The organism is Pseudomonas sp. SG-MS2, assembly GCF_009933855.1.
Taxonomy (GTDB): Bacteria; Pseudomonadota; Gammaproteobacteria; order Pseudomonadales; family Pseudomonadaceae; genus Aquipseudomonas; species Aquipseudomonas putida_E.
On record NZ_MOMO01000233.1, the window covers coordinates 1 to 57,460 of the forward strand.

Consider the following 57,460-nt stretch of genomic DNA (forward strand, 5'->3'; position numbering starts at 1 on the left):
CCCCCCCGCCAATGGCCTAGACTGCATGTATCGCCGTATTCGCTTGTTTGACCAAGGCCCATGCATGTCCGATCCCCGTTACCAGATCGACGTCAGCGTCGTGACCCGCTATCTGAAAGACCAATCCGACCCCGAAAGCGATCGCTTTGCATTCGCGTACACCATAACAGTGCAGAACAATGGCTCGATCAAAGCCAAGCTGATGTCTCGACACTGGCTGATCACCAACGGTGATGGTGAAGTGGAGGAGGTACGCGGCGCAGGTGTGATCGGCCAACAACCGACCATCGAGCCGGGCCAGAGCCACACGTACAGCAGCGGTGCAGTGATCAGCACCCGCGTGGGCACCATGCAGGGCAGCTACCAGATGTTCGCCGAGGACGGCAAACGCTTCGAGGCCGACATTGCCCCCTTCCGCCTGGCGGTGCCGGGGGCCCTGCACTGATGGCTACCTACGCCGTCGGTGACCTGCAAGGCTGCCTGCAACCCCTCAAGTGCCTGCTGGAGCGCGTCAAGTTCGACCCGGCTGTCGATCGCCTGTGGCTGGTCGGTGACCTGGTCAACCGCGGGCCTGAATCGCTGCAGACACTGCGCTACCTCTACTCGATCCGCCACTCGCTGACCTGCGTGCTGGGCAACCATGACCTGCACCTGCTGGCTGCATGGCAAAATGTCGAACGCCTGAAGAAAAGCGATACCCTGCGCGAAATCATCGAGGCGCCAGATGCCGATCAACTGCTCGACTGGCTGCGCCAACAGAAGCTGCTCCACTATGACGAGCCGCGCGGCATTGCCTTGGTGCACGCTGGCATCCCCCCCCAGTGGACACTGGGCAAAGCCCTGGAGCTGGCTGGCGAAGTCGAGGAGGTGCTGCGCGATGACGAGCGCCTGAAGCTGTACCTCGATGGCATGTACGGCAACGAGCCAAACAAGTGGAGCAAGAACCTCAGCGGCGTCGAGCGCCTTCGGGTGATCACAAACTACCTGACCCGCATGCGCTTCTGCACTGGCACAGGCAAGCTCGACCTCAAGAGCAAGGAAGGGCTGGGCACGGCACCGAAAGGTTACAAGCCCTGGTTCGCGCACAAGGACCGCCGCTCGCGGCATGTGAAGATCATCTTTGGCCACTGGGCCGCACTCGAAGGGCGCGTCGAGGAGCCCGGCATCATCGCCCTCGATACGGGCTGTGTATGGGGTGGCACCATGACCCTCTACAATGTCGACAGCGGTGAATACCTGCGCTGCGACTGCGCCGACGACGGCACCCTGCGCCCGCCGGCACAACCGACTAAACTTAACGATCAGCCCTGAAGGAAAGCCTTACCCATGAGCGAATTCAAACGCATCCCTCCCGAGCAGGCCCTGGCCTTGCGCGCGCAAGGTGCGGTCGTCGTCGACATTCGCGACCCGCAGGCCTATGCCGCCGGCCACATCGCCGGCGCCCGGCACCTGGACAATCATTCGGTTGCCGACTTCATCCGCAATGCCGACCTGGATGCCCCGACCCTGGTGGTCTGCTACCACGGCAACTCCAGCCAGAGCGCGGCCGCGTACCTGGTCGGCCAAGGTTTTTCCGACGTTTACAGCGTCGATGGCGGCTTCGAGCTGTGGCGCACCACCTACCCGGACGAGACCGCGCAAGGCACCCCTGAATAATTTTTTAATTCCACTCCAGCCCGCGCCCCACGCGGGCTCGCGCCTCACCTGACGAACGGTCGCCGACAACTTCTGCGCCGCTTGCCCTTGACCTTGCGGATAACCAACTATTCTTAAGCGCAGGCCATCCAAAAAAGGGGAGAGCCGGTACACCGGCGTGCGGGTCATCGGTAGCGTTACAGGGTGTTCTGGGGGGTATACAGCAATCGGCAAGCCCGGTTGCATGCCAGCATCAGCTGACTGATCCGGCGTCGTCTCCACGTATCGAGCGAGGTGACGTCATGAGTATTTTTAGCCACTTCCAACAACGTTTCGAGTCTACGCGCCAGGAAGAACTCTCGCTGCAGGAGTACCTCGAGCTGTGCAAAGAGGATCGCAGTGCCTACGCATCGGCGGCTGAACGGCTGTTGCTGGCCATCGGCGAGCCGGAACTGATCGACACCTCAAGCAACTCCAGACTGTCGCGCATTTTCTCCAACAAGGTGATCCGCCGGTATCCGGCCTTTGCCGACTTCCATGGCATGGAAGAGTGCATCGACCAGATCGTTTCCTACTTCCGCCACGCCGCCCAAGGCCTTGAAGAGAAGAAACAGATCCTCTATCTGCTGGGCCCGGTGGGTGGCGGCAAATCGTCGCTGGCCGAAAAGCTCAAGCAGCTGATGGAAAAGGTCCCTTTCTACGCGATCAAGGACTCGCCGGTTTTCGAGTCGCCGCTGGGCCTGTTCAACGCCACTGAAGATGGCGCCATCCTCGAAGAAGAGTACGGCATCTCGCGGCGCTACCTGAACACCATCATGTCGCCATGGGCCACCAAGCGTCTGCAGGAGTTCGGTGGCGACATCAGCAAGTTCAGGGTGGTCAAGCTGTACCCCTCGATCCTCAACCAGATCGCTATCGCCAAGACCGAGCCAGGCGACGAAAACAACCAGGACATCTCGGCCCTGGTCGGCAAGGTGGACATCCGCAAGCTCGAGGAATTCCCGCAGAACGATGCCGACGCCTACAGTTACTCGGGTGCGCTTTGCCGGGCCAACCAGGGCCTGATGGAATTCGTCGAGATGTTCAAGGCGCCCATCAAAGTGCTGCACCCGCTGCTGACCGCCACCCAGGAAGGCAACTACAACAGTACCGAAGGCCTGGGCGCGATCCCTTATTCCGGGATCCTGCTGGCCCACTCCAACGAATCGGAGTGGCACACCTTCCGCAACAACAAAAACAACGAGGCGTTCATCGACCGGATCTACATCGTCAAGGTGCCGTACTGCCTGCGCGTCAGCGACGAGATCAAGATCTACGACAAACTGCTGGTCAACAGTTCGCTGGCCAAGGCCCATTGCGCACCCGATACGCTCAAGATGCTCGCCCAGTTCACGGTGCTCTCACGCCTGAAGGAGCCGGAAAACTCCAACATCTACTCCAAGATGCGTGTCTACGATGGCGAAAACCTCAAGGATACCGACCCGAAAGCCAAATCGATCCAGGAGTACCGCGATTCTGCGGGTGTCGATGAAGGGATGAACGGCCTGTCCACGCGTTTCGCCTTCAAGATTCTCTCCAAGGTGTTCAACTTCGACCCGCACGAAGTGGCGGCCAACCCCGTGCACCTGCTCTATGTGCTGGAACAGCAGATCGAACAGGAGCAATTCCCGGCGGAAGTGCGTGAACGCTACCTGCGCTACCTGAAGGAATACCTGGCGCCACGCTACATCGAGTTCATCGGCAAGGAAATCCAGACCGCCTACCTCGAGTCCTACAGCGAATACGGTCAGAACATCTTCGACCGCTACGTGCTGTACGCCGACTTCTGGATCCAGGATCAGGAATACCGCGACCCGGAAACTGGCGAGATCCTCAACCGCATTGCCCTGAACGAAGAGCTGGAAAAGATCGAAAAACCAGCTGGCATCAGCAATCCGAAGGATTTCCGCAACGAGATCGTCAACTTCGTACTGCGTGCCCGTGCCAACAACAACGGCAAGAACCCAAGCTGGCTCAGCTACGAGAAGCTGCGGGTGGTGATCGAGAAGAAAATGTTCTCCAACACCGAAGACTTGCTGCCAGTCATCAGCTTCAACGCCAAGGCCAGCAAAGAAGATCAACAGAAACACAACGACTTCGTCACGCGGATGGTGGAGCGTGGCTACACCGATAAACAGGTGCGCCTGCTGTCGGAATGGTACCTGCGGGTCAGGAAATCGCAATAAAGCGGCAAGCTGCTCCTGCAGCAAGCTCCAAGCCGCCAGCAGCAAGCTGCAAGTTGTGCGCGCTCGGTTCAAACCCGACGCCACAGCCTGCAGCAGCGCTGGCTGCTCTTTCTTGAAGCTTGTGGCTTGAAGCTTGTGGCTTGCAGTTGCAGCTGCATCCAGTCACCGGAGGGACCATGAGCTACGTTATCGACCGACGCCTGAACGGCAAGAACAAGAGCACGGTCAACCGCCAGCGTTTCTTGCGGCGCTACCGTGAACACATCAAGAAAGCCGTCGAAGAGGCCGTAAGCCGTCGCTCCATCATGGACATGGAGCACGGCGAGCAGATCAGCATCCCGGGACGTGATATCGACGAACCGGTGCTGCACCATGGCCGCGGCGGCAAGCAGACCATCGTGCATCCGGGCAACAAGGAATTCACTGCTGGCGAACATATCGCCCGGCCGCAGGGCGGTGGCGGCGGTGGTGGCCGCGGCAAGGCAGGCAACTCCGGCGAGGGCATGGACGACTTCGTCTTCCAGATCACCCAGGAAGAGTTCCTCGAGTTCATGTTCGAAGATCTCGAGCTGCCCAACCTGGTCAAACGCCACCTGACCGGTGCCGACACCTTCAAGACCGTGCGCGCCGGTATCGCCAACGAAGGCAACCCGTCGCGCATCAATATCGTGCGCACCCTGCGCTCGGCCCATGCCCGGCGTATCGCCTTGACCGGCAGCAGCCGCGCACTGCTGCGCGAGGCGCAGAAGGAACTGGCCCGGTTGAAAGTCGAGGAGCCCGACAACTTCACCGACATCCAGGAGGTCGAGCAAGAGATCGAGCGGCTCAAGGCCCGTATCAACCGCCTGCCGTTCCTGGATACCTTCGACCTCAAGTACAACCTGCTGGTCAAGCAGCCCAACCCCAGTTCCAAGGCCGTGATGTTCTGCCTGATGGACGTGTCCGGCTCGATGACCCAGGCCACCAAGGACATCGCCAAGCGGTTCTTCATCCTGTTGTACCTGTTCCTCAAGCGCAACTATGACCGCATCGAGGTGGTGTTCATCCGCCACCACACCAGTGCCCGCGAAGTGGACGAAGAAGAGTTCTTCTATTCCCGCGAGACCGGCGGCACCATCGTTTCCAGTGCACTCAAGATGATGCAGGAGATCATGGCCGAACGTTACCCGGCCAGTGACTGGAACATTTATGCCGCCCAGGCTTCCGACGGCGACAACTGGAACGACGACTCGCCCATCTGCCGTGAGATCCTTTCCAAACAGATCATGCCGCACGTGCAGTACTACACTTACGTGGAGATCACCCCCCGCGAGCATCAGGCGCTGTGGTACGAATACGAGCGTATCGGCGAAGCTTTCCCCGACACGTTCGCCCAGCAGCAGTTGGTTTCGGCCGGTGACATTTACCCGGTCTTCCGTGAACTCTTCCAGCGCAGGTTAGCCACATGAGCGCCAGAGAACAGAGACGCCAACCCATTTCCACCGGGTCCGAGTGGACGTTCGAGCTGATCCAGACCTACGATCGGGAGATCAGCCGTTTGGCCGAACGTTATGCCCTGGACACCTACCCCAATCAGATCGAAGTGATCACAGCCGAGCAGATGATGGACGCGTATGCCTCCGTCGGCATGCCGCTGGGCTATCACCACTGGTCCTACGGTAAACAGTTCCTCAGCACCGAGAAGTCCTATAGCCGCGGCCAGATGGGCCTGGCCTACGAGATCGTGATCAACTCCGACCCCTGCATCGCCTACCTGATGGAAGAAAACACCATGTGCATGCAGGCACTGGTGATTGCCCACGCCTGCTATGGCCACAACAGTTTCTTCAAAGGCAATTACCTGTTCCGCACATGGACCGATGCCAGTTCGATCATCGACTACCTGGTGTTCGCCAAGCAGTACATCGCCCAGTGCGAAGAGCGCCACGGCATCGATGCTGTCGAAGACCTGATCGACTCCTGCCACGCCTTGATGAACTACGGCGTGGACCGCTACAAACGCCCCTACCCGATCTCCGCCGAGGAGGAGCGGCGCCGCCAGAAGGAGCGCGAGGAGCACCTGCAACGCCAGATCAACGACCTGTGGCGCACCATTCCCAAAGGCGCAGAGAAAGGCGGCGACCGCGATGATGCGCGCTTCCCCGCCGAACCGCAGGAAAACATCCTTTACTTCATCGAAAAACACGCCCCGCTACTCGAGCCTTGGCAGCGCGAAGTGGTGCGTATCGTGCGTAAGATCGCGCAGTACTTCTACCCCCAACGCCAGACGCAGGTCATGAACGAAGGCTGGGCGACCTTCTGGCACTACACCCTGATGAACGACCTGTACGACGAAGGCCTGGTAACCGACGGCTTCATCATGGAATTTCTTCAGTCGCACACCAGTGTGGTGTTCCAGCCCGGCTTCGACAGCCCTTATTACAGCGGCATCAACCCTTATGCCCTGGGTTTCGCCATGTACACCGACATCCGCCGCATGTGCGAAAACCCTACCGAGGAAGATCGCCGCTGGTTCCCGGACATTGCCGGCAGTGATTGGCTGTCGACCATCAAATTCGCCATGAGCAGCTTCAAGGATGAGAGCTTCATCCTGCAGTACCTGTCTCCCAAAGTGATCCGCGACCTCAAGCTGTTCAGCATCCTGGATGACGACCAGCGCGACGACCTGCTGGTGCCTGCGATCCATGACGAAGCTGGCTACCGGGCGATACGCGAGCAACTCGCGGCCCAGTACAACCTGGGCAACCGCGAACCCAACGTACAGATCTGGAGTATCGACCGCCGCGGCGACCGCTCCCTGACCTTGCGCCACCAGCAACACAACCGCAAACCGCTGGGTGACTCCACCGAGGAGGTGCTCAAGCACCTGCACCGCCTTTGGGGCTTCGACATCCACCTGGAAACCGTGCAAGGCGATCAAGTGGTCAAGACCCACCACATGCCACCGCGTGGCGAGCATGGCGAAGCCGGCGACTACGGCCGCATGGACCTGGCCGTCATCCATCACCTCTAGCCTGCACACCACCATTGCTGCCGACAGGGTATCCTGTGGGCAGTAATGGAGGCTGCACATGCAAATCTACAAAGTCGGCGGCGCCGTGCGCGACCGCCTGCTCGGGCGCCCGGTCAGTGACATCGATTGGCTGGTGGTGGGTGCCAGCGTCGAAGAAATGCACGCCAAGGGCTTTCGCCCGGTTGGCGCTGACTTCCCGGTTTTCCTGCACCCCAAGACGGGCGAGGAATATGCCCTGGCGCGTACCGAGCGCAAGAGCGGACGCGGCTATGGCGGTTTTACCTTCCACGCCAGCCCCGAGGTGACCCTCGAAGAAGACCTGATCCGTCGCGACCTCACCATCAATGCCATGGCCGAGGATGATCAGGGGAACGTTCTGGACCCCTTTCACGGTCGGGCCGATCTTGAGCAACGCCTTCTGCGCCATGTGTCCCCGGCATTCGCCGAAGACCCCTTGCGCGTACTGCGTGTTGCCCGCTTTGCCGCACGCTATGCGCCGTTGGGGTTCAGGGTCGCCGATGAAACACTGGAGCTGATGAAGCAGATCGCGAATTCTGGCGAACTGCAGGCGCTGACGGCTGAACGCAGCTGGAAAGAGATCGAGCGAGCGCTGATGGAAGACGAGCCACAGGTGTTCATCAACGTGCTGAGCGACTGTGCAGCACTTAAACAACTGATGCCTGAGCTTGAGGGAGATGCGGCTGCGCTGGCGGCACTGACGCAAGCAGCCAAACATCATCAGCCCCTGCACATTCGCTGGGCCTGCCTGCTGCATAGCCTGGAGCCAGCTTCGATCAAAGCGCTCAACCAGCGCTTCAAGGCGCCGCGTGAATGCCAGGAACTGGCCATGCTGGTGGGTGAATGCGCCAGCAACGGCCACAGGGCCTTGCAGCTGGAGCCAGAAGACATGCTGGCATTGCTTCAGAAGTTCGACGTGTATCGGCGACCACAACGCTTCGAGGATTTCATTTCCGTGTGCCAAATGGTTGCCCAAGGAAGCGCACAGGCTTATCCACAGGCGGATTACCTGCGCGCAGCGGCAGCGGCCGCCAGGGCGGTAGAGGCGAAGCCCCTGGTGGAAGCAGGGCTGACCGGGCAGGCATTGGGGGAGGCGCTGAAGCATCAGCGCCTGGAGGCACTGAAGGCCTACAAGGCCAATGCCGAAAACTGATCGCCCGACTGCTCGTACCTACCCGCAAAGGGGCCAGTACGAGCAGCGATCACCCCGGCTCAGACGCTGGTAAGCTGCAAACCGCGCCATTCATACGCGACCGGCGCCAGCACCTGGTCGATATTGGCCTCCTGCCACAACCGGGCCATGCTCTTACCCTCTCCCGGGTGCACCAGCTCAGGCGCCAGCAGCGCCAACGGCCATAGCACGAACGCGTTCTTCAGAATCTCGGCCCTGGGCAACACCAGCCCATCGAACGTGCCATGCAGATCGTCATACATCAGCACATCGATATCCAGCGGCAGGCCCTTGCGGTCGGGCGCGTAGCGGCCATTGTCAGCCTCGATGAACTTGAGCCGGCGGTCCAGCTCCATCAACCCAAGGTCGGTCTTGCCCGTCACCACGAAGTTGATGAATGGGCCGCTCTTGATCCCCACAGCCTGGCTTTCGAACGCCGGAGAACAACGCATGTCACAGAGGATCGCCGCCAATGCATCGAGCCCTGCGCACAGGTGCGCATGGCGATCGATGTTGCTGCCCAGGCCCAGGTAAACCGTGCTCAGAGACATCCGCGCTCGATCTCCACGCCAACACCGCCTCGGGCCGCAGGGACCGCACCCGGCTTGGTCAGCTTGAGCCGCACCCAAGGGATGTGGAACTCTTCCATCAGGGCCGCGACCAGCCGTTCGGCGAACGTCTCCACCAGTTCGAAACGCGCCTGCTCGGCAAAGGCCTGGATACGCGCCGAAACACTGGCATAGTCCAACGCCAGGTTCAGATCATCGCCAGCCGCTGCCGGGCGATTGTCCCAGGCGAAACTCAGGTCCAGGCGCAGGCACTGGCGAATATCCCGTTCCCAGTCATAGGCACCGATGACGGTATCGACTTCCAGGCCTTCGATGAACACTCTGTCCAAGCACTTCTCTCCACAGCACGACAAGGGCGACTGGCGCCGTTAGAATCAGGGCGTCCTCGCCCGGAATAGTTAGCATGTTTTGGTTACTGGCGCTGCTCGCCTACCTGCTCGGCTCGCTGTCCTTCGCCATCGTCCTCAGCCGCCTTTCGGGCAGCCCGGACCCGCGCTCCTGCGGTTCGGGCAATGCCGGCGCCACCAACATGCTACGCCTGGCGGGCCGCAAAATGGCGATCCTGACCCTGCTTGGCGACCTGTGCAAGGGCTTGCTGCCCGTAATGCTGGCACGCCTGGCCGGGCTCGACCTGCAAGAGCAGGCCTGGGTAGGCGTCTGCGCGGTGCTCGGCCACCTGTTCCCAGTGTACTTCCGCTTCCAGGGCGGCAAGGGTGTAGCCACGGCGGCCGGCATGCTCATGGGCCTGTACTTCCCCGCCGCGCTACTGGCCATCGGCGCCTGGCTGCTGACGTTCTACCTCACCCGCACCAGCTCGCTGGCCGCGCTGATCGCTACACCGCTGACCCTGCCACTGCTGGCCTGGCGCGAGCCAGCGGCCCTGCTGCCGATCAGCGTGCTGACCGTGATGATCGTCTGGCGCCACCGCAATAACCTGCGCGACCTGTTCGCCGGGCGCGAACGCCACTTCTGACGCACACGCAAGCGGCTTACAACGGTGGCAACTGCTCCATCGGCCAGCGCGCCTGCACGCTGATCGCCAGGTCCTGCTGCTGCCCGGCCAACAGCCGCTGGCAACCGGCATAGGCGATCATCGCGCCGTTGTCGGTACAGAATTGGGGACGCGCGTAGTACACGTTGCCTTTGATACTGCCGAGCATGTCCTCGAGGGAGGCACGCAATGCCTTGTTGGCGCTCACGCCACCGGCAATCACCAGACGCTTGAGGCCGGTCTGCTTCAGTGCGCGCTTGCACTTGATGGTCAGAGTCTCCACCACAGCCTGCTGGAACGCCAGGGACACGTCGCAACGGGTTTGCTCGTTGTCGTCACCAGCATCGCGGCACTGCTGCCAAGTGTTCAGGGCAAAGGTCTTCAGGCCACTGAAGCTGAACGCCAGGCCCGGACGGTCGGTCATCGGCCGCGGGAACACAAAACGCCCCGGTACGCCCCGTTCTGCCAGGCGAGCGATTTCCGGGCCACCCGGGTAATTGAGGCCGATCAGCTTGGCAGTCTTGTCGAACGCTTCGCCAGCAGCGTCATCCAGGCTCTCGCCCAGCAACTCGTACTGGCCGATGCCATCGACCCGAACCAGCTGGGTATGCCCCCCAGACACCAACAAAGCGACGAACGGAAACTGCGGAGGATTTTCCTCAAGCATGGGCGCCAACAGATGGCCTTCCATATGGTGCACGCCGATCGCCGGAATATCCCATGCGAAAGCCAGAGCCTGGGCGCAGGACGCACCCACCAGCAGCGCTCCGACCAGGCCAGGGCCTGCGGTGTAGGCAATGGCGTCGATCTCGGTGGCCACGCAGCCCGCCTCGTCCAGCACCTGGCGGATCAGGGGCAGCATGCGCTTGACGTGGTCCCGTGAGGCAAGCTCGGGTACCACCCCGCCAAACACGCGGTGCAGGTCGATCTGGCTGAACAGCGCGTCGGCCAACAAACCGCGTTCGCTGTCGTATAATGCGACGCCGGTTTCGTCGCAGGATGTTTCCAATCCCAGTACTAGCATGGGCTCGTCCCTTGTGGGGGCTGATTTCGAAGCCGCGCATGATAGTCCCCGTGCCGGGTGCCGACCAGCGGTTTTCGATCAGAGGCTTTGCATTCCGGCTTGCTAAGGGTTAACATCCGCAACCCTTGAAAACCGACGTTCTCCAGCACACCTTTGTTTTGCCAGGAGCACGTCTACCCCGGTAATGAATTAAGGTAGCCCTGGATGCCAGCCGTCAAAGTTAAAGAGAACGAACCCTTCGACGTAGCTCTGCGTCGTTTCAAGCGCTCCTGCGAAAAAGCCGGTGTACTGGCTGAAGTTCGTAGCCGCGAGTTTTACGAGAAGCCGACCGCCGAGCGTAAGCGTAAAGCAGCTGCTGCTGTTAAGCGTCACGCCAAGAAAGTTCAGCGCGAACAGCGCCGCGCCGTTCGTCTGTACTAATACAGTACAGCCGTTCTACGCAAAGCTTCTGCCCTGCCCGGCTCACCGCCGGGCCGATGGCAGCGGTTTGTTTCAACCTTGAGCAGCTAGTTCAAGGCGTCCATCGCAACCTGCAATGGGCAAAGCGCATCAAAACGTCAGAGCTGGTTTCGACCAGTCGTGCACGTCCTCACTGACGAGCCCCTGGTTACCTGGAGGCTACCGACGAGCACACATTCCCTCGCACATCCCCTAGCAGCTCTTGCCCCTAACGGCGCGCTAGCGTTTAGACTTGCCAGTTGCCAGATGACGAGACTGCCATGGCCGGGCTGATTCCCCAAAGCTTCATTGACGACCTGATCAACCGCCTCGACATCGTCGACGTGGTGAGTTCGCGCGTCCAGCTGAAAAAGGCCGGCAAGAACTACTCTGCCTGTTGCCCGTTCCACAAAGAGAAAACCCCGTCCTTCACGGTCAGCCCGGACAAGCAGTTCTATTACTGCTTCGGTTGCGGCGCAGGCGGCAACGCCCTGGGCTTCGTCATGGACCACGACAACCTGGACTTCCCCCAGGCCGTCGAGGAACTGGCCCGTGCCGCAGGCATGGAAGTGCCCCGCGAGGAAGGCCGGCGCGGTCAGAAGCCACGACAGCCTACAGACTCGCCGCTTTACCCACTGCTGGATGCAGCCTCGGAATTCTACCGCCAGGCCCTGCGCAGCCACCCGACCCGAAAAGCCGCAGTGGACTACCTCAAGGGCCGCGGCCTGTCGGGCGAAATTGCCCGCGACTTCGGCCTTGGGTTCGCACCACCCGGCTGGGACAACCTGCTCAAGCACCTCGGCGCGGACACCCTGCAACAGAAGGTGATGATCGACGCCGGCCTGCTGATCGAAAACGCCGAAAGCGGCAAACGCTACGACCGCTTCCGCGACCGGGTGATGTTCCCGATACGCGACAGCCGCGGGCGCATCATCGCCTTTGGCGGCCGCGTTCTGGGCGACGACAAGCCCAAGTACCTCAACTCCCCGGAGACCCCGGTATTCCATAAGGGCCAGGAACTTTACGGGCTGTATGAGGCGCGCAAGCACAACCGCAACCTCGACGAGATCATCGTCGTCGAGGGTTACATGGATGTCATCGCCCTGGCCCAGCAAGGCCTGCGCAACGCCGTAGCCACACTCGGCACCGCCACCAGCGAAGAACACCTCAAGCGCCTGTTTCGCGTGGTGCCCAGCGTACTGTTCTGCTTCGACGGCGACCAGGCCGGGCGCAAGGCCGCCTGGCGCGCCCTGGAGTCGACCCTCTCGGCACTGCAGGACGGGCGCCGTGCGCGCTTCCTGTTCCTGCCTGAAGGCGAAGACCCGGACAGCCTGGTACGCGCAGAGGGCACCGATGCCTTCATGGCGCGCATCAACCAGCACGCCCAGCCGCTGGCCGACTATTTCTTCGAGCAACTGAGCGTCGAGGCCGACCCGCGCTCGCTTGAAGGCAAGGCGCACATGGCGACCCTGGCTGCACCGTTGATCGAAAAAATCCCCGGCGCCAACCTGCGCCAGCTGATGCGCAATCGCCTGAAGGAAATTACCGGCCTCGATCCACAGCAGGTCGAGCAGTTGGCCCAGCAGGCGCCTGCCGCCAACAGCGTGCCGGACTATGACCCTGGCTACGACTACGACGCCATGGCCAGCTACACCCCCGACTATGGCGACATGCCGCAACACGACTACGCCCCGGCGCAGCAGGAGCAGCAGTGGAAGCCGAACAAGGGGGGCGGCAAGAAGCCGTGGAGCGACAAGCCCTGGGACAAGAACCGCAAGAGAGGCAAGCCGTGGCAGCAGCGCGATGAAGCGCCGCCACGCACGCCGGCACCGGTGGAACCCCCGACCCTGGCGGCCTTGCGCACGCTGCTGCACCACCCGCTGCTGGCCGGCAAAGTCGAGGACGCCAGCCACTTTGCCGACGAAGAGCACCTCTACAGCCAGTTGCTGGTGGCGCTGATCGAGGCCGCGCAGAAAAATCCTGGGCTAAGCTCAATGCAGCTGATCGCACGCTGGCACGGCACTGAACAGGGCCGCTTGCTGCGAGCCCTGGCAGAAAAGGAATGGCTGATCGTGGCCGACAACCTTGAACAACAGTTTTTCGACACTATAACTAGCTTGTCCGCCCGCCAACGCGAGCGCAGCCTGGAACATCTGCTCAGGAAAGCACGTCAAAGCGAGTTGAGCAGCGAGGAAAAATCTCAGCTTCTCGCCCTGCTGAGCCGGAATGTTCCCGCACAAACGCCGACCTCATCTGGCGCGTGAGGCCCATGCTCGGGTATAATCCTCGGCTTGTTTTTTGCCCGCCAAGACCTTCAGTGGATAGGGTGTTATGTCCGGAAAAGCGCAACAGCAGTCTCGTATCAAAGAATTGATCACCCGCGGTCGTGAGCAGGGCTACCTGACTTACGCGGAGGTCAACGACCACCTGCCTGAGGATATTTCAGATCCTGAACAGGTGGAAGACATCATCCGCATGATCAACGACATGGGGATCAACGTATTCGAGAGTGCTCCGGATGCGGATGCCCTTCTGTTGGCGGAAGCCGACACCGACGAAGCCGCGGCCGAAGAAGCCGCTGCTGCGTTGGCGGCCGTTGAAACCGATATCGGCCGCACGACCGACCCAGTGCGCATGTACATGCGCGAAATGGGTACGGTCGAGCTCCTGACCCGCGAAGGCGAAATCGAAATCGCCAAGCGTATCGAGGAAGGCATCCGTGAAGTGATGGGCGCTATTGCCCACTTCCCGGGCACAGTTGACTACATCCTCGGTGAATACGACCGCGTCACCACCGAAGGTGGCCGTCTGTCCGATGTTCTCAGCGGTTACATCGACCCTGACGACAATATCGCTGCTCCGACCGAAGAAGTGCCGATCCCTGGCGCCAAGGCCGCAGCCACGAAGGAAGAGGCCGACGACGAGGAAGAAAGCGACGATAGCAGTGACGATGAGGAAGAGACCGAGAGCGGTCCGGACCCAGTCGTTGCAGCCCAGCGTTTCGGCGCGGTATCGGATCAGCTCGCCATCACCCTCAAGGTGCTGAAAAAGCATGGCCGCAGCCACGCCGAGAGCATCGGTGCAATGCAGGCCCTGGCCGATCTGTTCATGCCGATCAAGTTGGTGCCCAAGCAGTTCGAGGTGCTGGTCGAGCGCGTTCGTGATGCCCTGGCCCGCCTGCGTCAGCAAGAGCGTGCCATCATGCAACTGTGCGTACGTGATGCGCGCATGCCGCGTGCAGACTTCCTGCGCCTGTTCCCGAGCAACGAGACCGACCAGACCTGGAGCGGTGACCTGGCCAAGCGCAACACCAAATGGGCTGCTGCCCTGGGTGAAAAGGACGCCGCCATCGTCGCCTGCCAGCAAAAGTTGATCGACCTTGAGACCGAGACCGGCCTGACCGTTGCCGAGATCAAGGACATCAACCGCCGCATGTCCATCGGTGAGGCCAAGGCTCGCCGCGCCAAGAAAGAAATGGTCGAGGCGAACCTGCGTCTGGTGATTTCCATCGCCAAGAAGTACACCAACCGCGGCCTGCAGTTCCTCGACCTGATTCAGGAAGGCAACATCGGCCTGATGAAAGCGGTGGACAAGTTCGAATACCGTCGCGGTTACAAGTTCTCGACCTACGCCACCTGGTGGATTCGTCAGGCGATTACCCGCTCGATCGCCGACCAGGCACGCACCATTCGTATCCCGGTGCACATGATCGAGACGATCAACAAGCTCAACCGTATTTCCCGGCAGATGCTGCAGGAAATGGGTCGCGAACCGACCCCGGAAGAGCTCGGTGAGCGCATGGAGATGCCTGAGGACAAGATCCGCAAGGTCTTGAAGATCGCCAAAGAGCCGATCTCCATGGAAACCCCGATCGGTGACGATGAAGATTCGCACCTGGGCGACTTCATCGAGGACTCGACCATGCAGTCCCCGATCGACGTGGCCACGGTCGAAAGCCTCAAGGAAGCGACCCGCGACGTGCTTTCGGGCCTGACCGCACGCGAAGCCAAGGTGCTGCGCATGCGTTTCGGTATCGACATGAACACCGACCACACCCTCGAAGAAGTGGGCAAGCAGTTCGACGTGACCCGTGAACGGATCCGTCAGATCGAAGCGAAGGCGTTGCGCAAATTGCGCCACCCGACGCGCAGCGAGCACCTGCGATCCTTCCTCGACGAGTGATGACGAACCCCGGCCCAGGCCGGGGTTTTTCTTATGTGACAAAAGGTCGTGGCAAGTAGCTACCCTTCGCGGCGATTGCCCGTCTACACTCGAATTCAGACCACCTGAATGCGAGGCTGCCATGCCGCCAATGCCGGCCATTCTGTTGCTGCTCCTGATCCTGTGGAACACAACGGCCGGCGCCCTGACCCTGACAGACGAGGAAAAAACCTGGCTCGCTGCCCACCCGCAGTTGAAGCTGGGCGTCGACGCCTCCTGGCCACCGTTCGAATTTCGTGACCAGCAAGGCCGGTACCAGGGATTGGCCGCCGATTACATTGCCATGCTCCAGGACCGTCTGGGCGTGGCATTCAAGCCGGTCGAACCCAGCACCTGGACCGAGGTACTTGAACAGGCGCGCGAAAGCCGCATCGACCTTTTACCCGGCGTCATGTCAACCCCCGAACGCCAGGGCTTCCTGGCTTTCACACGCCCTTATCTGGATTTCCCCATCGTTATCCTGGCCCATGAAGGCGGCCAGCAACCCCGCACACTGAAGGACCTGTACGGCCTGAAGATCGCTGTGGTGGAGAATTACGCTCCACACGAACTGCTGCGTACCCACCATCCAGATCTCAACCTGGTCGCCATGCCCAATGTCAGCTCGACCTTGCAGGCACTGGCCACCGATGAGGTGGATGCTGTGGTCGGTGACCTCGCCTCGAGCATCTGGAGCCTGCGCCAGCTCAAGCTGGACGGCCTTTATGTCAGCGGCGAAACGCCCTATCGCTATCAGCTGGCCATGGCCGCACCGCGCGACAAGAAGGTCCTGGTCGGCATCCTCGACAAGGTCATGGCCGACATGTCGAGTGACGAGATCAGGCAGATCCAGCAACGCTGGGTCGGCAATGTGGTCGATCAACGCACGTTCTGGAATGACATGCTCATGTACGGCCTGCCCGGCGTCCTTTTGCTGATCGCCATCCTGGCCGTGGTGATCCGCATCAACCGCCGCCTCAGCTCGGAAATATCCAGGCGCATTGCCCTGGAACAGGAACTGCGCAGCAGCGAATACCACTACCGCGGGCTGATCGAAAGCCTCTCAGCCATCGCCTGGGAAGCTGACGCCAATGACTTCACCTATAGCTACGTCTCACCCCATGCCGAAGACCTGCTTGGCTACCCTTTGCATGAATGGCTCAAACCAGGTTTCTGGCGCAGCATCCTGCACCCGGAGGACGCACTCTGGGCCCAGGCCTACTGCGAAAGTGAAACAGCAGCCGGGCGCGACCACAGCCTCGATTACAGGGTGATGCGTGCCGATGGCCATTCACTCTGGGTGCGCAACATCGTCAGCATGATCGAGCACGGCCACCGGCCTGTGATGCGCGGGCTGATGATCGACATCAGCGAAACCAAGCGCACTGAAGACGCCCTGCGCCTGTCGGAGCAGAAGTTCGCTTCGGTATTCCAGCAATGCCCCGACATCCTGTTGATTGCGCGCCACAGTGATGGGTGCCTGCTGGAGGTCAACGAAGCTTTCGAGGAGCAGATCGGCCTGACCCCAGGTCAGGTGGTCGGCCGCACCGCTACAGAGCTGAACCTGTGGGGTGCGCAAGGTGCCGGGCCATTGCTGCTCGAGCGCCTGCACCAGGGAGGTATCCGCAACCTGGAAATGAGCTTCCGTCGCAGCAATGGCCAATTGTTCACGGGCCTGACCTCTGCCGAAACCTTCGAGCTGGATGGCACCTTGGCTTTCGTCGTGGCGGTTCGCGACATCAGCCAACTGAAAGAAACCCAGCAGCAACTGCAAACCTCCGAAGAGAAATTCGCCAAGGCCTTCCACGCGTCTCCGGACGGCCTGCTGCTGTCGCGCCAGAGCGATGGCCTGCTGATCGAGGTCAACGAGGGCTTCTGCCGGCTGACCGGCTATGACCTCGATCCTGCCCTGGACCAGACGTCTTTCGACCTGGGCATCTGGGTCGACCTCAACGAACGTAAACGCCTGATCGCTCAACTCTCCCACGATGGTTTTGTGCGCGATTTCAGCTGCCATATCCGCCGCAGCGACGGGCAGATACGCCTTTGCGAGCTGTCCGCACGGCCACTGCCGATTGCCGGCGTCGACTGCATGCTGACCATCGCCCGCGACATCACCGAGCGCCACCTGATGCAGGAAAAACTGCAACTGGCCGCCACCGTGTTCGAAAACACCGCCGAAGGCGTGCTGATCACCGATATCGACCAGCGCATCAGCGCGGTAAACCGTGCGTTCAGCGAAATCACCGGCTACAACGAGACCGAAGCCCTGGGCCAGACTCCGCGCCTGCTTGCCTCCGGTCAGCATGACAGCGCCTTTTACGCCGCCATGTGGCATCAGCTCACAGCCGAAGGCCATTGGCAGGGCGAGATCTACAACAAACGCAAGAATGGCGAACTTTACCCGGGCTGGCTGACCATCAGCGCGGTGCGCAATAGCGACCGCGAGATCACCCACTTTGTCGCCGTGTTTGCCGACATCTCCAGCCTCAAGCACGCTCAGGCCAAGCTCGACTACCAGGCTCACCACGACCCGCTCACCGGCCTGCCCAACCGCGCGCTGTTCGAAAACCGCCTGCAGGCCGCGCTCACCTGCCCGCAAGCCTCCAACCGCCAGGGCGCGGTGCTGTTCCTTGACCTTGATCGCTTCAAGCACATCAACGACAGCCTCGGCCATCCGGTCGGCGACCTGCTGCTCAAGGGCATCGCCCAGCGTCTCAAGGAGCAAGTGCGCGACGTCGACACCGTGGCGCGCCTGGGTGGCGACGAGTTCATCATCCTGCTGCCCGGCCTGCACAAACCCAGTGACGCCAGCGCCATCGCCAACAAACTGCTGTCCTGCTTCAGCGCCCCCTTCCAGGCCGGCGAACACGAGTTTTTCACCAGCGCGAGTATCGGCATCAGCCTCTATCCCCAGGACGGCACCGACGTCGCCACACTGATCCGCAACGCCGACGCCGCCATGTACCGCTCCAAGGCCAAAGGCCGCAACCGCGTCGAAGCCTACACCCGTGACCTCACAGCCCAGGCCAGCGAACGTATTGCCCTGGAGCACGAGCTGCGCCGCGCCATAGAACGCGACGAAATGAGCCTGTGCTACCAGCCCAAGTTCAGCCTCAAGACCCAGACCCTGGTTGGCGCCGAAGCGCTGATCCGCTGGAGCCACCCCAGCTTCGGCGAGGTGCCGCCAGAGCACTTCATCCACCTCGCCGAAGAGAATGGCACCATCCTGCAGCTCGGCGACTGGGTGCTGGAGCAGGCCTGCCGGCAGATGCACCATTGGAAGAAGCACTACCAAGCCTTCGGCCCGCTGTCGATAAACCTCGCCGGGGCGCAGCTGCGCCACCATGGCCTGGCCAAGCGCATCGAGCAGTTGCTCAAGACTTACCAACTGAAGGCAGGCGACCTGCAGCTGGAAATTACCGAAAACTTCATCATGAGCCAGGCCGAAGAAGCCCTGGCCGTGCTGCACCAGCTAAAGCAGCTGGGTGTGCAATTGGCAATCGATGATTTCGGCACCGGTTACTCATCCCTGAGCTACCTCAAGCGCCTGCCACTGGACATCCTCAAGATCGACAAGTCGTTCATCCGCGGCTTGCCGGACGACCCGCACGATGCAGCCATCGCCCGCGCCATCATCGCGCTGGGGCGTAGCATGCAGTTGACCATCATTGCCGAAGGCGTGGAGAACCAGGCGCAGCAACGGTTCCTGGCCGCCGAAGGTTGTGAACAGATCCAGGGCTATATCGTCAGCCTGCCGCTGCCACCAGATGATTTTGCAGCGGCGTTTCTTCGCATAGCACTAACCGATCTTTCGGATGGCACGCTTTCGAAACCCTCGTTATAATCCGGGCACTTACTGAGGGCCTATAGCTCAGTTGGTTAGAGCAGAGGACTCATAATCCTTTGGTCCACGGTTCGAGTCCGTGTGGGCCCACCACCTTCAAAGCCGCGCATTGCGCGGCTTTTTCATGTCTGCAGGAAAACAGCTAGACCGATCCTACGGCCCAAGGGTAAAAATCCCCAAGATCGGCGCTTGCCTGCAGAGGAAGAACGCCTCCCGCCGCTGACAACACCACCACAAAAGAGGCTTGTATTCTGAGTTCCTGACACTAGTGGAGTTGGACAGGGAGCCGAATAGCCGGCATTATCGGCTCACCAAATGAGCCGAATAAGCTCGTTAATCGGCTCAAAAAAGAGCACCCCTCCATGAATGAACCGCTCTGGATCTGGCAGCAGCCCAACTGGGCGCACTTTAGCTGGCAAGCCGATGCACTTGCCCCGCTGCTGCGCGCTTGCGGCCAGGCTCAAGGCCGCTTGCTCGGGATGCTGGGAGCTGTAAGTAGTGACACGCAAGTGCAGAGCAGCCTGGATGCCCTACTGCAGAATATCGTCACTTCATCCGCCATCGAGTGTGAGCAGCTGAATGTCGGCTCGGTACGCTCGTCGCTGGCGCGGCGCCTGGGGCTGAACGAGGAAGGTCGCACCACCTCTCGATCCGAAGGCCTGGCGCAACTGCTGCTCGATGCCACCCGCGCCTATCAGCAGCCGCTCGTTCTGCAGCGGCTGTTCGCCTGGCATGCTTGGCTGTTCCCCAGCGATGACCACTTGATGGCCCGCCCGCTACGCGTCGGCGTGCTGCGCGGCGAAGAGCCCATGCAGGTAGTTTCCGGTCGTCTCGAGCGCCCTACCGTACATTTCCAGGCCCCACCTCGCGCCGGGCTGGAAGCGCAACTGGACGACTTCTTTGCCTGGTTCCAGAGCAGCCGCAGCGATGCGAGCCTCGACCCATTCTTGCGTGCCGGCATTGCGCACTTCTGGTTCGTTACCCTGCACCCATTCGATGACGGCAATGGTCGTCTTACACGTGCCATCACCGACTTGGCTTTGGCTCAGGGCGAACAGCAGGCTATCCGCTTTTACGCCATGTCGGCTAGCATCCTCGACGATCGTGCCGGCTATTACCGCATCCTGGAGGCCAGCCAGAAGGGCACGCTGGATATCACCGCCTGGCTGCAATGGTTCCTCGCAACGCTGCTCAAGAGTCTGGAGCAAGCCCTTGCTCGTATAGACCGCGTGCTGGCCAAGGCGCGCTTCTGGCAGGCTCACCGCAGCCAAGCCTTATCTGCCGAGCAGGTCAAAGTGCTTAACCGCCTGCTCGATGGCGGCGAGAGAGATTTCGAGAACGGCATCAGCGCCGCGCAATACCAGGCCGTGGCCAAGGTCTCGAAAGCCACCGCCACGCGCCACCTGAGCGATCTTGTCGAGAAGGGCTGCCTTGCCCGACTGCCCGGCGGCGGGCGCAGCACGCGCTACCAGCTACAGCACCCGGAAAACGCTCAAGGCTGACCTCGCAGCGACAAAACAGCGCAACGCGACACGATCCTGCCATTACGCCAGTTCGAGTCCGTGTGGACACCCGATACAAGAAAGCCGCGCGATTGCGCGGCTTTCTTCATTTTCAGGCTCTCAAGAATCCTGCCGTGGCTGCATGTGCCGCTGGCGCGGATTGTAGAAGGTGCTATCGGGAGGAATGTCTCGGGTCACCAGAGACATGGCCCCAATGACCACGTTGTTGCCGATGCTGATGTGGTCAGCAACGATGCAGCTATTGGCACCGAGGCTGACGTTCTCGCCTATGCACAGCGAGTAATGGTCCAGGCCAAGGGTCTTGATCCCGACCGAGCAATTCTGCCGTATGAAAAAATTACGCCCGATGCTTGCGTGGCGGGTGATCACCACGCCTGGCAGATGGGCGATACGAAGGCCGGGAGCTATTTGCGCGCCGATGTCGATATCCACGGCGTATTTGAGATTGAGGCGCTGCTGCATGCCGCGGGCGTATCGCCTGCTCAGGCCGCCGCGGGCATCAAGGTACTGCGCCAGGCGGTAGGCGAAAAGAAAGCGCAGCTTGTTGTCCTTGCGCGCACGTCGCAGCACGTTGAAGAACAGGCTGGTACGGCGCCCGGGCTTTTTCTTGTTGGAGACTTCCTGCCGCCAGCATTCCAGCAAAGTTTCGAAGTTCACACGGTGGGTCCACTAAAGTCTGCCAATCATCATGCCGCAATTAAGTCAGCCACGCAGCAGCACTTTGCCTTGCCCTGATTGGCGCTGCGTGGCTAGGCTAGCAAGCCCACTGTAGAGACTCGCCATGTCGAATCCCCGCCCAATCGCCCTCGATGAAATCGATCACCAACTGATCGCCCTGCTGCAGATCAATGCCCGCGAAAGCGTCGCCACCCTTGCCCGCCATCTGGGTATCGCTCGCACCACCGTCAACTCGCGCCTGGCGCGGCTGGAGAAGGGAAAAGTCATCACCGGGTATGGCGTGCGCCTGGGCCAGCGCCTGGTCGATGGCGGCCTGCAAGCCTATGTCGGGATCAAGGTGCAACCGCGCTCCGGCAAGGACGTGGTGCGGCGCCTGGCTGCCATGGGGCAAGTGCAGCAATTGTGCGCGGTCAGCGGCGAGTTCGATTACGTAGCGTGGCTGCGCAGCGATTCGCCAGAACAACTGGACCAGCTGCTGGACCAGATCGGCAGCGTCGAGGGCGTGGAGAAGACCACCACCTCGATCATCCTCAGCAGCAAAGTGGACCGCGGCCAGCCCGTCTAGATGACAGCGGTACAGTTGCCGAGCAAAAATCGTCACAAGTATTTATAGTCATGTCGTTATGACGAAAAAAAAGCCAATACGACGGCGTTTTGCATCTTAATTACGAACCCCCCGCTCCCTAAAATGACCACCAGGCATCTCCTATACTCAGGCTCCGCCCCTGCGCAGCCGCTCTGGCAAGGTCACAGCAATGAACAAGAAAAACCGCCACCCGGCCGACGGCAAGAAACCCATCACCATCTTCGGCCCGGACTTCCCGTTCGGCTTCGACGACTGGCTGGAGCACCCGGCTGGGCTGGGCAGCATTCCGGCTGATCGCCACGGTGAGGAAGTCGCTATCGTCGGTGCCGGCATCGCAGGCCTGGTGGCAGCCTACGAGCTGATGAAGCTGGGGCTCAAGCCTGTGGTGTATGAGGCCTCGAAAATGGGTGGCCGACTGCGCTCCCAGGCCTTCAATGGCACCGACGGGGTCATCGCCGAGCTCGGCGGCATGCGCTTTCCGGTGTCCTCCACCGCCTTCTACCACTATGTGGACAAGCTGGGCCTGGAAACCAAGCCCTTCCCCAACCCGCTGACACCGGCATCCGGCAGCACGGTGATCGACCTGGAAGGCCAGACCTACTACGCCGAAAAAGTCAGCGATTTGCCCAAACTGTTCCACGAGGTAGCCGATGCCTGGGCCGACGCACTGGAAAGCGGCGCGCAGTTCGCCGATATCCAGCAGGCGATCCGCGATCGCGATGTTCCGCGCCTCAAAGCGCTGTGGAACAAGCTGGTACCGCTGTGGGACGACCGCACCTTCTACGACTTCGTCGCCACCTCGCGCTCGTTCGCCCAACTGAGCTTCCAGCACCGCGAGGTGTTCGGCCAGGTCGGCTTCGGCACAGGCGGCTGGGACTCGGACTTCCCCAACTCGATGCTGGAAATCTTCCGTGTGGTGATGACCAACTGCGACGACCACCAGCACCTGATCGTCGGCGGTGTGGAGCAGGTACCGCAGGGCATCTGGCGCCATGTACCGGAGCGCTGCGCCCACTGGCCCGAGGGCACCAGCCTGAGCGCACTGCATGGCGGCGCACCACGCACCGGGGTAAAGCGCATCGCCCGCGCAGCCGACGGGCGCCTGGCCGTCACCGACAACTGGGGCGACACCCGCCACTACGGCGCCGTGCTCGCCACCTGCCAGAGCTGGCTGCTGACCACCCAGATCGATTGTGAAGAATCACTGTTCTCGCAAAAGATGTGGATGGCCCTGGACCGTACCCGCTACATGCAGTCGTCGAAAACCTTCGTCATGGTCGATCGCCCGTTCTGGAAGGACAAAGACCCGCAAACCGGCCGCGACCTGATGAGCATGACCCTCACTGATCGGCTGACCCGCGGCACCTACCTGTTCGATAACGGCGACGACAAGCCCGGCGTGATCTGCCTGTCCTACGCCTGGATGAGCGACGCCCTGAAGATGCTCCCGCACCCAGTGGAGAAACGCGTGCAACTGGCCCTGGATGCACTGAAGAAGATCTACCCCAAGACCGATATCGCCGGGCATATCATCGGCGACCCGATCACCATTTCCTGGGAGGCCGACCCGCACTTCCTCGGTGCCTTCAAGGGCGCACTGCCTGGCCACTATCGCTACAACCAACGGATGTACGCGCACTTCATGCAGCAGGACATGCCAATGGAGCAGCGCGGGATGTTCATTGCCGGCGATGACGTGTCGTGGACCCCGGCCTGGGTCGAGGGGGCAGTGCAGACTTCGCTGAATGCGGTGTGGGGTATCATGAACCACTTCGGTGGCCAGACCCATCCGGACAATCCAGGCCCAGGCGACGTGTTCGACGAGATCGGGCCGATCGCCCTGGCAGACTGAGACAAGGAGGCAGCATGCGCATCGCTCTGTTCCAGGGCACGCCCAACCCGCTGGACGTGCCCGGCAACCTGCAACGGCTGCGCCACCAGGCGCAGTTGGCGGCCGAGCGCGGCGCGCAGTTGCTGGTGTGTCCGGAGATGTTCCTGAGCGGCTACAACATCGGGTTGGCACAGGTAGAACGCCTGGCAGAGGCCGATGATGGCCCGTCGGCCATGGAGGTGGTGGAGATCGCCCAGGCGCATCGCATCGCCATCGTCTACGGCTACCCCGAGCGCACTGACGATGGCGCGATCTACAACAGCGTGCAACTGATCGACGCCCATGGCCGCAGCCTGTGCAATTACCGCAAGACGCACCTGTTCGGTGAGCTGGACCGCGCCATGTTCAGCCCCGGTGCCGACCACTTTCCGGTGGTCGAGCTGGAGGGCTGGAAGGTGGGGCTGCTGATCTGCTACGACATCGAGTTTCCGGAGAATGCCCGGCGCTTGGCGCTGGATGGCGCTGAGCTGATCCTGGTGCCGACCGCAAACATGACACCGTATGATTTTGTCTGCCAGGTGACCGTGCGCTCCCGGGCCCAGGAAAACCAGTGCTACCTGGTGTATGCCAACTATTGCGGGGCCGAGGGCGAAATCCAGTACTGCGGCCAGAGCAGCATCATCGGGCCGGATGGCAGCCTGCTGGCCATGGCCGGTCGGGATGAGTGCCAGCTGCTGGCACAACTGGAACATGAACAGGTGGTGCAGGGGCGCAAAGCGTTTCCTTACCTCGCAGATCTGCGCCAGGAATTGCACCTGCGGCGGGGCTGAGAACAGCCTTTGCCGGCGGTCAGGCCAACTAATTTGTTAGCATGAGTGCTTACCCCGGAGCCCCCATGCCTGATGCCACTCGCCACCTCGTATTAGCCAACGGCCTGCAGCTCACCCTGCGCCATGCCCCGCGGCTCAAGCGCTCGGCTGCTGCGCTGAGGGTCCACGCGGGCAGCCACGATGCCCCGGCAAAATGGCCTGGGCTCGCGCACTTTCTCGAGCATCTGTTCTTCCTCGGCACTCCTCGATTCGCCTTGGATGACGGCCTGATGCGCTACGTCCAGACCCTCGGCGGGCAGGTCAACGCCAGCACCCGCGAACGCACCACAGATTTCTTCTTTGAAGTCCCGCCCGCAGCCTTGGCCGGCGGGCTGGAGCGCCTTTGCCAGATGCTCGCCGAACCCGACCTGGGTAGCGAACGCCAGCGCCGCGAGCGTGAAGTGATCCATGCCGAATTCATCGCCTGGTCGCGCAACCCTAAAGCCCAGAAGGATTTTGCCCTGCTGCAATCAGTGTCGGCTGGCCATCCGCTAGGCGGTTTTCATGCTGGCAACCGGTATACCCTGGCGTTGCAGGATCCTGCCTTTCAGCGGGCCCTCACAGATTTCCATCAACGCTACTACCACGGCGGCCAGATCACCTTGAGCCTGTGTGGGCCGCAACCGCTGGATGAGCTCGAACAGCTTGGCAGGCACTACGCTGGTTTGTTTGCCTTCGGCGAACGCACGCCACAAACACCGCCACCTGCCCTGTCGAACACGAACACAGCCCTGGTATTCACCCATGAAAACCTGCCCCCTGGTGGCGAACGAGCATTGGAGTTGCTGATTGCCGGTTTGAGCGACAGCAGGCCGGGCACCTGGCTGGATGCACTGCGCCAGCGCAGCTGGCTGCAAACTTTCAAGGCAGAAATGCTGTACGCCTTCGCCGGGCAGATGCTCTGGCACATCGAGCTCGAACTCAGCGCAGACGCCTGTGCAGAGGAAGTACACGCCCTGCTGCACGGATGGTTCGGCTTTATCCGGCAAACTGACCCGGCGCACCTGAACGCCGAATTCGGCCTTCTGCAACAGAGCCGCGAACGCAACGCCAGCCCCCTCGAGTTGGCCCGCCGTGACAGCGCAGGCCAGCCATTGGCGGCACTTGATGCACAAGCACTCTGCGCACTTCAGGCACTGCTCGAAGGCCTGCCATCGCGCAAGCAAGGGCAATGGCAGCTGCCAGCACCCGAGCCTTTGCTGTTTACCGGCTTGCCCCCAACGCAGGCGCCTCAATTGCCTGCAGCGCTGACGGTCAGTGAGCAACTGCCGGCGGCACGCCAACACGGGGCAGTTCACCTGCGCTGGCAAGTGCCTTCGGCCCTGCGCCAGGGCTTGCACGCCGTGCTCGAACGCGCCCTGCAGCCGCTACAGGCGCGATGCGAGCGTGCCGCGTTGCAACTGCAGTTCAGTGCCGCAGGCGAAAATTGGCAGCTGCGTTGCATTGGCCTGCCCGCAGCGGTCACGAGGGCCGTCGAACTCGCGATGGCGTGCTTGCGTTCGCCCGCTGACTGGGAGCCTGCGACACAACAGCCCCCCTTGCTGATCCCGATCAGGGCCCTGCTCAACCAACTGCCAGATGCACTCACCGGCGCAGTGCCAACGCCCGAAGCAACCCGCGCGCTCAATCAACAGGCACTCGACGATGCATGGCAGCACAGCCGATGGCATGGCCTGGCTGTGGGGTTCGACGCAACCGCCCTGCAAGCCCTGAGCGCAGCATTGCAAGGCTGCCCCGGGCAGTTTGGCATGCCGGTACCGCCGCCCGACTGGCAGGGCCGCCGCTGGCATCACGCCAAGGTGCCGGGCAGCGAACCCGCACTGTTGCTTTTTTGCCCCGTGCCTGACCATCAGCAAGCCTGCGGCCGGCTTCTCGCCCAGTTGCTGCAAGGGCCCGTGTACCAAAGGCTACGGGTGGAATTGCAGCTGGGTTACGCCGTGTTCAGTACCTTTCGTCAGGTCGAGGGCATCGGCGGGCTGCTGTTCGGCGTGCAATCGCCCCGTGCCACCCACGCCGAGATCCTCGGTCACCTGCTCACCCTCCTGCGCCAAGGTGTATGTCTCGACGCTGCTGCACGGCAAAGGTTGGCGGCGCAGTTCGACGAGCCAGCCATGGCCAACGCGGAGCTTGCCGATTGGGCATGGCAGACACACTTGGCTACACTACCCGACGATCTGCCCGCGTTACGCGTGGCTATCCTGAAGACGCAACAGGCGCATCTGGACGATTTGCTGGGCCGCTTGCTCGCAGCCGATTCACCCTTGCTCTGCCTGGCCAATGGGCCTGCGCCAGCGGGGGCCTGGCACTGATCCAGGGTCAATTGTTACGTATACCGCAAGGGCGCTTTTCGAAGAATTAACCTTTCGGTACAAGATTTTCTTGTAAGATAACGCTATCTCAGCCGCCGGAACCTTCGGCGCGAGGCGACGCCAAACAAATAGCTGAACCCTCTACCCTAACCCGGAAGGAGCAAAACCATGTGGACCAAACCTGCATACACTGACCTGCGTATCGGCTTCGAAGTGACCATGTACTTCGCAAGCCGCTAAGCACTGCCTGCGTTTCAACGCCTCGGCCAGCCGGGGCGTTGTCGTTTTTTCGGCTACGGTTCTTCGCACAGTTCGGATAGAGAGCAACCATGTACATCCAGATTCTCGGTTCCGCCGCCGGCGGTGGCTTCCCGCAGTGGAACTGCAACTGCGCCAACTGCAAGGGCTATCGCGATGGCAGCCTGCGCGCCACGGCACGCACCCAGTCGTCGATTGCCCTGTCCGACGACGGTGTGCACTGGATCCTGTGCAACGCCTCACCCGACATCCGTGCCCAACTGCAGGCCTTCGCGCCAATGCAGCCGGCCCGTGCCCTGCGCGACACCGGCATCAACGCCATCGTCCTGCTCGACAGCCAGATCGACCACACCACCGGCCTGCTCAGCCTGCGCGAAGGCTGCCCGCATCAGGTCTGGTGCACCGACATGGTCCATCAGGACCTCACCACCGGCTTCCCGCTGTTCAACATGCTCAGCCACTGGAACGGTGGCCTGCAGTGGAACCGCATCGAGCTCGAGGGCAGCTTTGTCATCCCGGCCTGCCCCAACCTCAGGTTCACTCCGTTCCCGCTGCGCAGCGCCGCACCGCCTTACTCCCCGCACCGCTTCGACCCACATCCGGGCGACAACCTGGGGCTGCTGGTGGAAGACACCCGCACCGGCGGCAAGCTGTTCTACGCGCCCGGCCTGGGCCAGGTCGACGACAAGCTGCTGGCAATGATGCACGGCGCTGACTGCCTGCTGGTCGACGGCACGCTGTGGGAGGATGATGAAATGCAGCGCCGCGGCGTCGGCACCCGCACTGGCCGCGAAATGGGTCACCTGGCGCAGAACGGCCCCGGCGGCATGCTCGAGGTGCTGGACGGTTTCCCACGCCAGCGCAAGGTACTTATCCACATCAACAACACCAACCCGATTCTGGACGAAGACTCCCCCGAACGCGCCGAGGTCCAGCGCCGCGGTGTGGAAGTCGCCTTCGACGGCATGAGCATCGAGTTGTAAGGAGGCCCGATGAGCGAGGCACTGCCACTGTCGCCTGCCGAATTCGAGCAGGCCCTGCGCGCCAAGGGCGCCTACTACCACATTCATCACCCCTATCACGTGGCGATGTACGAAGGGCGCGCTACCCGCGAACAGATTCAGGGCTGGGTAGCCAACCGCTTCTACTACCAGGTGAACATCCCGATGAAGGATGCCGCGATCCTGGCCAACTGCCCGGACCGCGAAGTGCGCCGCGAGTGGATCCAGCGCCTGCTCGACCACGACGGAGCCCCGGGCGAAGACGGTGGTATCGAAGCCTGGCTGCGCCTGGGCCAGGCCGTGGGGCTCGACCCGGACCAGCTGCGTTCCCAAGAGCTGGTGCTGCCAGGTGTGCGCTTCGCCGTCGATGCCTACGTGAACTTCGCCCGCCGTGCCAGCTGGCAGGAAGCGGCCAGCAGCTCGCTGACCGAACTGTTCGCCCCACAGATCCACCAGTCGCGCCTGGACAGCTGGCCGCAACACTACCCGTGGATCGATCCTGCCGGCTACGAGTACTTCCGCACCCGCCTGGGCCAGGCCCGGCGCGATGTCGAGCACGGCCTGACGATCACCTTGCAGCACTACACCACCCGGGCGGGCCAGGAGCGTATGCTGGAAATCCTGCAGTTCAAGCTGGATATCCTCTGGAGCATGCTCGACGCCATGAGCATGGCCTACGAGCTGCACCGCCCGCCGTATCACACCGTCACCCAGCAACGGGTATGGCACAAGGGGATTGCCCTATGAGTTTCGACCGCAAGCAAGTGCCGAACTGGCGCCCCGGTTACCGGTTCCAGTACGAACCGGCGCAGAAAGGCCACGTGCTGCTCTACCCTGAGGGCATGATCAAGCTCAACGACAGCGCCTCCCTCATAGGCGGCCTGATCGACGGCAAACGTGATGTGAACGCGATCATCACCGAGCTCGAACAGCAATTCCCTGGTGTGCCCGAAGTCGCTGATGACATCGAGCAATTCATGGAGGTGGCCCGTGGCGAACACTGGATCACACTCGCCTGAGGTACCGGTCGGCCTGCCGCTGTGGCTGCTGGCCGAACTGACCTATCGCTGCCCGCTGCAGTGCCCGTACTGCTCCAACCCCCTCGACTTCGCCGAACAGGGCAAGGAGCTGTCGACCGCGCAGTGGTTCAAGGTGATGGCCGAGGCCCGTGAAATGGGTGCCGCGCAGATCGGCTTTTCCGGCGGTGAGCCGCTGGTGCGCCAGGACCTCGCCGAGCTGATCGGCGAAGCGCGCCGGTTGGGTTACTACACCAACCTGATCACCTCCGGCATCGGCCTGACCGAGGCACGTATCGCCAACTTCAAGGAAGCCGGCCTGGACCACATCCAGATCAGTTTCCAGGCCAGCGACGAGCAGGTGAACAACCTGCTGGCGGGGTCGAAAAAGGCCTTCGCACAGAAGCTGGAGATGGCCCGGGCAGTGAAAGCCCATGGCTATCCGATGGTGCTCAACTTCGTCACCCACCGGCACAACATCGACAAGATCGACCGCATCATCGAGCTGTGCGTGGCGCTTGAAGCCGACTTCGTCGAACTTGCAACCTGCCAGTTCTATGGCTGGGCGCACCTCAACCGCCTGGGCCTGCTACCGACCCGTGAGCAGCTTGAGCGCGCTGAACGCATCACCAACGAGTACCGTGCAAAGCTCAAGGCCGAAGGCAACCCGTGCAAGCTGATCTTCGTCACGCCGGACTACTACGAAGAGCGCCCCAAGGCCTGCATGAATGGCTGGGGCAGCCTGTTTTTGACCATCACGCCGGACGGCACTGCCCTGCCTTGCCATGGCGCACGTCAGCTGCCGGTGCAGTTCCCGAATGTCCGCGATCACGACCTCAAGCACATCTGGTACGACTCGTTCGGCTTCAATCGTTTCCGTGGTTATGACTGGATGCCCGAGCCCTGCCGCTCGTGCGACGAGAAAGAAAAGGACTTCGGCGGCTGCCGCTGCCAGGCCTTCATGCTCACCGGCGATGCCAGCAACGCCGACCCGGTGTGCGCCAAGTCGAGCGACCACGGCATCATCCTCAAGGCCCGCGAGGAGGCAGAAACGGCCGACCTCGCCATTGAACAGATGACCTTCCGTAATGAGCGCAACTCACGTGTCATTGCCCGCGGGTGAATTCAGTGCCGCGCAGGCCGTCGCCGCCGGCACCGATTTCGCCGAACTCAAAGCCAGCCCCCAAGGCCTGTTCTGGAATGAATTTCGCCCGGCCGACGGTGCTTGCCGCATCTGGTGCTGGCGTGACCAGCAGGCACGCTGCCTCACGCCTGACGGCTTCAGCGTGCGCAGCCGGGTCTATGAATACGGTGGAGGCAGTTTCTGCCTGAGCGATGACGCAGTGCTGTTCGTCAACGAGAAGGACCAGCAGGTCTATCACCAGGGACTTGATGGCGCGCCACCGCATGCGTTGACCCAGAATGCCCAATGCCGCTACGGCGACCTGCAATGGCACGACGGCCAAGTGCTGGCGGTCGAGGAGTGCCATGGCGAGAGTGTGGAACATCGCCTGGTGGCATTGGGTGAGGCCACCGTTGAAGTGCTCGGCGCAGGCGCTGATTTCTATGCATCCCCCACGATCAGCGCCGATGGCACACGCCTGGCCTGGATCGAATGGGACCGGCCGGCGCAGCCATGGACAGTCACACGGCTGATGTGTCGCGAACGGCAAAGTGACGGTAGCTGGGGCGCGCCGCGCTGCATCGCGGCGAATGACGAGTCCCTTCAGCAACCTCGCTTCGACGCGCAAGGGCGCTTGTACTGCCTGTCCGACCGTAATGGTTTCTGGCAGCCCTGGGGCGAGTTGGGCGGGCTATGGCAAGCCTTGCCCGCCGAGCCTGCAGACCACGCTGCCGCACCCTGGCAACTGGGCAACAGCACCTGGCTGGCAATCGGACCACAAAGCTACCTGGCCAGCTGGTTCGAAGGTGGCGTCGGGCAACTCGGGCTACTCACCGTCGACGGCCAGATGGAGCGCTTCGCCAGTGCCTATAGCCGTTTTCGTAGCCTGGCCATCGACGCCGGGCATCTCTACGCAATCGCTGCCTCGCCGATCAGCCCGCCAGCCGTCATTGCCATTGACCGGGCAAGCCACGAAGTACGGGTTCTGGCAGGCGGCGCCGAGTTACTGCCAGCCGATTGCATCAGCCTGCCGCAATCCATCCTCTACGACAGTGGCGGCGAGGTTGCCCATGGTTTCTTTTACCCCGCAGCCGGCGCCAAAGGGCCTTCCCCGCTGGTGGTGTTCATCCATGGTGGGCCAACCTCAGCCTGCTATCCGGTGCTGGACCCACGGGTTCAGTACTGGACCCAGCGTGGCTTCGCCGTTGCCGACCTGAACTATCGGGGCAGTACTGGTTATGGTCGCGAGTATCGCCAGGCCCTGCACCTGCGCTGGGGCCAGAGCGATGTACAGGATGCCTGCGCGGCGGTCGAACACCTGGCCGAACGCGGTTTGATCGACCCCCGCAAAGCCTTCATACGTGGTGGCAGTGCCGGCGGTTATACCACCCTGTGCGCCCTGGCGTTCCATGACGTATTCCGTGCCGGTGCCAGCCTCTACGGGGTGAGTGACCCGGTTGCGCTGGGCCGCGCCACACACAAGTTCGAAGGCGATTACCTCGACTGGCTGATCGGTGACCCGCAACAGGATGCCGAGCGCTATCGCCAACGCACCCCACTGTTGCATGCCGAGCAGATCAACGTACCGGTGATTTTCTTTCAGGGTGAACTGGATGCTGTGGTGGTGCCGGAGCAGACGCGCTCGATGCTTGAGGCGTTGAAGGCCAATGGCATCGAGGCCGAGGGGCACTTCTACGCGGGCGAACGGCATGGCTTTCGAAAGGCCGAAAACCTTGCACATGCCCTCGAGGAGGAATGGAAGTTCTATTGTCGGGTGCTGGCCCAGTGAAACCTGGGGCCGCCCTGCGGCCCCAGCAGATTCAGCGCTTGGCGATGATGTACACCGCATGCACGATACCCGGAATGTACCCCAGCAAGGTCAGCAGGATATTCAGCCAGAACGCCCCGCCGAACCCGACCTGCAGAAACACACCCAGCGGCGGCAGGATGATGGCGATGATGATGCGAATGATGTCCATGCAAGTTTCTCCTCAAAGGGTCTAAACAGAGACTAGCTGGGCATCGCAGAGGTTCCACCGGTGCATGCCGTGGTTTTTTTGCAGCGCTCAGGCACCTTGCCAAGGGCCTGCCCCCCACAAAAAAAACGCCCCGGGCCAAATGAATCAGGCCAGGGGCGATGCGCAGAAACGCCAGACGGTTCGTAGAATTCGTATCAGGCCGAAACTTCACGGCGGGCATGCTGCTGCGCGTGCAGGCGGGCGAAGGCCCGGGCCAGGCGCAGGAGCATTTCATCGATGTTGCCTTTGCTCACCGTCAACGCCGGTGTAAAACGCACCACATCGGCCTGCGGGGCATTCAAAAGCAGGCCCTCGTGCAAGGCCGCCTGCACCAGGTCCTTGGCCAGGTGTTCCTGTAGCTGAAGCGCCCAGAGCAGGCCTTGGCCGCGTACTTCGCCCTGGCCATAGCGGCCGGCCAGGCGGCTCAGGCCATCGCGCAGATGGCGGCCACTGTCCTGGACATGCTCGAAAAAGCCCGGTTCCAGTACGGTATCCAGTACCGCAAGGCCCGCAGCGCACATCAGCGCATTACCGTGGTGGCTGCCCTCCAGCTCGCCGGGGGCCGCGCAGCAAGCGGTACCACGAGCAAGCAAGGCTGCCAGCGGCACGCCGGCTCCCAGGCCTTTGCCCAAGGTAATGATGTCAGCGCGTACCCCGTAGGTTTCCTCGGCCAGCAATGCTCCGCAGCGGCCAATGCCAGTCTGCACCTCGTCAAGGATCAGCAGGATGCCCAGCTCACGGCACAACCGCTCGACGCCTTTGAGGTATTCCCTTGTCGCGGGAATCACACCTGCCTCGCCCTGGACCGGCTCGAGCATGATTGCCACAGTTCGCGAGTCGACTTCTGCATGCAGCGCCGCCAAGTCATTGAATGGCACTTTGCTGAAACCCGGCAGGCCGGGTTCACAGCGGTTGCACGGCAGCGGATCGGATGCCGACAGGGCCCCCAGGCTGCGGCCATGGCAGCCCTGGCTGGCAGTGATGATGTGATAGGCGCCATTGCGGTGTAATTGGCCCCATTTGCGCGCCAGCTTGATCGCCCCCTCACAGGCCTCGGCGCCACTGTTGAGCAGGTACGCCTGATCGCTACCGGTGCTCTGGCACAAGCGGTTGGCCAGCGTCAGCAAACCACGGCTATGGAAACCGGCCCCCGGGTTGATCAACGCCTGGGCCTGATTGCCAAGCGCCTTGACCAATACGCTGGGGCTGTGGCCCAGGCTGTTTACCGCGCCGCCCTGGGTAAAATCCAGGTAGGCATGCCCTTCGTTATCCCACAACCAGGACCCCTGGCCACGCACGAACACTTGTGGCGCACGTTCGGCGCCGGGCATCAGGCGCTCGCGGGACAACGCCGATGCGTCTGGCACGCTTACCGGCGCACGCTTGGGCACGACAGCCGCGGCGGGGGCCGATCGGCGCAGGTTGAACAGGTTCATCGGGGGCTCCGGCCAGTCACGGCAAAGGGCAACGTCCGGTCTTGGCGCCGGCGCTTGATAATTTTGCCTTTCCTATCAAAAGTGTTTCTCAAACGGGGTAACAATGCGCGAATTGATCGCTGTAACCCGCTGGAATACGGCGATAGACTAGGCCTCGGCGGCGCTTGCGGCCATTCCGTTTTTTCAGCTTTTTCGATAAGTAATACTTATGGATTTTCGCCAACTGCGTTATTTCGTCGCGGTGTATGAAGAAGGCCATGTCGGCCGCGCTGCTGAACGCCTGTCACTGTCTCAGCCGGCCCTCTCGCAGCAGATCCGCCAGCTTGAGCACAGCCTTGACCTGAGCCTGTTCGAGCGCAGCAACAAGCGCCTGCTGCCGACCTTGGCGGCCCACACCCTGTACAACCACGCCCTGCCTCTGCTCGATGGGCTGCAGCGCGCCCACGAAGCGATGCGCAACTTCAAGGGCCAGTCCTTGCGCACGCTGGCCATCGGCGTACTACAGACGGTTCGGCCGAGCCTGGTGCCGCAGTTGCTTGAGCGGTTGCGCAAGGCCCAACCGCATCTTGTGGTACAGATCTATGAGCTGTCGGGGCTGGAAATCGAACGACGCCTGCTCAACGGCAACCTGGATATCGGTATCAGCTACCTGCCGCCACGCCAACCTGGGCTACACGGCTTGCTACTGTACGAAGATGAACTGCAGCTGGTGATCCCTGATACCCATCCGTTGAAGGACTTCAAGAAAGTCTCTATCAGACAAGCTGCAGAACTGCCGATGCTGATGCTTGGCGAGGAATTCCAGATCCGCCAGATCTGGAAGCAACAGTTGGCCAGCCTGGGGCGCAGGCCGCAGGTTCAGGCGGAGATGAACAACATGGGCGGCATTCTCGACAGCCTGGCCCACACCGCACTGGCCACTATCCTGCCTGGCCGCGCCAAGGAGGCTGCCGACGATGACCAAGGGTTGCTGTGGAAACCACTGAGCGAGCCGCGGGTGCCGTTGAAGGTTGGCCTGGTATTTCGCGATGCCCAGCGCCAGCAGGCATCGGTTGAGTTGCTGCGCACGCTGCTCGAGGAAGAAGCCGACGCACGGCAACTGGGGGCTTCACCGCTGGATGTGCTTGGCTGAAATACACGCGCGCAAAGAAAACCCCGCCGAAGCGGGGTTTTCCCAGACTTTTTCCCTGTGACATCCCTATCGCCCCACCGTCCTGGCAGGAAATCCTTCGTTTGTCCCTGTTCTGTCCTTTGCGCTTCCTGCGCAACGTCCATGTAGCAAGATTAGCCGTGGATCCAATCTGACACCAGTGGCGAAAAGTCACCGCGTGATGTAGGAAAATGCTTACAAACAACGTTCATCAACAAACGGCGGGCGTGTATCCCACTCGTCAGAACTGCTCGGCATCCAGCAAGTACAACGACTCGCTCCCCGCCTTGACCGAAGCCACCAGCGAATCCACCCGCGGCAGCAGCCTGGCGAAGTAGAACCGCGCCGTCCCCAGCTTGGCCGAGTAGAACGCCTCATCGCCCTCGCCCGCCTTGGCCGCCCGCGCCATCAACGCCCACATGTAGGCATAGGCGACATAGCCAAAGGCATGCAGGTACTCGACCGACGCAGCACCAATCTCATTCGGGTTGCCCTTGGCCTGCTCCAGTACCCACTCGGTAAGGCCGTCGAGTTGATCGAGGTAGGCACCCAGCGGCTTGGCGAACTCATCCAGGTCGCCACCCGCGCTGGCAATGAACTGGCGAATCTCCTCAGAGAACAGCTTGTAGTAGGCACCACCACTGGCCACCACCTTGCGGCCCATCAGGTCCAGGGCCTGAATACCGTTGGTGCCTTCATAGATCTGGGTAATGCGCACATCGCGTACCAGTTGCTCCTGGCCCCACTCGCGAATGTAGCCATGGCCACCGAACACCTGCTGGCCATGCACCGCACACTCAAGGCCCAGGTCGGTGAGGAAGGCCTTGGCTACCGGCGTCAACAGCGCCACCAGCTCTTCACTGCGCTTGCGCGTACCCGGCTCTTCGCTGTACTTGGCGCTGTCCAGTTGCATTGCCACGTACGTGGAGAAGGCGCGGCCACCTTCGATCAGCGCTTTCATGGTCAGCAGCATGCGGCGCACATCCGGGTGGACGATGATCGGGTCGGCCGCCTTTTCCTTGGCCTGCGGGCCGGTGGGCGCACGGCTCTGCAAACGGTCGCGGGCATACTCGACGGCATTCTGGTAGGAGCGTTCGGCCGTGGCCAACCCCTGAATGCCCACCCCCAGGCGCTCGTAGTTCATCATGGTGAACATCGCCGCCAGGCCCTTGTTCGGCTCGCCAACGATGTAACCTACAGCTTCATCGAAGTTCATCACACACGTTGCCGAAGCCTGAATACCCATTTTGTGCTCGATCGAGCCACAGGTAGCCGGGTTACGCGCCCCAAGGCTGCCGTCATCGTTGACCAGGAACTTGGGCACCAGGAACAGCGAGATGCCCTTTGGCCCGGCCGGTGCGTCCGGCAGCTTGGCCAGCACCAGGTGGATGATGTTTTCGGTCAGGTCGTGTTCGCCGCCAGTGATGAAAATCTTGGTGCCGCTGACCTTGTAGCTGCCATCGGCCTGGGGCTCGGCCTTGGTACGGATGATGCCAAGGTCGGTACCGGCATGCGGCTCGGTCAGGCACATGGAACCTGCCCACACGCCGGAATACATGTTCGGCAGGTACTTTTCCCTGAGCGCTTCGCTGGCGTGGGCGTTGATCGACAGGCAGGCACCCGCAGTCAGCATCGGGTACAGGCCGAACGCCAGGCTCGACGCGTTGACCATTTCTTCAACCTGGGCCGAAATCGCCTTGGGCATGCCCATGCCACCGTACTGGGGATCGCCGCCCACACCCACCCAGCCGCCCTCGGCGTAAGTGTTGTAGGCCTCGATGAAGCCAGCCGGGGTGCTTACCGCACCGTTTTCCCAGTGACAGCCCTCTTCGTCAGCTGCGCGGCTGAGCGGGGCGATGGACTTGCTGGTGACCTTGCCTGCTTCTTCCAGCACGGCAAGTGCGGTTTGCGCATCGACCGTTTCGGCCAGCTCAGGCAATTGCGCCCACAGCTCTGCCACGTTGAAGACTTCATTCAGAACGAAGCGCATGTCGCGCAGCGGCGCTTTATATTCAGCCATGACAACCTCTCGCTGGTGGGGTCGGGGCGGTCTCGAAGGACCGCAGCACGGGGTTGAATCCAGTGTAACCGAACAACTTTTGCGAGACATAGGGTCATCACGCGACCATATAGTCAATAATGGTCACGCAGTGCGAACGGCTCCGCGCCGTGATTGTTGGCCGTAAACCATGACACAGTTACGGCCGGCACCTTTGGCGCTGTAAAGCGCCTGATCGGCTGACTTGAGCACTTCTTCGGGGTTGCGGTGTTCGATAAGGCGTTCAGCGACGCCGATACTGATGGTCACCGATACCGTGCCAGCACCACTGCCGCTGCGGCGCTGGCGCCCGGCGGAATCATCCTGTGGCCGATTGTTCTGGTCACGCAACTGCATCGTGTAGTTGGCGATCATCTCGCGCACGGCTTCCACATGCGGCACGCATTCCTCGGCGGTCTTGCCGGCGAAGACCAAGGCAAACTCCTCGCCACCGTAGCGGTAGGCGCGCCCACCACCGGTGACCTTCGACAGCCGGCTGGCGACCAGGCGCAATACTTGGTCACCGACATCGTGGCCATGGGTGTCGTTGAATTTCTTGAAGTGATCGACGTCGGTCATGGCAATCACGTAGTTGCGCCCCAGGCGCTGCATGCGTTCGTTCAGCGCGCGCCGCCCAGGCAGGCCGGTCAGCTCGTCACGGAAGGCCATCTGATAGGCCTCGTGGGAGACCGCCGCAGCGATCATCAACATCACCTGGCTGCACATGATGTTCAGCGTGAACGGCAGGATGAACGTCTTGGGCAGCATCCAGAAGATACCGATCAGCCCGATGATCTGGGCCGCATGCAAGGGCCTTGGCTCACGCAGGTACTGCACCACCAGCAGCATGAAGACACCGATGAACAACGGGTAGACCATCTGGATCAGGCTCATCCACTGCCCATGCAGCGACGGCCAACGGATTTCCGCCAACCAGCCCAGCAGTGCCTGGGGAAAACTTTGCTCCAGTGCCACTGCCACGCTACCCACAGCGAACAGCACAGCAAACCGGGCAAGCAGGTCCTGGGCCAGGTGGGTGCGCTCCTGCCAGGCGCCAAATAGCCCGAACAATGCAGGCAGCAGCAGGCACACCAGATGGAAAATCACCGCTGCGTCCTCGCGCACACGCCCATGGTCACGGTAGTAGTCGGTCTGGGTATCGAGCAGAAAGTAGGCGATGTACACCGTGACCATCAAGAACAGCTCGCGCTGGCGACGGTAGACCGCGCAGTAGGCGCCACCCAGCAGCAGGACCAAGGTGGGCAGGACGTTGAACAGTGATGTGAAGAAGACGCTGAGGTCTCTCACGTATGCCGCCGCAAGCCCTGCCAGCAAGAGGAACAGCGAAGGCAGGAAGTGGCTTGCGCGTACAGCGTTTAAACGAAACAAGGGTAATCTCCGACCCGGCAGATCAATAATGGCATTGTGCCTTTACTTCATCGGCAGCGCACATGAATAGATGAATGCACGGGGGGTTAACGGCAGCAGGGGCGGAGGGCTTGAGCTTTTCTTGTAACCGGATCTTGGGGCGTAGCGGCCCCAAAAATACGAAAACCCGCCTGCCGGTGAAGGCAAGCGGGTTTCAGTGACGCCTTGCGGCTTAGTAGGACAGGCCGAAGTGCTCTTCGTCCATCGCCATCAGGTTGCTGGCACCGGACAGCATGGTCGCCACGTGCGTGCGGGTGCGCGGCAGGATACGCTGGAAGTAGAAGCGCGCCGTCTGCAGCTTGGCGGTGTAGAAGGCTTCTTCCGAAGTGCCGGCAGCCAGCTTCTCGGCAGCCAGGCGGGCCATGTCGGCCCAGAAGTACGCCAGGCACGCATAACCGGAGTACATCAGGTAATCCACCGATGCAGCGCCTACTTCTTCGCGGTCCTTCATGGCGGCCATGCCCACTTTCATGGTCAGTTCGCCCCATTCCTTGTTGATTGCAGCCAGCGGCTCGACGAACTCCCTGACAGCCTCATTGCCTTCCTGCACCTGGCAGAACTTGTGCACGATCTTGGTGAAGCCCTTGAGCGCTTCGCCCTGGGTCATCAGCACTTTGCGGCCCAGCAGGTCGAGGGCCTGAATGCCGGTAGTGCCTTCGTACAGCATGGAGATACGGCTGTCGCGCACGTTCTGCTCCATGCCCCACTCGGCGATGAAGCCGTGGCCGCCGTAGATCTGCACGCCGTGGTTGGCCGCCTCGAAGCCGACTTCGGTCATGAAGGCCTTGGCGATCGGGGTCAGGAAGGCCAGCAGGGCGTCGGCCTTCTTGCGCTCTTCCTCGTCCTGGCTGTATTTGACGATGTCCACCTGCTTGGCGGTGAAGTAGACCATGGCGCGGTTGCCTTCGGCGAAGGCCTTCATGGTCAGCAGCATGCGGCGAACGTCCGGGTGCACGATGATCGGGTCAGCAGCCTTGTCAGGCGCCTTGGGGCCGGTCAGCGAACGCATCTGCAGGCGGTCACGGGCGTACTTCAGGCCACCCTGGAAGGCCACCTCGGCATGTGCCAGGCCCTGCAACGCGGTGCCCAGGCGGGCGGTGTTCATGAACGTGAACATGCAGTTCAGGCCCTTGTTGGCTGGGCCGATCAGGTAGCCGGTGGCGCTGTCGAAGTTCATCACGCAGGTAGCGTTGCCGTGGATGCCCATCTTGTGCTCGAGCGAGCCGCAGCTCACGCCGTTGCGCTCACCCACGCCGCCTTCGGCGTTGGGCAGGAACTTCGGCACGATGAACAGCGAGATACCTTTGGTGCCGGCCGGGGCATCCGGCAGGCGTGCCAGCACGATGTGGACGATGTTATCGGCCATGTCGTGTTCGCCGGCAGAAATGAAGATCTTGGTGCCGGAAATGCGGTAGGAGCCGTCAGCTTGCGGCTCGGCCTTGGTGCGCAGCATGCCCAGGTCGGTGCCGCAGTGCGGTTCGGTCAGGCACATGGTGCCTGTCCATTCGCCCGATACCAGTTTGGTCAGGTAGGTTTCCTGCTGCTCTACAGTACCGTGCGCAGAAATGGTGTTCATCGCACCATGGGACAGGCCCGGGTACATGCCCCACGACCAGTTCGACTCACCCACCATCTCGCTCAACGCCAGGCCCAGCGACTCTGGCAGGCCCTGGCCGCCATGGGCGACATCATGGGCAAGGCTTGGCCAGCCGCCTTCGACGAACTGCTCGTAGGCCTGCTTGAAACCGGTCGGGGTCTTCACACCGGACTCGCTCCAGGTGCAGCCTTCCAGGTCACCGACACGGTTCAGCGGGGCCAGCACCTGCTCACAGAATTTCGCGCCTTCTTCGAGGATCGCGTCGACCATGTCGGGCGTTGCGTCCTGGCAACCCGGCAGGCTCTGATAGTGCGCCTCATAGCCAAGCAGCTCGTCGCGAACGAAGCGAATATCACGCAAGGGGGCTTTGTAATCAGGCATTGCGATGAACCTCTGTGATGAGTCCGGTAGGGAGACCGCTGATACCGACCAGCTCTTGCCGGCTTTCGGTCAAACAGTTGTTTGAAACTTACGTTTAGGACTGACCGATGTCAAGGAGGGACTATGGTGCCATTTATGCCGCGAAACATGGCGTTTATGCCATCGCCTGAAAAGACGCCCACGACAATGGCAGCGGGCCTGCCCACGAAGGCGTCGGCTCAGGCAAAAAATCTAGCCTGATCAAACGCATCCGCAGGCAGGCCCGCTTCCACAGAGCACTGTGCAGGTTTGTGAAAGTGCCGCGCCTTCAGGCGTAGGTATCGATGAACCGACCGAGCATTTCGTCGGAAGCCTTGGCGACTTTCGCGCCCAGTTCGACCTCGGTTTTGCCCAGCGTCAGCTGTACAGTGCTGGTGGCAAGGTCCATCTGCTGGCTGCGGTCAACCGCACGCAGGCGCTCGGCCTGAAAATCGCTGGACTGGCTGGTGGCGGCGCGTTCGACAGTGTTGCTGGCGATCTGGCTGGCCGCCTGGTCGACGCGGTTCTGCCCGCTCTGGATGGCGCTGAGGCCCGCGTAGTAGGCGGAGCTACCGGTGATTTCCATGTCAAAACTCCAATGACGCTGGATGTGAACAGGCCTGATTAAAACAGGCCCGGGCCATAAAGGCCCGTTTAAATCGCTAATGGCCCCGTGCTATCTGATAGACGTGAGGCATGGCGCTTCAGTCCAGCAAGTCCAGCTGCAGATGTTCCGCGACTGCATCGGCAGTCGCTTGCTTGAGCTTGGGCACCCGCCCCAGGCAAGGCGCTGGCAAGCGCTCGGCCAGGCTGGCGAGGTTCTCCTCCAACCGCGACGTACGCGGGTCGATGACATTGGCCACCCAGCCTGCCAGTTGCAACCCGTCCCTGGCGATTGCCTCGGCGCTGAGCAATGCATGGTTGATGCAGCCAAGACGCACCCCTACCACCAGAATCACCGGCAACTTGAGGGCGATTGCCAGGTCGGACAGATTGGCATGGCCGGACAGCGGCACGCGCCAGCCACCGGCACCTTCGACCAGGGTGAAATCCGCGCCCTGATCCAGCACGTGGCGCATGGCCTTGAGCAGGGCCGGGACCTCCAGCGTCACACCCGCTTCACGCGCCGCCACATGTGGCGCGATGGCAGGTTCAAATGCAAAAGGGTTGATCGCTTCATAAGGCAGTTTGAGCGTGCTCTCGTCGATCAACGCCTGGGCGTCAGCGTTGCGCAGTCCCTTTGCGGTCACTGTGCAGCCGGACGCCACCGGCTTTGCCCCCAGCGTACTCAGGCCCTGCAGCCGTGCGGCATGCAACAGCCCGGCTGCGATGGTGGTCTTGCCGACATCGGTATCGGTACCCGCGATGAAATAGGCCTGGCTCATTTCGCTCCTCTCACGCCTTTGGCTTGCGCAACACACCATAGACCACCTGATAGGTGGCGGGCAGCCCTTGTGGCTGGCGGAATGCTTCATACGCCTGCAGCAGCCCCTGCATGCGGGTACGGCCAGTCAGGCCCGACGGCCGCCCAGGGTTGAGGTTGTGGGCGCCAAGTGCCTTTAGCTCATGGGTCAGGCCGCGCACATGCGGGTAGTGCAGCACATGCGCCTGCTGACGCAGGCCAAGCTGCTCCAGGCCGCTTGCCGCGCACAGTCGCTGATAGTCCTCGAACCGGCGGAAGCGGTTGACATGCACCATGCCATCCACGGCCTGCCAACTGGCGCGCAATTCATCCAGGGTACCGACACACAGGCTGCTGAAGGCCAGCACACCGCCCGGGCGCAATACCCGCCGTGCTTCTTCCAGCACGCTGGAGAATTGCGCGCACCACTGCACCGCCAGGCTGGAGAAAACCAGGTCGACGCTGTGATCAAGCAGCGGCAGCCGCTCGGCGTCGCCTGCCACATGGTAGCGGGCCCCGCCCTGCTCGCCTCGGGCATGGCGCAACATGCCTTCGGCGATGTCCACCGCCACGCCCGTCGCCGGCGTGAAGCGCTCGGCCAGCACCCGGCTGAAATGCCCCGTACCACTGCCCAGGTCGAGCCAGCGCGATGGCGTCAGTGCGTCCGGCAACTGCTCCAGCAGGGTCATGCCCACCGCGCGCTGCAAGGCCGCCACGCTGTCGTAGCTGGCTGCCGCGCGGGAGAACGAGGCCGCTACCTGGCGCTTGTCCGGCAGCGCGCCAGGCAGGGTTGGACGGGAAAGGTCAGTCATCGCCACTCTCATGCAGGAAACTCTTGATGCCCGCCGCCAGCTCCTGCGGGTACTCCAGCAGGAACGCGTGGGAACTCTCTTCAACCAGGCCGACTTCAACGTCGGGCAACAACTCGCTCAGCGCTTTGGCCGCCTCGGGGGGCACCAACGCATCACTGCCGGCGAACAGGTGCAGTTGCGGGCCGCCGTACGCCTGCAGCGCTTCGCGGGTATCCAGCTGAGCCAGCACCTCAAGCCCGGTGGCCAGGTACAGCGGGTCGGTCTCCGGTACCCCCACGCCCAGCTGGCGCAGCAACGTGCGCGGCTGCAGGGCGCCGTCACTGCACAAGGTACGGAAACGCTTGAGGGTAACGGAGGTGTGGCTGCGGCAACCGTCGAGGAAGGTCCCGAAGGTGTCATCGGCCATACCATGCGGCCAATCCGCCCGTGCCACGAAGCAGGGGTTGCTGGCCAAGGTCAACAACCCGCAACAGTGGTCGCCACGCTTGCGAGCCAGCTCACTGGCGAGCATGCCGCCGAGCGACCAGCCGCCCAGCCAGGTATCACTGGGCAGTTTGCGGTCAAGGTAGTCGACCCACGCCTGTACATCGGCGTCGGCCAGCTCCGGCAGGGGCGCCAGCTCGACCTGCAGGCGCGCGTCCTGCGCACGCAGGCTGGCGGCCAGCGGCTCCAGGGCCGCAGTACCCAAGCCCCAGCCGGGAAGAAGGATCAGTCGGTTACGCATCGGCGGCCTCCAGCTGTGGATAACAATCGGCCAATGCATTCAACAATAGCTGTACCTGCGCCTCACTGTGCGCAGCGCTCAAGGTTACCCTCAGCCGTGCACTGCCAGCAGGTACGGTAGGCGGGCGGATGGCGGTGACCAACAGGCCTCGTTCGCGCAGCATCTGCGACAGGCGCAGTGCCTGTGCGCTGTCGCCGATCAGGATCGGCTGGATCGGAGTCGGGCTGTCCATCAGCTGCAGGCCGATCTGCACGGCACCCTCGCGGAACTGCCGGATCAACCCGGCCAGGTGCTCACGGCGCCAGGTTTCGCGGCGCAGCAGCTCCAGGCTCTTGAGCGTGGCGCAGGCCAGTGCCGGCGGCTGGCTGGTGGTATAGATGTACGGCCGGGCGAACTGCACCAGTGCCTCGATCAAATCATCGCTGCCCGCAACGAAGGCGCCCGCGGTGCCGCAAGCCTTGCCCAGCGTACCGATCAGCACGGGCACGTCATCGATGCCCAGGCCGAAGTGTTCGACGACACCGCCGCCCTGGGCACCCAAGGTACCCAGGCCGTGAGCGTCGTCGACCATCAACCAGGCGCCACGCGCACGCGCGACCTCGGCCAGTGCAGGCAGGTCGGCCAGATCACCGTCCATGCTGAAAACACCGTCGGTGACCACCAAGGTATTGCCGCAGGCCTTGCCCAGGCGGTTGGCCAGGCTGACTGCATCGTTGTGCAGGTAACGGTTGAAGCGGGCACCACTGAGCAAGCCGCCATCGAGCAGCGAGGCATGGTTGAGGCGGTCCTGCAACACCGTATCGCCCTGCCCCACCAGCGCGGTAATGGCCCCGAGGTTGGCCATGTAGCCGGTAGAAAACAGCAAGGCACGCGGGCGACCGGTCAATTCGGCCAGCGCCTCTTCGACCTGATGGTGCGGCGTGCTGTGGCCGACCACCAGGTGCGAGGCTCCGCCACCGACACCCCAACGCTCGGCGCCGGCTTGCCAGGCGGCGATCACCTCGGGGTGGTTGGCCAGGCCCAGGTAGTCATTGCTGCAGAAAGCCAGCAACGGCTGGCCGTCGACCACTACGTTCGGCCCTTGCGGGCTCTGTAGCAGCGGCCGCTGCCGATACAGGTCTGCAGCGCGCCGTTCGGCAAGACGCGCTGCAAGATCGAAGGCCATCTCAGGCAGACGCGGCGTTATAGAACAGCTCGCTGCTGCGTTGCTCGACCAGCGCCTGTTCGATGGCGGCCTGGTGCACTTCGTCGGCATGCTCTTCACGCGCTTCAGGCTTGATGCCCAGGCGGGCGAACAGCTGCATGTCCTTGTCGGCCTGTGGGTTGGCAGTGGTCAGCAGCTTCTCGCCATAGAAGATCGAATTGGCGCCGGCCATGAAGGCCAGCGCTTGCATCTGCTCGTTCATCTGCTCGCGCCCGGCGGACAGGCGCACGTGCGACTTGGGCATCAGCAGCCGCGCGACCGCCAGCATGCGGATGAAGTCGAACGGGTCGACATCTTCTTCTTCGGCCAGGGGGGTGCCGGCCACTTTCACCAGCATGTTGATCGGCACCGACTCGGGATGCTCGGGGAGGTTGGCCAACTGGATCAGCAGGCCTGCACGATCGTCGAGCGACTCGCCCATCCCGAGAATGCCACCGGAGCAGATCTTCATCCCGGCATCGCGTACGTAGGCCAAGGTCTGCAGACGCTCGCTGTAAGTGCGGGTGGTGATGATGCTGGCGTAGAACTCCGGCGAGGTATCGAGGTTGTGGTTGTAGTAGTCCAGGCCTGCCTGGGCCAGCGCCTGGGTCTGGTCCTGATCGAGCTTGCCCAGGGTCATGCAGGTTTCCAGCCCCATGGCCTTGACCCCTTTGACCATTTCCAGCACGTAGGGCATGTCCTTGGCCGAGGGGTGCTTCCAGGCGGCGCCCATGCAGAAGCGGGTAGAACCGATGGCCTTGGCCCGCGCCGCTTCTTCCAGCACCTTCTGCACTTCCATCAGCTTCTGTTTTTCCAGCCCGGTGTTGTAGTGGCCGGACTGTGGACAATATTTGCAATCTTCCGGGCAGGCGCCGGTCTTGATCGACAGCAGCGTGGAAACCTGTACGCGGTTAGGGTCGAAATGCGCCCGATGCACGGTTTGCGCCTGGAACAGCAGGTCGTTGAACGGTTGCTGGAACAGGGCCTTCACCTCGGCCAGGGACCAGTCGTGACGTGTTGTTGCAGTTGTGCTGGCGCTCATCGGCGTTTCCTTGTTTAGGCTGTAGCTGGCGCCGGGTCAGGAATGCCCGCCAGCGCATCACGGATAGCTCGCATAGTCATGGAAGGCCTATGAACTGTCAACCTTGGTTAAAAGCACTGGTTTACAAGTGTATAAATATTGAACATACCTGTTTGCTGTGCGGCACTTCTGCCGAGCAGCCCCACCCCATCTGTATTGCGTGCGAGGAGGACCTGCCCTGGCTGAGTGAGTACTGCATGCATTGCGCGCTACCGCTGCCAATGGCCGGCCTGACCTGCGCCCAGTGCAGTCGCCGTGCCCCGGCCTTCGAACAAGTGGTGGCGCCGTGGTATTACGGCTTTCCCGTGGACACACTGATCAGCCGCTTCAAACACAATCGCCAGTGGCCATTAGGGCGCTTGATGGCCGAAATGCTCAGCCTGGATTTGCGCCACCGCTTTGCCGATGGCCTGGCCAGGCCATCGCTGCTGTTGCCTGTGCCACTGGCAAAGCGTCGACAGCGCGAGCGTGGCTTCAACCAGGCAGGCATGCTGGCAAAGTGGTTGGCCAAGGCCCTGGCAATCGACTGCAACGAGCGATTGCTGCGGCGCACCCGCGAAACACCGGCGCAGCAAAGCCTGGATGCCAAGGCCAGACGGCGTAATCTGCAGCAGGCCTTTGCGGTGGTTGATGAAAGCGCATTGCACGGCCTGCATGTGGCCGTGGTCGATGACGTGCTGACCACCGGTGCCACGGCGCAAAGCATCGCCGCCCTGCTGCGCGGCGCCGGCGCACGCCGCGTTGATGTGTATTGCCTGGCACGCACGGCAAAACCGGGGCAAGCTTGACCGGTCAGTCCCAGATAGGCGCCATCATGACCCTGCCCGCCCTGCTCACCCAGCACATCGCTCGCCGCCCACAGCGCATCGCTTTGCTTCAGCATATCGCTGAGCAAGGTTCGATCACCCGCGCCGCAAAGGCGGCAGGCATAAGCTACAAAGCCGCATGGGACGCCATAGACGAACTCAACAACCTGGCCAGCCAGCCGCTGGTCGAGCGTAGCACCGGCGGGCGCGGCGGCGGTGGCGCACGCCTGTCGGGCGAAGGCGAGCGGGTACTGCGCCTTTACCAACGCTTGCAGGCCTTGCAGGCCCAGATTCTCGAGGCTGCCGAAGAATCCAGCGACCTTGACCTGCTTGGGCGCCTGATGTTGCGCACCAGTGCCCGCAACCAGCTGCAAGGCCAGGTCAGCGGCTTGCGCCGCGAAGGGCGGCACGACCGCGTGAGCCTGGCGCTGGGTGGCGGGCTGGAAATCGAGGCACTGATTACCCATGACAGCACTGCACGCCTGGAGCTGACGCTCGGCACCATGGTGGTGGCGTTGCTCAAGGCCGGGTGGGTGCAGTTGTCGAGCGCCGCAGATGAAGCCGAAGCGGGCAGCAATGTGCTCAAGGCAACTGTGGAAGAGGTGATTGCGGATGGGCATGACACCAGTGAAGTGAGGCTGGCGCTGGGTAATGGCCAGACACTCTGTGCGTTTGCCGAGGCGCACTGGCTGGCACGAGAGGCAGTGACAACAGGTAGCCAGGTCCGGGTGCAGTTTCATCCCTCCCATGTATTGCTGGGGGTACCGGTGTAGGTTGGTCGCGCCACCCCGCCAGAGGGCCGGCACTGATACCATGAGCCCTTGCAGCCCACCCCGGAGCCACCATGTCTCACCCCTTCGCGACCCTCACCCCCGACCTGGTACTGGACGCCGTGGAGAGCCTCGGCTTTCTCAGCGACGCCCGCGTACTGGCCCTGAACAGCTACGAGAACCGCGTCTATCAAGTGGGTATCGAAGGCGGGCAACCACTGATCGCCAAGTTCTATCGACCCGGCCGGTGGAGCAATGAAGCGATTCTTGAAGAACACCGCTTCACCGCCGAACTTGCTGAGTGCGAAGTGCCGGTGGTCGCCCCGCTGCAACACAATGAACAGACCCTGTTCGAGCACCAGGGCTTTCGCTTCACACTGTTTCCCCGCCGCGGCGGCCACGCACCGGAGCCAGGCAACCTCGACCAGCTCTACCGTCTGGGCCAGCTGCTGGGCCGCCTGCATGCCGTGGCGGCAACACGCCCGTTCGAGCATCGCGAAGCGTTGACTGTGGATAACTTTGGCCACGCCTCCCTGCAAACCCTGCTTGATGGCAACTTCGTACCTCGGGAATTGCTGCCCGCGTTCGAGTCTGTAGCGCGCGAGCTGCTCAAACGGGTCGAAGACATCTACGCACGCACCCCACATCAGGTCATGCGCCTGCACGGCGACTTGCACCCCGGCAACCTGATGCATCGCGACGACGTCTACCACGTCGTCGACCTCGATGACTGCCGGATGGGCCCGGCCGTGCAAGACCTGTGGATGATGCTGGCCGGCAGCCGTGAAGAACGCCTGGGCCAACTGGCAGAGCTGATCGACGGCTACAACGAGTTTCACGATTTCGACCCGCGCGAGCTGCCCCTGATCGAACCGCTGCGCGCCTTGCGCCAGCTGCACCATAGCGCCTGGCTGGCACGGCGCTGGGACGACCCGGCATTCCCGCGCAGCTTCCCCTGGTTTGGCCAACCGCGTTACTGGGGCGATCAGATCCTGGCCCTGCGCGAGCAAACAGCGGCACTCGACGAGCAACCCCTGAAATTGTTCTAAATGCCTGCAAAGGTCTGTCTACAATAGGCGTCGCTGTATTTAGCTACCTAAGCAAGGATTCTGCATGCACGCCGCAAACCCGCGTCGCGGGTACATTCTTGGCCTCTCGGCCTACATCATCTGGGGCTTGTTCCCCCTCTATTTCAAAGCCATACAAAGTGTCCCGGCGGTTGAGATCATCGTGCACCGGGTGCTCTGGTCCGCTTTGTTCGGTTCGCTGCTGCTGTTGGTGTGGAAGCACCCAGGGTGGTGGCGCGAGCTGCGCGACAACCCCCGCCGCCTGGCCATTCTTGCCCTCAGTGGCGCCCTGATTGCCGGCAACTGGCTGACCTACGTATGGTCGGTCAACAACGGGCGCATGCTCGAGGCCAGCCTGGGCTACTACATCAACCCGCTGGTGAACGTGCTGCTGGGCATGCTTTTGCTGGGTGAGCGCCTGCGCCGCCTGCAATGGCTGGCAGTGGGCATGGCCGCAGTAGGTGTGGCGCAACAGGTGTGGCAAGTCGGTAGCCTGCCTTGGGTGTCATTGGTACTGGCGCTGACGTTTGGCTTCTACGGCCTGATCCGCAAGCAGGCACCGGTGGCGGCGCTGCCCGGCCTGGTGGTGGAAACCTGGATGCTGGTGCCCCTGGCGCTTGGCTGGCTGCTGCTGCACCCTGCCGCGATGAGTGCACAAGGCAGTTTCTATACCAGCAGCGAAGCGCTATGGCTGATCGCAGCCGGGCCGGTAACGCTGATACCACTGGTGTGCTTCAACGCCGCTGCGCGGCACTTGCCCTACACCACCCTGGGCTTCCTGCAGTATCTGGCGCCGACCTTGGTACTGCTGCAAGCGGTACTGCTATTTGACGAGCACCTGTCTTCCAGCAGCCTGATGGCTTTCTTGTGCATCTGGGCTGGCCTGGCGCTCTACAGCGTCGATGCCTGGCTGAACCTGCGCAAGCGCGCCTGATCAAAAAACAATCAAAACTCTGCAGGCCACGCCGGCCGTGGCCTGGCAGAACATCTCCAGAGGTTATCCACACCCTCGTCCCCGTGCTTTGTGCACAAGCCATTGATTAGTGGCTGTTTTTTGACCAAACAGCGGGAGAGCTCGCCGTCTCTGGGCTAGCGAGGAGCGCCCCCAGGTTATCCACAGGGCCGTCCCCGGTTAATCGGGATAACACGCTACCGCCTCGGCTCAATCCTGGGGCCGCAATTTCAACTCCACCATCAAGTCATCCGCCAGGCTCTCCAGCTTCTGCTGCAGATCATCCAGCGACAAGGTCAATGGCAGCGCCAGCAAGGCATCGGCATGGAACAACGGCTCGCTGCTCATCGGCGCCGGGCGCACTTCGGTGGTGAAGCGCTCAAGGTTCACCCCTTGGTCAGCGAGCAAGCGGGTGATATCACGTACGATGCCTGGGCGATCATTACCCACCAACTCCATCGCGATCGGCTTCCAGGTACAGGAAGGCTCGATGCCGCTTTCTGCGATCAGCACACGGATATCGTACTGCCCCAGGGCCTGAAGCGATTTCACCAGCTCATCGTAGCTCTCTGCCGGCACCGCGACCCGCAGGATGCCGGCGAACTGCCCGGCCATACGCGACATACGGCTCTCCAGCCAGTTACCGTTGTGGTCGGCGATGCACTGGGCAATCCGTTCGACCTGGCCGGCCTTGTCAGGAGCAATCACGGTCAGTACAAGATGATCCACAGGGCTTCCTCTGCGTCGTGCCGCCTGCAGCGGCGAGAATACGGGGGGATTGGTTCAGTATAGGCAAGGCGCGGCAACCTGCCGCAGGACGGTCTGCCGAACTAATCGTGTACTGTTTCAAGATTTATCTGGAACAATCCACCGGTTTTTTGCGAACATAGCCACTCCCAGCGTGACCCTCCGCGACCAATCGGTCGCGGAGCGACGCTTTTAGTCTGATGTTCACCGGCCTGCTGCTTCATGTAGTATGCCTCGGCGCGGACTACAAAACGTCGTTACGATGTCTGCCAAGGCGCCTGTGAAAATACGCCAACCGCCCGCCAGCCTTTCTGGCGAGCCGCACCCAGCCGCTCTCGTGAGTGGTGAGAGCATGTACTGGTGCCGTGTTTAGAGAAGCGCTACAGGCTTAATACAGAAGAGCGAAAGCGAAATAGCTGAGCAAAGGTGAGGCAAGCAATGACTGGATACGTTCAAGTCGGTGGCCTTCAGGTCGCCAAGGCCCTGTACGACTTCGTCAACAACGAAGCGATCCCTGGAACCGGCGTCAAGGCCGATGCGTTCTGGGCCGGGGCAGAAAAGATCATCAACGACCTCGCCCCAAAGAACAAAGCCCTGCTCGCCAAGCGCGACGAGCTGCAAGCCAAGATCGACGCCTGGCACCAGGCACGCAAAGGCCAGGCACACGACGCCGTCGCCTATAAAAGCTTCCTTCAGGAAATCGGCTATCTGCTGCCACAAGCCGACGATTTCCAGGCCACCACCCAGAATGTGGACGAAGAGATCGCCCACATGGCCGGCCCACAGCTGGTCGTGCCGGTGATGAACGCCCGCTTTGCCCTGAACGCCGCCAACGCCCGCTGGGGCTCGCTGTACGACGCACTGTACGGCACCGATGCCATCAGCGATGAAGGCGGCGCCGAAAAAGGCCAGGGCTACAACAAGGTCCGTGGCAACAAGGTCATCGCCTTCGCCCGCGCCTTCCTCGACGAAGCCGCGCCGCTGGCCGCTGGCTCGCACGTCGACTCCACCGCTTACCGCATCGAAGGCGGCAAGCTGGTCGTTGCCCTCAAGGGCGGCAGCAACAGCGGCCTGCGTGACGACGCCCAGCTGATCGGCTTCCACGGCGATGCCGCCGCGCCAACCGCCGTGCTGCTCAAGCACAATGGCCTGCACTTCGAAATCCAGGTCGATGCCAGCACCCCGGTCGGCAGCACCGACGCCGCCGGTGTCAAAGACATCCTGATGGAATCGGCGCTGACCACCATCATGGACTGTGAAGACTCGGTCGCTGCCGTCGATGCCGACGACAAGGTCATCGTCTACCGCAACTGGCTGGGCCTGATGAAAGGCGACCTGGCCGAGAGCGTCAGCAAAGGCGGCAAGACTTTCACCCGCACCATGAACCCGGACCGCGAGTACGCAGCGCCCAATGGCGGCACCGTGACCCTTCACGGTCGTTCGCTGCTGTTCGTGCGCAACGTGGGCCACCTGATGACCAACCCGGCCATTCTCGATGCCCAAGGCAACGAGATTCCCGAAGGCATCCAGGACGGGCTGTTCACCAACCTGATCGCCCTGCACAACCTCAACGGCAACACCAGCCGCAAGAACACCCGTACCGGTAGCGTCTACATCGTCAAACCGAAGATGCACGGCCCTGAAGAAGTGGCGTTCGCCGCCGAGATCTTCAGCCGCGTCGAAGACCTGCTGGGCATGCCGCGCAACACCGTCAAGGTCGGCATCATGGACGAGGAGCGCCGTACCACGGTCAACCTCAAGGCCTGCATCAAGTCGGCAGCCGAGCGTGTGGTGTTCATCAACACTGGCTTCCTCGACCGTACCGGTGACGAAATCCACACCTCGATGGAGGCCGGCGCCGTGGTGCGCAAGGGCGCCATGAAGAACGAAAAGTGGATCGGTGCCTACGAGAACAACAACGTCGACGTCGGCCTTGCCACCGGCCTGCAAGGGCGGGCGCAGATCGGCAAAGGCATGTGGGCCATGCCGGACTTGATGGCTGCCATGCTCGAGCAGAAGATCGCTCACCCGCTGGCCGGTGCCAACACCGCCTGGGTACCGTCGCCGACCGCCGCCACCCTGCACGCCCTGCACTACCATAAAGTCGACGTGCAGGCGCGTCAGCGCGAGCTGGCCAGCCGCGCCCCGGCCTCGGTCGACGACATCCTGACCATCCCGCTGGCAGCTGACACCAACTGGTCGGCCGAAGAGATCCGCAACGAGCTGGACAACAACGCCCAGGGCATCCTCGGCTATGTGGTTCGCTGGATCGACCAGGGCGTGGGTTGCTCCAAAGTGCCGGACATCAACGATGTGGGCCTGATGGAAGACCGCGCTACCCTGCGTATCTCGGCCCAGCTGCTGGCCAACTGGCTGCGCCATGGCGTGGTTACCCAGGAGCAGGTGCTGGAAAGCCTCCAGCGCATGGCCGCCGTGGTCGACAAGCAGAACGCCGGTGACGCCCTGTACCGCCCGATGGCGCCGAACTTCGACGACAACGTGGCATTCCAGGCTGCAGTGGAACTGGTAATCGAGGGTGCCAAGCAACCGAACGGTTATACCGAGCCGGTACTGCACCGTCGCCGCCGCGAGTTCAAGGCGCGTAACGGGCTGTAAGACACCGGGGCCGCTCCACCAATTACAGGAGGATCGCACTCCCCTGTAGGAGCGGCCTTGTGTCGCGAAAGGGCTGCAAAGCAGCCCCATTCCCGCTCACTCAAGCTTCAATTCTTTCTTCACCAACCCCAGCAGTTTCCCCAGATCCACCGGCTTCAGCAAAAAATCCACCACCCCCAGGTGCATCACATCCACCGCCTCCTTCACATCGGTGTCGCCTGACACCACGATGATCGACAACGCCGCCCGTTCCGACTCACGAATCTGCCGGATAAGCTCCAGGCCATCCTTGGGCTGCATGCGCAGGTCGGTGATCATCAGGACGATGCGCGGTTCGTAATGCAGTTTGAACATCGCCTCCTGAGCACCATCGGCCTGCATGCAGTCGATCCCCCTGCTCTTCAGGTAAAGGCACAGGGCCTCACTGTTCACCGGGTTGTCATCAACCACCAATACCACCGGCCTGGGCGCAACAGGTGCACTCAACCCGGCCAGTGCCTCACGTTCGGCGTCACTCAGGATGTCGTCATGCTCAACCATGGTCGTCTCATCAAATAGTCTTGCTCACCGGTAAGACCGCAGCTTGCGATATTGATCACACTACGCTCATAGACTTACGTCCAATGGGCACCGCACGGCCGTCAGCCGACCATGGGGACCGAGAACAACAAGGCCGCACCTATATATAGATATATATAGTTCGGCGTAGCGATACGGTCAGTGTCATGAGCAAAAACGACGCCTACAGCCAGGCGGGCAGAACTGCCGTTCTGCAGAACATTCAGGGCACCCTGCAGTTTTTGCAGCGTTTCCCGCCGTTCAACCAAATGGAACACAGCCACCTGGCGTTCCTGGTGGAACAGTGCCAGTTGCGTTTCTACGCCAGCGGCGAAAGCATCATCAAACCCGCTGACGGCCCGGTGGAGCACTTCTACATCGTCAAACAGGGGCGCGTGGTCGGTGAGCGCCAGCACCTGGTCAAGCCCGGCGTGGAAACCACCTTCGAGATCACCAGCGGCGAGTGCTTCCCGCTGGCCGCCCTGCTCGGCGAGCGCGCTACCCGCACCGAGCACCTGGCGGGCGAGGACACGTTCTGCCTGCAATTGAACAAAGCCGCCTTCATCCGTGTGTTTTCCCTGTCGGATGTGTTTCGGGATTTTGCGCTGCGCGGTGTCAGCAGCCTGCTTGACCAGGTCAACCAGCAGGTGCGCCAACGAGCGGTGGAAACACTCGGCACCCAATACTCACTGAACACCCCGCTGGGTGAACTGGCCATGCGTCACCCGGTGGTCTGCACCCCGGACACGCCGCTGCGCGACGCCGTGCGGTCGATGCACGAGCAGCAGGTCGGCAGCATCGTGGTGGTCGATGCGCAGCGTTACCCGGTGGGCATCTTCACCCTGCGTGACCTGCGCCAAGTGGTGGCTACTGTCGATGCCGACCTCGGTGCCGCCATCGAACGGCACATGACTGTCAAACCCTTCTACCTCAGCCCGCAGGCCAGCGCCTTCGACGCGGCCATGGCCATGACCGAGCGACACATTGCCCATGTTTGCCTGGTGGACAACCAGCGCCTGTGCGGCGTGGTCTCGGAGCGCGACCTGTTTTCCCTGCAACGAGTCGACCTCGTGCACCTGGCCCGCACCATCCGCCATGCACCGCGCCTGGACTCGCTGGTGGCGCTGCGTGGCGAGATCGGCCAGCTGGTGGAGCGCATGCTCGCCCACGGCGCGTCGTCGACCCAGATTACCCAGATCATCACCCTGCTCAACGACCACACTGTCTGCCGGGTAATCGAACTGGCTCTGGCCGAACGCGGCGACCCTGGGGTGCCGTTCAGCTGGCTGTGCTTTGGCAGCGAAGGGCGCGGTGAACAGACCCTGCATACCGACCAGGACAACGGCATCCTGTTCGAGGCAGCTGACAACAGCGAAGCCGAAGCCATTCGCGCCCGCCTGCTACCTCTGGCCCACTACATCAACCAATGCCTGGCCCAATGCGGCTTCACCCTGTGCAAGGGTAACGTCATGGCAGGCAACCCCGAGCTGTGCCTGTCGCGCACTGAATGGGCACGGCGCTTCGCCGGCTTCATCCGTGAAGCCAGCCCAGAGAACCTGCTCGGCTCGAGCATCTATTTCGACCTGCGTGTGGTCTGGGGCGACGAACAGGGGTGCGAACAGCTGCGCCAAAGCGTGCTGGAACAAGTAGCCGAGAACCGCATTTTCCAGCGCATGATGGCCGATAACGCCTTGCGTCAGCGGCCTCCGGTAGGCCGCCTGCGCGAATTCGTCCTGACCCGCCAAGGCAACGACAAGGCCGCTACCCTGGACCTCAAGGTCCAGGGCCTGACCCCCTTCGTCGATGGTGCGCGGCTGCTGGCCCTGGCCAATGGCATCGGTGCCTGCAACACCCTGGAGCGCCTGCGCCAGCTGGTCGACAAAGGCGTTATCGAGGCGCTCGACGGCGCGGCATACGAAGAGGCCTACCATTTCATCCAGCAAACGCGCATGCAGCAGCACCAGCGCCAGACCCGCGACAATCAGCCGTACTCCAACCGCCTCGATCCGGACAGCCTCAACCATCTGGACCGGCGCATCCTGCGTGAGTCCCTGCGCCAGGCGCAGCGCCTGCAAAGCAGCCTGGCCCTGCGGTACCAGCTATGAGCCTGTTCGCCTGGCTGCGCCCTGCCGCGCCGGCCCTGGACGGTGCACTGCATCAACGCCTGGCGCGCCTGCCAAAACCCGCACCGCTGGGCGTGTGCTCGCTGCGTGAGCAGCGCTGGGTGGTGCTGGACCTTGAGACCAGCGGCCTGAACCCCAACCGCGACCAGGTGCTGTCGATCGGTGCCGTAGCCATCGAAGACGGCGCCATCGACTTCTCCCAGCAGTTCGAGCGCACCCTGCACCGCCCGGCCCAGAAAACCAACGCCAGTGTACTCATCCATGGCCTGGGCCCGAGCGCCCTGGCCGCAGGCAGCGACCCGGCCGAGGCGTTGCTCGACCTGCTCGAGTTCATCGGTGACAGCCCGGTGCTGGCGTTCCATGCACCGTTCGACCAGCGCATGCTGGCTCGGGCATTGAAAGAAACCCTTGGGCATCGCCTGCAACAGCCCTTCCTCGATGTTGCTGAACTGGCGCCCATGCTCAACCCTGACACGGTACTGCGCGAAGCAGGGCTGGATGACTGGGTGGCGCGCTTCGGGCTGCAGGTGGATGAGCGCCACCATGCCAGCGCTGATGCCCAAGTCACCGCTGAACTGGCGTTGATCCTGTTCAGCCAGGCCCGTCGCCAGCAGCTGGACAGCCCATTGCAGCTGGAGCAGCGCTTGCGCGGGTGGCGGCGGCGCAATGTGCAGGGGCATGGGCTTTAGAAACATACCCTTTGAAGGGGCTGCACCTGTGATATCGGGCACCGCCCCCACCATGACAGTGGCAACCCGATAAGCGTCCATTGCGCCACGCCCCCCGCCTCTGCAACAATCGCGAATAATTATCGTTAGTTAACGCATTCGTTCCGGGGGGGACACTGCTTGTCTTCTGCTCAGAGCCCACACGCCGAACTGGTCGGTGCGCTGTACCGCGACCATCGCAGCTGGCTGCTTGCCTGGCTGCAACGCAGCATGGCCTGCCGCCAGCGTGCCGAAGACCTGAGCCAGGACACCTTCGTGCGCCTGCTCGGGCGCGAACAACTGGACACCCCCCGTGAGCCGCGCGCTTTCCTGGCTGCAGTGGCCAAGGGGCTGATGTTCGACCACTTTCGCCGCGCAGCCCTGGAGCAGGCCTACCTGGCCGAACTGGCCCGCTTGCCGGAAGCCGAGCAGCCCTCCCCGGAACTCCAGCACCTGATCCTCGAAGACCTCAAGGCCATCGACCGCCTGCTCGGCAAGCTGTCGAGCAAGGCACGCACGGCGCTCCTGCACAATCGCCTGGACGGCATGGGCCACGCCGAAATCGCCGAGCGCCTGGGCGTATCGGTATCGCGGGTGCGCCAGTACATCGCCCAAGGCATGCGCCAGTGCTATGTGGCCCTGTATGGGGAGCCTACGTGAACAACTCACCGGTTTCTGCCGGGGTCCTTGAAGCTGCCATCGCCTGGAAACTGAGCCTGGACGACGGTACCGGTACGCCCGACGAACGCAGCGAGTTCATGCGCTGGCATGCCGCCAGCGAAGAACACGCTCGCGCCTGGCGCCAGTTGGGCACCCTCGATCAGCGGGTCAGTGCCGCCGCCGGCCCCGCGCGCCAGGCCCTGCAGCAATCGCGCGCAGGGTTGCGCCGGCGGGTGGCCAAGGTGGGCGGCGGCCTGGCTGGCATGTTCCTGCTCGGCTCACTGTTGGCTTGGGTTGGCGCGCCATCGCTATCGGCAAGCTACTGGCTGGCCGATCAGCGCACCGCCACCGGCGAATTGCGGACCCTGCGCCTGGAGGACGGCACGCTGCTGAGCCTGAACACTCATACCGCGGTCGACATCGACTACGAAGGCGAGCAGCGTGTACTGGTGCTGCACCAGGGTGAAATCTCGGTGGAGACCGGCCACCAGGACCCTCGCCCGTTGCTGGTGCGCACCGACGATGGCCGCCTGCGCCCCTTGGGCACGCGCTTTCTGGTGCGTCGCGAAAATAACGGTACCCGCTTGGAGGTGTTGCAGTCCTCGGTCGCAGCGCAGCCGCTCAACAGTGGCGACGAGCAGGTACTGCGCGAGGGTCAGCAGGTGCTCATGAACGCCAATGGCCTGGGCCGCATCGCACCCGTGCAAGCCGGTGCGGATGCCTGGACCCGCGGCATGCTGGTGGTGGACAACATCCGCCTGGCCGACCTGGTAGCGCAGCTGGGCCAATACCGTAGCGGCCACCTGGGCGTGGCCGATGAAGTGGCCGACCTGCGCGTGACGGGGAGCTTCCCGCTGACCG

50 protein-coding genes and 1 tRNA gene (1 of these 51 cut by a window edge) are annotated in these 57,460 nt (G+C 62.3%); 34 read left to right on the forward strand and 17 right to left on the reverse strand.

Annotation, left to right across the window (positions count from 1 at the left end):
• Positions 1–64: 64 nt before the first annotated feature.
• The 7 genes from apaG (at position 65) to BLX42_RS20635 (ending at position 8,044) form a co-directional block, all read left to right on the forward strand.
• Positions 65–445, forward strand: a complete 381-nt coding sequence (gene apaG, locus BLX42_RS20605; protein WP_012316563.1) for a Co2+/Mg2+ efflux protein ApaG — start codon at positions 65–67, stop codon at positions 443–445.
• Positions 445–1,311, forward strand: coding sequence for a symmetrical bis(5'-nucleosyl)-tetraphosphatase (locus BLX42_RS20610; protein ID WP_115273034.1), 867 nt, complete (start codon positions 445–447; stop codon positions 1,309–1,311). The genes apaG and BLX42_RS20610 overlap by 1 nt, the downstream gene beginning before the upstream one ends.
• A gap of 15 nt (positions 1,312–1,326) precedes the next feature.
• A complete protein-coding gene (glpE, locus tag BLX42_RS20615) occupies positions 1,327–1,656 on the forward strand; it encodes a thiosulfate sulfurtransferase GlpE (RefSeq protein ID WP_046787571.1) in 330 nt (109 codons plus the stop codon).
• A gap of 281 nt (positions 1,657–1,937) precedes the next feature.
• Positions 1,938–3,860: a PrkA family serine protein kinase gene (locus tag BLX42_RS20620; protein WP_012316566.1), complete on the forward strand. Its 1,923-nt coding sequence runs from the start codon at positions 1,938–1,940 to the stop codon at positions 3,858–3,860.
• A gap of 176 nt (positions 3,861–4,036) precedes the next feature.
• Complete coding sequence (locus BLX42_RS20625) at positions 4,037–5,308, forward strand: YeaH/YhbH family protein (protein WP_012316567.1); 1,272 nt, start codon at positions 4,037–4,039, stop codon at positions 5,306–5,308.
• Entirely contained in the window at positions 5,305–6,873 is a 1,569-nt protein-coding gene (locus BLX42_RS20630) for a SpoVR family protein (RefSeq protein ID WP_046787570.1), read from the forward strand. The genes BLX42_RS20625 and BLX42_RS20630 overlap by 4 nt, the downstream gene beginning before the upstream one ends.
• A gap of 58 nt (positions 6,874–6,931) precedes the next feature.
• Complete coding sequence (locus BLX42_RS20635; RefSeq protein ID WP_161872506.1) at positions 6,932–8,044, forward strand: multifunctional CCA addition/repair protein; 1,113 nt, start codon at positions 6,932–6,934, stop codon at positions 8,042–8,044.
• 59 nt (positions 8,045–8,103) lie between these two features.
• Here the strand turns inward: BLX42_RS20635 and folK are convergent, their stop codons facing one another.
• Positions 8,104–8,613, reverse strand: coding sequence for a 2-amino-4-hydroxy-6-hydroxymethyldihydropteridine diphosphokinase (gene folK / locus BLX42_RS20640; protein ID WP_161872507.1), 510 nt, complete (start codon positions 8,611–8,613; stop codon positions 8,104–8,106).
• The gene (folB, locus tag BLX42_RS20645) at positions 8,604–8,960 is read right to left on the reverse strand and encodes a dihydroneopterin aldolase (RefSeq protein ID WP_009682799.1); all 357 of its coding nucleotides are present in this window, start codon (positions 8,958–8,960) and stop codon (positions 8,604–8,606) included. Before folB ends, folK begins: the two co-directional genes overlap by 10 nt.
• A gap of 74 nt (positions 8,961–9,034) precedes the next feature.
• On the opposite strand from folB, the gene plsY reads away from it, so the two are divergent.
• Complete coding sequence (gene plsY, locus BLX42_RS20650; RefSeq protein WP_161872508.1) at positions 9,035–9,604, forward strand: glycerol-3-phosphate 1-O-acyltransferase PlsY; 570 nt, start codon at positions 9,035–9,037, stop codon at positions 9,602–9,604.
• 16 nt (positions 9,605–9,620) lie between these two features.
• On the opposite strand, the gene tsaD is transcribed toward plsY, so the two are convergent.
• On the reverse strand, positions 9,621–10,646 hold the full coding sequence (gene tsaD / locus BLX42_RS20655) for a tRNA (adenosine(37)-N6)-threonylcarbamoyltransferase complex transferase subunit TsaD (protein ID WP_012316572.1): 1,026 nt from the start codon (positions 10,644–10,646) through the stop codon (positions 9,621–9,623).
• Positions 10,647–10,850: 204 nt separating this feature from the next.
• Between tsaD and rpsU the strand changes: the two genes are divergently transcribed.
• From rpsU to BLX42_RS20685, 6 genes are all read left to right on the forward strand, one after another.
• A complete protein-coding gene (rpsU, locus tag BLX42_RS20660) occupies positions 10,851–11,066 on the forward strand; it encodes a 30S ribosomal protein S21 (RefSeq protein WP_003255575.1) in 216 nt (71 codons plus the stop codon).
• Between the two features lie 299 nt (positions 11,067–11,365).
• Positions 11,366–13,348 (forward strand): DNA primase, encoded by a 1,983-nt coding sequence (gene dnaG / locus BLX42_RS20665; protein ID WP_161872509.1) that lies wholly within the window; start codon positions 11,366–11,368, stop codon positions 13,346–13,348.
• A gap of 67 nt (positions 13,349–13,415) precedes the next feature.
• Positions 13,416–15,266: an RNA polymerase sigma factor RpoD gene (rpoD, locus tag BLX42_RS20670; protein WP_046787566.1), complete on the forward strand. Its 1,851-nt coding sequence runs from the start codon at positions 13,416–13,418 to the stop codon at positions 15,264–15,266.
• Positions 15,267–15,387: 121 nt separating this feature from the next.
• The gene (locus tag BLX42_RS20675) at positions 15,388–19,131 is read left to right on the forward strand and encodes an EAL domain-containing protein (RefSeq protein ID WP_161872510.1); all 3,744 of its coding nucleotides are present in this window, start codon (positions 15,388–15,390) and stop codon (positions 19,129–19,131) included.
• 16 nt (positions 19,132–19,147) lie between these two features.
• Positions 19,148–19,224, forward strand: a tRNA-Ile gene (locus BLX42_RS20680).
• 269 nt (positions 19,225–19,493) lie between these two features.
• The gene (locus BLX42_RS20685; protein WP_161872511.1) at positions 19,494–20,633 is read left to right on the forward strand and encodes a Fic family protein; all 1,140 of its coding nucleotides are present in this window, start codon (positions 19,494–19,496) and stop codon (positions 20,631–20,633) included.
• Between the two features lie 120 nt (positions 20,634–20,753).
• On the opposite strand, the gene BLX42_RS20690 is transcribed toward BLX42_RS20685, so the two are convergent.
• Positions 20,754–21,311, reverse strand: coding sequence for a serine acetyltransferase (locus BLX42_RS20690; RefSeq protein ID WP_115273043.1), 558 nt, complete (start codon positions 21,309–21,311; stop codon positions 20,754–20,756).
• 124 nt (positions 21,312–21,435) lie between these two features.
• Here BLX42_RS20690 and BLX42_RS20695 point away from each other — a divergent pair, with 124 nt between their 5' ends.
• The 10 genes from BLX42_RS20695 to BLX42_RS20740 all read left to right on the forward strand — a co-directional run bounded on the left by BLX42_RS20695 (position 21,436) and on the right by BLX42_RS20740 (position 32,114).
• Positions 21,436–21,897 (forward strand): Lrp/AsnC family transcriptional regulator, encoded by a 462-nt coding sequence (locus BLX42_RS20695; RefSeq protein WP_046787562.1) that lies wholly within the window; start codon positions 21,436–21,438, stop codon positions 21,895–21,897.
• Positions 21,898–22,087: 190 nt separating this feature from the next.
• The gene (locus BLX42_RS20700; RefSeq protein WP_012316579.1) at positions 22,088–23,770 is read left to right on the forward strand and encodes an NAD(P)/FAD-dependent oxidoreductase; all 1,683 of its coding nucleotides are present in this window, start codon (positions 22,088–22,090) and stop codon (positions 23,768–23,770) included.
• 14 nt (positions 23,771–23,784) lie between these two features.
• Positions 23,785–24,579, forward strand: coding sequence for a carbon-nitrogen hydrolase family protein (locus BLX42_RS20705; RefSeq protein WP_046787561.1), 795 nt, complete (start codon positions 23,785–23,787; stop codon positions 24,577–24,579).
• A gap of 65 nt (positions 24,580–24,644) precedes the next feature.
• On the forward strand, positions 24,645–26,927 hold the full coding sequence (gene pqqF, locus BLX42_RS20710) for a pyrroloquinoline quinone biosynthesis protein PqqF (RefSeq protein ID WP_161872512.1): 2,283 nt from the start codon (positions 24,645–24,647) through the stop codon (positions 26,925–26,927).
• A 168-nt stretch (positions 26,928–27,095) separates the two neighbouring features.
• Complete coding sequence (gene pqqA / locus BLX42_RS20715) at positions 27,096–27,167, forward strand: pyrroloquinoline quinone precursor peptide PqqA (protein WP_008365141.1); 72 nt, start codon at positions 27,096–27,098, stop codon at positions 27,165–27,167.
• A gap of 89 nt (positions 27,168–27,256) precedes the next feature.
• Positions 27,257–28,168, forward strand: a complete 912-nt coding sequence (gene pqqB, locus BLX42_RS20720; protein ID WP_046787559.1) for a pyrroloquinoline quinone biosynthesis protein PqqB — start codon at positions 27,257–27,259, stop codon at positions 28,166–28,168.
• Between the two features lie 9 nt (positions 28,169–28,177).
• A complete protein-coding gene (gene pqqC / locus BLX42_RS20725; protein ID WP_046787558.1) occupies positions 28,178–28,933 on the forward strand; it encodes a pyrroloquinoline-quinone synthase PqqC in 756 nt (251 codons plus the stop codon).
• Complete coding sequence (pqqD, locus tag BLX42_RS20730) at positions 28,930–29,205, forward strand: pyrroloquinoline quinone biosynthesis peptide chaperone PqqD (RefSeq protein ID WP_012316584.1); 276 nt, start codon at positions 28,930–28,932, stop codon at positions 29,203–29,205. Before pqqC ends, pqqD begins: the two co-directional genes overlap by 4 nt.
• Positions 29,177–30,325 (forward strand): pyrroloquinoline quinone biosynthesis protein PqqE, encoded by a 1,149-nt coding sequence (gene pqqE / locus BLX42_RS20735; protein ID WP_115273046.1) that lies wholly within the window; start codon positions 29,177–29,179, stop codon positions 30,323–30,325. The genes pqqD and pqqE overlap by 29 nt, the downstream gene beginning before the upstream one ends.
• On the forward strand, positions 30,291–32,114 hold the full coding sequence (locus tag BLX42_RS20740; RefSeq protein WP_161872513.1) for a S9 family peptidase: 1,824 nt from the start codon (positions 30,291–30,293) through the stop codon (positions 32,112–32,114). The genes pqqE and BLX42_RS20740 overlap by 35 nt, the downstream gene beginning before the upstream one ends.
• Before the next feature lie 31 nt (positions 32,115–32,145).
• Here the strand turns inward: BLX42_RS20740 and BLX42_RS20745 are convergent, their stop codons facing one another.
• Together BLX42_RS20745 and BLX42_RS20750 are read right to left on the reverse strand one after the other, a co-directional pair.
• Entirely contained in the window at positions 32,146–32,304 is a 159-nt protein-coding gene (locus BLX42_RS20745; RefSeq protein ID WP_012316587.1) for a YqaE/Pmp3 family membrane protein, read from the reverse strand.
• Between the two features lie 194 nt (positions 32,305–32,498).
• Positions 32,499–33,779: an aspartate aminotransferase family protein gene (locus BLX42_RS20750; protein WP_046787555.1), complete on the reverse strand. Its 1,281-nt coding sequence runs from the start codon at positions 33,777–33,779 to the stop codon at positions 32,499–32,501.
• Between the two features lie 208 nt (positions 33,780–33,987).
• Here BLX42_RS20750 and BLX42_RS20755 point away from each other — a divergent pair, with 208 nt between their 5' ends.
• Positions 33,988–34,911, forward strand: coding sequence for a LysR family transcriptional regulator (locus tag BLX42_RS20755; protein ID WP_046787554.1), 924 nt, complete (start codon positions 33,988–33,990; stop codon positions 34,909–34,911).
• Between the two features lie 259 nt (positions 34,912–35,170).
• On the opposite strand, the gene BLX42_RS20760 is transcribed toward BLX42_RS20755, so the two are convergent.
• The 9 genes from BLX42_RS20760 to bioB form a co-directional block, all read right to left on the reverse strand.
• Positions 35,171–36,949, reverse strand: coding sequence for an acyl-CoA dehydrogenase C-terminal domain-containing protein (locus BLX42_RS20760; RefSeq protein ID WP_046787553.1), 1,779 nt, complete (start codon positions 36,947–36,949; stop codon positions 35,171–35,173).
• Between the two features lie 123 nt (positions 36,950–37,072).
• Positions 37,073–38,356, reverse strand: coding sequence for a GGDEF domain-containing protein (locus tag BLX42_RS20765; RefSeq protein ID WP_046787552.1), 1,284 nt, complete (start codon positions 38,354–38,356; stop codon positions 37,073–37,075).
• Positions 38,357–38,567: 211 nt separating this feature from the next.
• Entirely contained in the window at positions 38,568–40,373 is a 1,806-nt protein-coding gene (locus BLX42_RS20770; protein WP_161872514.1) for a phenylacyl-CoA dehydrogenase, read from the reverse strand.
• A 307-nt stretch (positions 40,374–40,680) separates the two neighbouring features.
• Positions 40,681–40,977, reverse strand: a complete 297-nt coding sequence (locus BLX42_RS20775; RefSeq protein ID WP_161872515.1) for a pyrroloquinoline quinone biosynthesis protein PqqE — start codon at positions 40,975–40,977, stop codon at positions 40,681–40,683.
• 118 nt (positions 40,978–41,095) lie between these two features.
• Complete coding sequence (bioD, locus tag BLX42_RS20780) at positions 41,096–41,776, reverse strand: dethiobiotin synthase (protein ID WP_125924618.1); 681 nt, start codon at positions 41,774–41,776, stop codon at positions 41,096–41,098.
• 10 nt (positions 41,777–41,786) lie between these two features.
• Positions 41,787–42,605, reverse strand: a complete 819-nt coding sequence (gene bioC / locus BLX42_RS20785) for a malonyl-ACP O-methyltransferase BioC (RefSeq protein WP_046787549.1) — start codon at positions 42,603–42,605, stop codon at positions 41,787–41,789.
• The gene (locus tag BLX42_RS20790; RefSeq protein WP_046787548.1) at positions 42,598–43,329 is read right to left on the reverse strand and encodes an alpha/beta fold hydrolase; all 732 of its coding nucleotides are present in this window, start codon (positions 43,327–43,329) and stop codon (positions 42,598–42,600) included. Before BLX42_RS20790 ends, bioC begins: the two co-directional genes overlap by 8 nt.
• Entirely contained in the window at positions 43,322–44,494 is a 1,173-nt protein-coding gene (gene bioF / locus BLX42_RS20795) for an 8-amino-7-oxononanoate synthase (RefSeq protein WP_115273054.1), read from the reverse strand. The genes BLX42_RS20790 and bioF overlap by 8 nt, the downstream gene beginning before the upstream one ends.
• Position 44,495: 1 nt before the next feature.
• Positions 44,496–45,554 carry a biotin synthase BioB gene (bioB, locus tag BLX42_RS20800; protein ID WP_046787546.1) on the reverse strand — a complete coding sequence of 353 codons (1,059 nt, stop codon included), beginning with the start codon at positions 45,552–45,554 and terminating at the stop codon, positions 44,496–44,498.
• 89 nt (positions 45,555–45,643) lie between these two features.
• Here bioB and BLX42_RS20805 point away from each other — a divergent pair, with 89 nt between their 5' ends.
• From BLX42_RS20805 to rarD, 4 genes are all read left to right on the forward strand, one after another.
• A complete protein-coding gene (locus BLX42_RS20805) occupies positions 45,644–46,381 on the forward strand; it encodes a ComF family protein (RefSeq protein ID WP_161872516.1) in 738 nt (245 codons plus the stop codon).
• A 26-nt stretch (positions 46,382–46,407) separates the two neighbouring features.
• Positions 46,408–47,172, forward strand: a complete 765-nt coding sequence (locus tag BLX42_RS20810; protein ID WP_046787544.1) for a TOBE domain-containing protein — start codon at positions 46,408–46,410, stop codon at positions 47,170–47,172.
• Between the two features lie 71 nt (positions 47,173–47,243).
• Positions 47,244–48,218 carry a serine/threonine protein kinase gene (locus BLX42_RS20815; protein WP_161872517.1) on the forward strand — a complete coding sequence of 325 codons (975 nt, stop codon included), beginning with the start codon at positions 47,244–47,246 and terminating at the stop codon, positions 48,216–48,218.
• Positions 48,219–48,282: 64 nt separating this feature from the next.
• Complete coding sequence (gene rarD, locus BLX42_RS20820; protein WP_046787543.1) at positions 48,283–49,170, forward strand: EamA family transporter RarD; 888 nt, start codon at positions 48,283–48,285, stop codon at positions 49,168–49,170.
• A 228-nt stretch (positions 49,171–49,398) separates the two neighbouring features.
• On the opposite strand, the gene BLX42_RS20825 is transcribed toward rarD, so the two are convergent.
• Complete coding sequence (locus BLX42_RS20825; RefSeq protein WP_012316603.1) at positions 49,399–49,917, reverse strand: glycine cleavage system protein R; 519 nt, start codon at positions 49,915–49,917, stop codon at positions 49,399–49,401.
• A gap of 456 nt (positions 49,918–50,373) precedes the next feature.
• Between BLX42_RS20825 and BLX42_RS20830 the strand changes: the two genes are divergently transcribed.
• The gene (locus BLX42_RS20830; RefSeq protein ID WP_115273057.1) at positions 50,374–52,551 is read left to right on the forward strand and encodes a malate synthase G; all 2,178 of its coding nucleotides are present in this window, start codon (positions 50,374–50,376) and stop codon (positions 52,549–52,551) included.
• 96 nt (positions 52,552–52,647) lie between these two features.
• Here BLX42_RS20830 and BLX42_RS20835 read toward each other — a convergent pair whose 3' ends face one another.
• Complete coding sequence (locus BLX42_RS20835) at positions 52,648–53,091, reverse strand: response regulator (protein WP_161872518.1); 444 nt, start codon at positions 53,089–53,091, stop codon at positions 52,648–52,650.
• A gap of 185 nt (positions 53,092–53,276) precedes the next feature.
• Between BLX42_RS20835 and BLX42_RS20840 the strand changes: the two genes are divergently transcribed.
• From BLX42_RS20840 to BLX42_RS20855, 4 genes are all read left to right on the forward strand, one after another.
• The gene (locus BLX42_RS20840; RefSeq protein ID WP_161872519.1) at positions 53,277–55,214 is read left to right on the forward strand and encodes a putative nucleotidyltransferase substrate binding domain-containing protein; all 1,938 of its coding nucleotides are present in this window, start codon (positions 53,277–53,279) and stop codon (positions 55,212–55,214) included.
• Positions 55,211–55,921, forward strand: coding sequence for a PolC-type DNA polymerase III (locus BLX42_RS20845; RefSeq protein ID WP_046787540.1), 711 nt, complete (start codon positions 55,211–55,213; stop codon positions 55,919–55,921). Before BLX42_RS20840 ends, BLX42_RS20845 begins: the two co-directional genes overlap by 4 nt.
• Before the next feature lie 159 nt (positions 55,922–56,080).
• Entirely contained in the window at positions 56,081–56,599 is a 519-nt protein-coding gene (locus BLX42_RS20850) for an RNA polymerase sigma factor (RefSeq protein WP_161872520.1), read from the forward strand.
• A protein-coding gene (locus tag BLX42_RS20855) for a FecR domain-containing protein (RefSeq protein ID WP_161872521.1) crosses the window boundary here: on the forward strand, positions 56,596–57,460 show its 5' portion. Its footprint extends 92 nt past the window's final position; 865 of the gene's 957 nt are visible here — the first part of the coding sequence; the start codon lies at positions 56,596–56,598; its stop codon lies beyond the right edge, outside the window. Before BLX42_RS20850 ends, BLX42_RS20855 begins: the two co-directional genes overlap by 4 nt.

Bases quoted from the DNA above. Each gene is read 5' to 3' on its own strand.
- apaG (WP_012316563.1), top strand. From the start codon at position 65: ATGTCCGATCCCCGTTACCAGATCGACGTCAGCGTCGTGACCCGCTAT.
- BLX42_RS20610 (WP_115273034.1), top strand. From the start codon at position 445: ATGGCTACCTACGCCGTCGGTGACCTGCAAGGCTGCCTGCAACCCCTC.
- glpE (WP_046787571.1), top strand. From the start codon at position 1,327: ATGAGCGAATTCAAACGCATCCCTCCCGAGCAGGCCCTGGCCTTGCGC.
- BLX42_RS20620 (WP_012316566.1), top strand. From the start codon at position 1,938: ATGAGTATTTTTAGCCACTTCCAACAACGTTTCGAGTCTACGCGCCAG.
- BLX42_RS20625 (WP_012316567.1), top strand. From the start codon at position 4,037: ATGAGCTACGTTATCGACCGACGCCTGAACGGCAAGAACAAGAGCACG.
- BLX42_RS20630 (WP_046787570.1), top strand. From the start codon at position 5,305: ATGAGCGCCAGAGAACAGAGACGCCAACCCATTTCCACCGGGTCCGAG.
- BLX42_RS20635 (WP_161872506.1), top strand. From the start codon at position 6,932: ATGCAAATCTACAAAGTCGGCGGCGCCGTGCGCGACCGCCTGCTCGGG.
- folK (WP_161872507.1), bottom strand. From the start codon at position 8,613: ATGTCTCTGAGCACGGTTTACCTGGGCCTGGGCAGCAACATCGATCGC.
- plsY (WP_161872508.1), top strand. From the start codon at position 9,035: ATGTTTTGGTTACTGGCGCTGCTCGCCTACCTGCTCGGCTCGCTGTCC.
- tsaD (WP_012316572.1), bottom strand. From the start codon at position 10,646: ATGCTAGTACTGGGATTGGAAACATCCTGCGACGAAACCGGCGTCGCA.
- rpsU (WP_003255575.1), top strand. From the start codon at position 10,851: ATGCCAGCCGTCAAAGTTAAAGAGAACGAACCCTTCGACGTAGCTCTG.
- dnaG (WP_161872509.1), top strand. From the start codon at position 11,366: ATGGCCGGGCTGATTCCCCAAAGCTTCATTGACGACCTGATCAACCGC.
- rpoD (WP_046787566.1), top strand. From the start codon at position 13,416: ATGTCCGGAAAAGCGCAACAGCAGTCTCGTATCAAAGAATTGATCACC.
- BLX42_RS20675 (WP_161872510.1), top strand. From the start codon at position 15,388: ATGCCGCCAATGCCGGCCATTCTGTTGCTGCTCCTGATCCTGTGGAAC.
- BLX42_RS20685 (WP_161872511.1), top strand. From the start codon at position 19,494: ATGAATGAACCGCTCTGGATCTGGCAGCAGCCCAACTGGGCGCACTTT.
- BLX42_RS20695 (WP_046787562.1), top strand. From the start codon at position 21,436: ATGTCGAATCCCCGCCCAATCGCCCTCGATGAAATCGATCACCAACTG.
- BLX42_RS20700 (WP_012316579.1), top strand. From the start codon at position 22,088: ATGAACAAGAAAAACCGCCACCCGGCCGACGGCAAGAAACCCATCACC.
- BLX42_RS20705 (WP_046787561.1), top strand. From the start codon at position 23,785: ATGCGCATCGCTCTGTTCCAGGGCACGCCCAACCCGCTGGACGTGCCC.
- pqqF (WP_161872512.1), top strand. From the start codon at position 24,645: ATGCCTGATGCCACTCGCCACCTCGTATTAGCCAACGGCCTGCAGCTC.
- pqqB (WP_046787559.1), top strand. From the start codon at position 27,257: ATGTACATCCAGATTCTCGGTTCCGCCGCCGGCGGTGGCTTCCCGCAG.
- pqqC (WP_046787558.1), top strand. From the start codon at position 28,178: ATGAGCGAGGCACTGCCACTGTCGCCTGCCGAATTCGAGCAGGCCCTG.
- pqqD (WP_012316584.1), top strand. From the start codon at position 28,930: ATGAGTTTCGACCGCAAGCAAGTGCCGAACTGGCGCCCCGGTTACCGG.
- BLX42_RS20740 (WP_161872513.1), top strand. From the start codon at position 30,291: ATGAGCGCAACTCACGTGTCATTGCCCGCGGGTGAATTCAGTGCCGCG.
- BLX42_RS20745 (WP_012316587.1), bottom strand. From the start codon at position 32,304: ATGGACATCATTCGCATCATCATCGCCATCATCCTGCCGCCGCTGGGT.
- BLX42_RS20750 (WP_046787555.1), bottom strand. From the start codon at position 33,779: ATGAACCTGTTCAACCTGCGCCGATCGGCCCCCGCCGCGGCTGTCGTG.
- BLX42_RS20755 (WP_046787554.1), top strand. From the start codon at position 33,988: ATGGATTTTCGCCAACTGCGTTATTTCGTCGCGGTGTATGAAGAAGGC.
- BLX42_RS20760 (WP_046787553.1), bottom strand. From the start codon at position 36,949: ATGGCTGAATATAAAGCGCCGCTGCGCGACATGCGCTTCGTTCTGAAT.
- BLX42_RS20770 (WP_161872514.1), bottom strand. From the start codon at position 40,373: ATGCCTGATTACAAAGCCCCCTTGCGTGATATTCGCTTCGTTCGCGAC.
- BLX42_RS20775 (WP_161872515.1), bottom strand. From the start codon at position 40,977: ATGGAAATCACCGGTAGCTCCGCCTACTACGCGGGCCTCAGCGCCATC.
- bioD (WP_125924618.1), bottom strand. From the start codon at position 41,776: ATGAGCCAGGCCTATTTCATCGCGGGTACCGATACCGATGTCGGCAAG.
- bioC (WP_046787549.1), bottom strand. From the start codon at position 42,605: ATGACTGACCTTTCCCGTCCAACCCTGCCTGGCGCGCTGCCGGACAAG.
- BLX42_RS20790 (WP_046787548.1), bottom strand. From the start codon at position 43,329: ATGCGTAACCGACTGATCCTTCTTCCCGGCTGGGGCTTGGGTACTGCG.
- bioF (WP_115273054.1), bottom strand. From the start codon at position 44,494: ATGGCCTTCGATCTTGCAGCGCGTCTTGCCGAACGGCGCGCTGCAGAC.
- bioB (WP_046787546.1), bottom strand. From the start codon at position 45,554: ATGAGCGCCAGCACAACTGCAACAACACGTCACGACTGGTCCCTGGCC.
- BLX42_RS20805 (WP_161872516.1), top strand. From the start codon at position 45,644: ATGAACTGTCAACCTTGGTTAAAAGCACTGGTTTACAAGTGTATAAAT.
- BLX42_RS20810 (WP_046787544.1), top strand. From the start codon at position 46,408: ATGACCCTGCCCGCCCTGCTCACCCAGCACATCGCTCGCCGCCCACAG.
- BLX42_RS20815 (WP_161872517.1), top strand. From the start codon at position 47,244: ATGTCTCACCCCTTCGCGACCCTCACCCCCGACCTGGTACTGGACGCC.
- rarD (WP_046787543.1), top strand. From the start codon at position 48,283: ATGCACGCCGCAAACCCGCGTCGCGGGTACATTCTTGGCCTCTCGGCC.
- BLX42_RS20830 (WP_115273057.1), top strand. From the start codon at position 50,374: ATGACTGGATACGTTCAAGTCGGTGGCCTTCAGGTCGCCAAGGCCCTG.
- BLX42_RS20835 (WP_161872518.1), bottom strand. From the start codon at position 53,091: ATGGTTGAGCATGACGACATCCTGAGTGACGCCGAACGTGAGGCACTG.
- BLX42_RS20840 (WP_161872519.1), top strand. From the start codon at position 53,277: ATGAGCAAAAACGACGCCTACAGCCAGGCGGGCAGAACTGCCGTTCTG.
- BLX42_RS20845 (WP_046787540.1), top strand. From the start codon at position 55,211: ATGAGCCTGTTCGCCTGGCTGCGCCCTGCCGCGCCGGCCCTGGACGGT.